We start from the raw sequence: 57,671 nt of genomic DNA on the forward strand, positions 1-57,671 counted from the left end.
AATGGGATGAACGATATAAAGACCAGGAATTTGCATACGGCAAAGAGCCAAACGTATTCTTTAAAGAATGGCTGATAAAATACGATCCGGGATCTATATTGATGCCGGCCGATGGAGAAGGGCGCAACGGTGTCTTTGCAGCACAGCTTGGATGGCAAGTAACCTCCTTTGACCAAAGTAAAGAAGGGCAAGCCAAAGCCTTACAGCTTGCCTGGGAAAAGAATGTGACGCTGATGTACGAAGTGGGTGATTTTGAAAATCTTGCCTTTGAAAAAGACTCTTTTGATGTTATCGGGTTAATTTACGCTCACTTTCCGGCCGAAAAGAAATCCGCTTTCCATCAAAAACTAAGCAATTACCTCAAGCCAGGAGGCCTGGTAATTTTCGAGGCATTCAGCAAAAGTCATTTAACATTCAGAGAGGCAAACCCAAGAATTGGCGGCCCCAACAAACTGGAAGACTTATTCTCTGAAGAAGAACTTCAAGACGACTTTAAGAATTTTGAGGTACTCAAACTCGAAGAAGAAGAAATCCTTTTAAACGAAGGGAAATATCATAACGGTAAAGGCTCAGTGATTAGGTTTGTCGGAAGGAAACGCGGGTAACAAGAAGAGCGTTTCAGTTAACCTCCCAAAACATGAATTTGATGAATGAGTGAATCATTAAACGTAGGTAAAAAGAATACACTTTTCACAAATTGAAGTGCCTACCTACTATTGCACTTTCACTCATTCACTTAGAACATCTCGTTGACGGAGCACTAAAGGACGGTTGCATACGGTGTAAAGTGCGAGGAAGCCATTGATAGTTCTTTTTACTTCGCCCGATATACTCCAAACCAAGCCAGGGCAAATGAATAGTGATTACCTATGCTCGTTCGGAATAGCATTGTTCCAACAGTCGACATCTGGTATAAATGGCTTTTTCAAAATCAATATCCCATTGAGTTCCCCACTCAGGTTTTGCAATCAACAATGGCGGATGAACAGTGTCCGCTAAATGTTTGATGGCTTTGTCAAGTAGCAAGTTAAGGTTCATGCAATAACCTACTCATATACCCTCCCGTTATAACATGACAGGAGGGTCGGATGAACACAACGCTACAGGGATGAACAATTCACCGGTTAGCTCTTAATGGCAAGGTTTTAACCTTTATATACCTTATCAGTCATTTTTTATTTATAATTGCAATTTCTGTTACAACCTCTGGGAAGAAATAAAGGAAAGGATTGCTAAATAAAAATCCGCCCCTGTCTCTTTTATTGTAATGTAAGCGTAACAGCATTTGTACATGTTAAATACTAATAGACAAAAGGATGAATCACTTTCCGGCAATCAGTTCCACACTCTCCCCCGTAGCTCTCGCACAACGTTTAATTGAGCTCTACGGATTTAGTGAAAATACCACCTGTAATGTACTTAGACTGGGAATAAATCATACATACCTCATCACCGATGCTCAAGAAAAATACGTCTTAAGAGTATATCACCTGCACTGGCGTACGGAAGAGGAAATTATGGCAGAACTGGAACTCTTAAACCTGTTGAAGGCAAACGATATCTTAGTATCTTATCCGATCCGCGACAAAAAATCAGCCTATATCCAGCGGTTCAATGCATGGGAAGGTGAAAGGTTGGCAGTCGTATTCTCGTATGCCCAAGGACAAACAGTTCGGAACCCCTCCGATAAAACCTGTTTCCAGCTTGGTCTTGAAATGGCGAAAATGCATCGGGTTACCACCGGAAAAAAATTAAACCGGAAAACCTATAATGCTCAAACCCTCGCAGGTTGGGCTTTCCAAGCTTTAAAAGAGCGGTTTCCCATGTCTCTGAAAGAAATGCAATATATTGACAGGGCAAATTCAATGATTGCATCTCAATTTGCACAAGCTGATTTAAATCAAATCAGAACCGGAGCCGTTCACCTTGATGTATGGTATGACAATATGAAAATTAAAGACGAATCGGAAATCACGATCTTTGACTTTGACAATTGCGGAAATGGCTGGTTACTTCTGGACATTGCTTATAGCCTGATGCTTTTGTTTAAAAATGAGCCCAACAAAGAAATTTTCAATCAAAAAATGAATCGTTTTTATCAAGGGTATCAATCCATATCGGGTATAAGCCAAGAAGAAAAAAGAATGATTCCCTATGGCGGACTGGCTATTTGGCTGCACTACTCAGGGATTCACGCCCAAAGATTTGACGATTTTTCAAATATTTTTTTAAGTGAAGATTTTTTGAAATATTGGATCGATACGGTAAACCACTGGATGGTATTTAACGGAATCGAAATATAATGCATCTGTTGCCCGGAGAAAAATCCGGCTTCATTCACCTTATCATGAGTATAAACTTTCAAGAATATGAGAATTCTATTTTTATTTTCGTTCGTCCTCACAGCTGCTTTGGCAAAAGCCAATGACGGGGCGTATTATGCATCGGGAAACCACCTGATTCCGATAAATGAAACTACGGTTTCGGTAAGTAAAGAAGTGTTGAAAATAGAACGGGTCCATGAGGATTATATCAAAGTGACAGTGGATTATATCTTTCATAATCCGGGGGCTGTAAAAGATATTTTAGTAGGTTTCGAAGCACCCTCGCCCAATGGTGATGTTAACGGAACACCTAAAAACGGACGCCATCCTTATATTGAAAATTTCAAGGTAATCATGAATGGCGAGGAACTGTCCTATAAAGTGGCGATGGTACAAGACGATGCCTATTATCAAAATGAGCAAATAAAATCCATTTCTGTTCAAAAGGCTATGGGAGATACCTTTAACCCCAATGAACCGGATTTTTATTATGTCTACCATTTCAACACAAATTTTCAACCCGGGACAAACACGATAAAACACGAATATCAATTCAAAGTGTCCGGATCGGTCGATTTGGCTTATGACTTTCATTATATCTTAACTGCAGCCAACCGGTGGGCCAATCAACAGATAGATGATTTCACTCTCATTTTGGATCTTGGAGATTTTACCGACTACAATATCAGTCAAACATTTTTCACCGGGTTTGAGTATTGGACGGGAGCAACAAAATTTATGGACGGGACTCCTCTACCCTACTCGGAAACCGAAACCCAACCCTTAAGAGTCATTACCAACGAGGCAACAGTGGTTTTCAAAAAGAAAAATTTCAAGCCGGTGGACGAATTATACATTTACTGTAAAAGAAATACGCAGTCCCTTCAAACCCAAACCTTTGACCATACAAAACTAATGCTCCCTTATAATGTGGCCGATTTCAAACACTTGATGAATGCAAGTAATGAAAATGCCTTCAAAATTTTGAGGAACTTACCCTTTGCCAGAAGAGGCTATATTTTTAAAAATGAATTGATACAAAAGTATTTTGAGTCCTTAGAGTGGTACCAACCCAATCCTTCATATCAGGCAAATGTTGATCTTTTTGGGAAAGAGGAGAGAGAATGGCTACTCGCTATGAAAGCAGCCAATCGTTAAGCACTTGAGCAAAACTAACATTTTGCTCTTCAATGCTTTTCTAGTCATATACTTTACCTTACCGCAAAAGACAATAAATAATTGATGATTACTACCAAAATTCACTTATATTTAATACAGTGTATTTTTGATAAAAAAACATAATCATCATGCAAAAAGCGGATAAGGTTGAGTTATTAAACTTACTTCTCAATACCGAAATTGTAGAGCCTTACTACTCAGCGTTTTTACTTGCTGAAGATTTGATCGATTTTCTGTTCCGGAATAATTTTTTCATGCGACTAGATTGGAGTGGAGAAGATGAAGACGGGGAAGTTATCCGCTTTTTACAGGCATATATCGCTAAGAATTTTAACGAAACCATAGAATTGAAGGGAGAGGACGTGTATAAAGAGATAGAAGAGAAATGTTATTACGGAACATTGAAAAGAGGCGATGCTCCTTTGATATTATTTGAGGAACTGGACAAACAATTAATCCAAAAAGGGTATCAATTATTGTTTTTGCCCACGGGGACAGATGAATATACCTTTACCGTAGTGAAGCAAAAAAACTTCAACAAATTATTGCAACTTAAGACGGTTGAATTTGAAGGTTACCCAAAAGGTAACGATGACCTGCAAGTAATAGAATGTTTGAAATGCGGGGCCTTATATTTCCCTGAATCGGGAGATAATCAAGATATTACCTGTGATTGTGGAAATGTAATAAAGGTTATATAATCCCATATGGCCTGGAAAATACTGACAGCTAAAAAATTAATTTTACGCATTCGGATTGAAATTTAAAAAATATGATAGGTATTAACAAGGCCCCTCTCAAGAAAAACATAAACCGGAATACCAGCCAGAATTAATTATCCTCATACCCTCTACCGTTATAGTCAAACAAACTATATCGCTTCGTTGGCGTTTTTCCTGGATTTAAAGTTGGTCAGACTTTTTCCCTTGTGAAAATTTATATATACCTTAAATCAAACAATCATTTATAATTGCGGAATAGCATAAAGAAGAAATCCCGTATATGTATTCCCCTATCCTTATACACATACGGGACTTGATGTATGACTAAAAAATGAATAGAAAAAGAAAACAATTATCCTTGTTGATAGAAGGTAATCAATCCCAAGGGATCGAAGAAGTCCGCAGAAAACATAACCCCTTACAATATGGCTTAATACAAAGCCATGTAACGCTATGTAGAGAGGATGAAATCGATAAATTAGACATGGTGCTCGGCAACCTGTCCAAACTCAAACAAGAACCCTTCGAAATCAAGTTGGAGACAGTAAAAAGGTTTTCTGAAGGTAAGGGGGTATTGATCCCGGTAAATGATCAAGACGGCAAATTGCAAAATCTTAGAAAATTCATTTTAAAAGGTATCATCAGCTTTCCAAGAGAGCTGCAAGCCCATATTACACTAATGCATCCCAGAAACTCCGCCTGTACCGGCCAACTGTTTGAGGAGATAAAAAAGGTTGAATTTCCCGCTACAATCAAGTTTTCTAAGATTAGTTTGATTGAACAGGAAACAGGAAAGAAGTGGAATGTGTGGAATGTTTTGAAAGAATTTAAATTGAAACCCGAATAGAAAAATAAAAAATCCATACCGGAAATACCAACCCGTAAACGCTAAGAATATGAACAAAGTTGCATCAATAGTAGCTGTAGAAAAAGCCTTGTTAAGTGCAATGAAAAACAGCGACACCCAAACATTAGACGAATTATTACATGATGACCTGCTTTTTAACCTTCCAAATGGCGACACCATCACCAAAGCCATGGATTTGGAAACGTACAGGTCGGGTAATATGATTTTTGACGAAATTTTATCAAGCGAACAACAAATCCGCCTCATCGAAAACAATGCCGTTGTTTCTGTAACCATTGAAATGAAAGGGACATTTTTTGACCAAAATATTGACGCAAAATTCCATATCATCAGGGTCTGGCAATTAGGCAATGATACATGGAAAGTAATAGCCGGAAGCAGTATGAAATTATAAAAATATTCACCTCGGCCAATCAAGCGAATTCATTTGCTTGGATACTGTTAAAATCTTGAACATCTAACTATTCGGCACTTAAGAGCGATTCTTACAGGGGTGAATCCTTCATATATGAAAAAAATATATTTTAAAGGCCTGAACGGGATCAGGTTCTTTGCTGCACTCTTGGTCATCATGCACCATTTGGAATTTATTAAACACTGTTTAGGATATTCTACTATATGGTCCATGGAGTATAGTTCTTACCTGGGGGCATTTGGCGTTACAGTTTTTTTCGTTCTCAGTGGGTTTCTGATTACTTACCTTTTGCTCTGCGAAAAGGAGGTAAAATCGATCCATATTAAACATTTCTATGTCAGAAGAATGTTGCGAATTTGGCCCCTCTACTTTCTGATCATCTTTATTGCATTCTTTATTCTACCCCATTTTGATTTTTTTCATATAGAAAATTACTCAACCGACATGACTACGTACAAAACAAGGTTGATACTCTTTTCTTTTTTACTGGCAAATGTTTCATTTGTTTACTTACCCAATGTGGCCTTTGCCAATGTACTGTGGTCGGTAGCGGTAGAGGAACAATTTTACTTGTTTTGGCCCTATGTCATTAAGATCAAAAAGTACCTGTTCCGCTTCATGATTTTTTTACTTGTTTTCTTTTTTATCCTAAAGTTAGGAGGCAAGTTCTTTTTCCCGCAAGACCCTATCAATCAACTTATTTACAGAACAAGATTCTCTTCCATGATTATCGGAGGGATTGGGGCTTACGGCTTATACAAGCGGGCTGCATTTTTACAATACCTCTATAAAAAGCCACTTCAATTAATTGCGGTTTCAGTCTTCTTCCTTTTACTTTTGGATATGTTGAACTTCCAGTATTTCAGCATTATAAAAACAGAACTGACTTCCTTGATAATCTGTGTGTTGATTTTAAATATCTCTTCCAATGACCAATCTATTTTAAAGCTTGAGAATCGTTATTTAAACTACCTGGGAAAGATTTCTTACGGACTGTATGTTTATCATATGATTGTCATTGTGGCGGTTTTAAAATTCGCATCTTCCATTGTTGATATCAATACCCTTCAAAATACGGCCTTCCATCCTGTTTTGCTCATAAGCATTACGTTGGCAACGATTGTCCTGAGTCATTTTTCATACAACTATTTTGAAAGACCCTTCATCACCAAAAAATTAAACTATTCGGTAATTGTTAGTGGGGATTTAGTTAAAAGCAACAAATAATTTTTGAAGAGGCTAGACCTTTGAGCGGCTTTGTGGGTCTTCTTTTTAAGAGCATGTTTAAAATTCGTTGTGGAAGCCCCCCTTTGACGGTAAAAAATTTCAGTTTAAGGTTCTCAGAATACTGCACTGAGGTTCTTGAAATGGGACTTTTTAAGCCAAAGAGTGAAATTGAAACATGTTCTGAGATAGAAACGGAAAGCTACAGTTTCTTGAAAGTAAGGTTTTACGAAACCACCAAAGGCGGCAATTTCTTTTTTAATTACATAACCAGCACCAGCTAATTAACCAAATCAATAGTACCATGTTTAACTACTTAATAGACAAGATTAAGGAAACCAAATTTGAATCCTATCCTTTCAAACACTTAACAATCAATAATTTTTTTCATGAAAAAGACTTTCAAAAAATCATTTCGGACCCGCAGATACTCAGGCCCGTTGCAAGCAGTCATGTAGAGCTTATTGATGATCTCATTGATCAAGGATATACCCAACAACATTTCCCTGGTTGTATTACGTCCATTCAGCATTATTTGGAGTTTTTAAATAACCCCCAAGAAAAATTTAATAGAAAGCTTATCGAAGGTTACGGCAGGAATATCATAGCCGGGTATGGCCTGACCATGCGGTTAAAAAAAATAAGATCCTCATTTTTAGAGGATTTGCTCGGCTTTCTAAACGATTCTCCTTTCCAAAATTGTCTCACCGAAAAATTCGGGATCGCCCATACACATTATATTGAAACCGCTTATCAGAAAAACTTGCATGGCTATGAGATCAGTCCGCATGCCGATACCCGGAAAAAGGCGTTGACCTACATGGTCAACATTTATACGGAGCAAGAAGCGGAACAAATGCCAATCCACACTCACTTAATGAAATTTAAGCCTAAGTATCAATATTTATACGATTTCTGGAAATACAACGGGGATATTGACACTTGTTGGGTACCCTGGAATTGGTGTGATACGGTCAAACAAACCAACCAAAACAATAGTATTACCATATTCAAACCTGCATTTGATACACTTCATGCGGTAAAGTTAGACTACAACCACCTTAGCCAACAGAGGAATCAAATTTATGGCAATTTGTGGTATCACGAGTCTCCCTCAAATTACGGAAGTGGTTTTCAACAGATAGATCTTGTAAAGATGCATGAAAGTTTTAAACTAGGCCCTCAAAAGCTGAGTGCAAAAATCGGAAGAAAAATCGCAAAAATGATGGGAGCTTAACCCTCTCTGAAATGAAAGACTTGATGCGTATTCGAATTTAGATACCTGAATATATTTGAACCGGTTGGAACCTCTCGTTGTAAGGTTTTTCTACCGGTTCACAACTAATGTCTTGTCCTTCTCTTTAGGAATATGGAATGAATAGCCCTGTACTTTGCATAATTCAGCCAAGTGCCGCATAAACACAAGTTATTGGAGGCAAGGTATGCTTTCTACTACGCTTATCCCTTTCCGTTATGGCCAAGTACTTTTTCCGGGAAAACTAAAGAAATCAAAAGCTACCGGTTTAGTCTTCTGAGTGATTTTTTTAAACTATCTTTATACTTTGAGAAAAGTAGCCTTTTCTATTTTTTCAATTGTGCATTTTTTGCCGCCAATGAAGAAGCTACAATTTTTATAAGCAATAAAGAAGAAGATGTAAACCATGAACCAAATTGGTACGCATAAACTGCGGCCATTCAAGTGGTCACATCTGTTTTTTTATAAAAACCATTTTTGAAAATAGTAGTAACCAAAAATCCTGAACGTCCTCACAACATAATCTACCCGAGGCAAAACCAACAAGTAAATGACAAAAAAATCAGAACAACTGGAACAAATACAACAAAAAATTGAAGAGCTCCAAAAGCTTGATGCCAATTTATATATTTTCGGAGCGCACAAGCATAAATATCAATTCAATCCATGCTTAACAGAAAAGGAAATTCAAACCTTTGAAGAAGAGAATTCCATTCAGTTACCATCCGGGTACCGGGAATTTCTACTACACATAGGAAACGGTGGTGCCGGACCTTATTACGGCTTGGAACCGCTGGAAAACGGCCGGTTTTCGGACTTGGATTATAAAGATCCCGGTCAACTCATTGACCTGTCCCGCCCCTTCCCACATACGGCAGCCTGGAATATGGATTTTGAAACATTGCCTGAGGAAGAAGAAAACGGTTTCTTTGAAAAATACTACGATGATGAATGGGCCAAAGGACTTCTTCGCATCTCCAATTACGGATGTGGAACCACAATGAATTTGGTGGTAAACGGAAGTGAATACGGAAACATCTGGGTTGATGACCGGTGCAATGAACAAGGTATTTACCCCGATCCCTTTTTCGATTCGGAAAACAGGTTAAGTTTTCTTCAATGGTACGAACACTGGCTGGATGAATCCATCAAAGAGGTAATGGAAAATCATCATGCCACAAGCTAGGTTAATGTTTAACTTTAAACCGGTCAAACAGGTATCACACCTTTGACAACCCTTGGACATACCCTTACCCTGAAATCAATTATGTAAATGTGAAAATGAGTACTACAGAATATTTGGATGACTTATTGGAACGACTGGAAAATGAAAACCTAAGACCGGGGCTTTCCCTTCCGGAGGGTGTTTCGTTTCAATCTGATTTAACCATTGCTTGGGAAGCCCGTAAAGAGGTTCAAATGTTGAAGGACCCTCAATTCATCGAACCGCTAAAAGTTCGATTGGAAAAGGAAAAGGTCACCAAAAAGCGAGTTCATATTATCCAGGTACTAGTAAGGATTGCGGACAAGGCGGGGGAACATTCCACCGCAGACTACATACTTGACCTGGTTAGGAATGAAAAAGTCCGGTGGATCAGGGATGTGGCCCTCACAGCCTTGAACCACAGTACTCTGAAGATTAGTAAAGAGAAGGAATACCTGTTTGAATTAGCGAAGCACAAAGACTGGCAGATAAAGTTGAACACGCTTGGTTTACTTTACCGGTTAGGCCAGTCATATTCGCCAAGAATAGAAGAAGTATGCTTGGAGCTCGTGAAGGTTTGTAAAAAGAAACCTCATGAGCTCAGTTCCATATGCCATGTTCTCTCCAAACACGGCTCCTTAAAATCTATTGAATCCCTCAAGGATATTGCTAGCACAAATAGCAAAGCTTTTACAGTAAACGCTGCCATCCGGGCTCTTGAAGAAATCAACGGAGCCAATGAGCTTGAATTTTTCAAGGCTTTATTTGAAACCAACAGGAATAACGATGTAAAGTCTGTGATCACACAAGCCTTGTGCAAATATGGAGATGGCAGTGTGCCGGACTTACTCATTAAAAGAGTCAAAAGTATTTTGTCAAAACCCAGAAAAACCAGTACGGTTTATATAGGAGAAGCCCAACCTGAGTTAGTACATATTTTTACATTTCTAATGGGTCAACAGGATACCAGAGCCGATACGATTTTTGACTTTGTAAGGAAGAAGAAGCTCGACCTTCTCGATACCACAGAAAGAAAATGGTTTGACGAAAACCTTATGAAGTAAGCAAAGTACAGGGTACGGTTTAACCATATTTCTTCTCAAAATATGAAGCAACTCATCATCAGGCATATCATCAATGCAAGTGCATTAAAATCATATCTGATATTAAATGCTCCTTTTCTCATAGGGATAAGTATTTTTATTGGGGAGACCCTTTTGACTGGAGCCATATTAATAAATCCACTTCCGATCGTAGCTTACTTCTATCCATTTCCATACTTAATGTTTAATGTATTTTGGATGGAAGTGATCCTTGATGAATTGATGAAAACAATTGACTTTAATTCTAACTTGAACACTACCCGGTTAAAAAAATTACTAATTTTTTCAAAATGGTCGTTTACATTTCTTTCCAGCCAAACCATATTTATGGCTTTAATATTTAAAATAAGCCTTAATATTGAAACAGACCCCAACCCTTTTCTCTTAATTTTTGTAACAATAATTACTATTTTACTGATCGCTTTACTATTGGTGTCAGTTTTCACTTTTTTTTATGGAAGGCAACTGTTGGGTAAATTACTTGTAGTGATAGAGACCCAAAAGCCATATTCTTATAATGATCCACTTCATTATGAGTATAAACAACTAGGAAGTTTATCTTCTTTTAAATATTTCAAAATTCAAAAAAGGATAAAAAAGGCTCTGAATGGAAGTCTTTCTTACTAAAAAACACCCACAAACACATCCTTATGGTAGTAAAGCAAGGCTTATGTTATCAATATTATTCCTGATAAAAACAAAATGACCTGCTTCTATTCATTGCCATACGGAAAAGTGGTAGCCATCGCCATTGAATTTTTTATCAAAATAAGTAAATTTAGGGAGCTTGCTTGCAAGCTATATATGTGGTACAATTTGTAGGGAAACCAATTGACATAAAATGATTGACCGTTCCGTATAGTTTACCGATAAAGAGTGCCGTGTACAAAACAAGTCAGGCAACAAACTAAATAGACAAATAATAATCAAACCACAGTAGATATGAAACCAAAACATATTTGGGCAAATGTAGGCGTAGAAAACATCGCAAGGACAAAAGAATTTTACTCAAGGTTGGGGTTTACACTCAATGGCAATCCTACAGAAGAGTTAGTAAGTTTCTTGTTTGGCGATGATCAGTTTGTGATTCACTTTTTTGAAAAGGAAAAATTGAAAACAAGTCTTGAAGGCGAACTCTCGGATTTAAAACAAGGAAATGAAATAATGTTTACCCTATCCGCAGAAAGCAAAGACGAATTTGAAGAATGGGTAATGGAGGTAGAAAAAGCAGGTGGAACGATTTTCTTCGACTCTAAAAAAGACCGGAAAAAATTTTACGATGAAAACGGATACCACGTATGTGTATTTGCGGATCCGGACGGTCACAAGTTCAACTTGTTTTACAACGCCAATAGGTAAGTAGTAAATCGCCATTGACAGGTCTTACTTTCCAGGAGAACAAACTGATTGGCAATACAATCAGTTCAAGTTTGAAATTACAGAAGAGGGTTCAATTTTCTTTTATGCAACAAAGGAGAGTAAGATTTTGAAGACCTATAAAGGAAGTATTTCAGCTCCCAAACCCTGCAAGGCTGGCAGTTAAAATGCTTCAACCCACTCATCATATTATATAATCCGACAATTTACCGAGGCATTTGGGATTTTCTCCTTGTCTTTTAATCTCCGAAATTCAACAATTTGTTTTTCAAGAAAGGAGAATAGAAACCAATTGATAAATAAATAACATTTTACATTAAAATTTACCAACCTCGCATTTTTATACTATTCCCTTTATTTTAGATCATGGCAATCTATTTTGATATAATAATCAGCTTGAAAGAGCTATTTGATAAAGTTACAGAACTTAAATTAGACCAGGTAGTAGATATTTTCATTGAATACCGGAACGATGAGAAGGAATGTTATTACAAAAAAGTAAATCCATCTCACTACCAAGCACCGGATTTTAACCATACTGGCTACCAAGGTTTTTTTATCATTTCCAAAGAAGCAAAATTTGACGGATCAAGAAGTCCGTATGATGATGAGATGTATTCATACACAATTGAAATCAAAGGAGGGCGGGAGACCGGCCAAGAAATTGAAAAAATTAAATGCCGTCAAATAGCAAAACAGCCGGAGATAACCCTTCAAAAAGCTTATCGGAAATTACAACACTGTATAAAAAAGGATCCTAATTTTGAGAAGGGTGTGTATTGGGGAAAGCACTTTTACAAGAATATTTATTATGATCGAAGAATTGACAAAATCATTTGGGGGGATTTTGATCATAAAGAGCATCAAATACAAATCAACACTATACACCACAAAACTTAAAGAACCGTAGTGTACTCATTATAGTACTGGCAATCTGAGTCTTCTCCTCTTTTGAGGTAGGGTTAACGCCTAATGGCCACATCCGGAACTATGGAAGTAGAAGCTTGATTTTACCTGAAACAGTCCAACCATTGGAGGGGAGTTAAGAAAGATAAACACAAAACCGGATTTCAACATTAAAATTTGGCCATGGGGAAGAATTTTGTAGTATGGTGATTGCACAAAATCTAACTACATGAAAACTTGCCCGCATTCTGAAAGTCAGTCTCCACTGGGTGAAGCAGAAGGCCCGGTGCTGTTGGCAAAAAGTGAAAGATCTGCTGCCGGCAGGGGTCTTGAAGCAGCCGGCAGTAAGCCTTTATTGTCTGGAAGCGGATGAGATGTGGAGTTTTGTAGGGGCGAAAGATTGTCCGGAATGGCTGTGGTTGGCTGTAGATAGGCGGACAGGCTTGGGTGGTGGGTTTCCATTTGGGCAGTCGGGATGAGGCATGGGGCTTATGGCTGAACCTTCCGGAAGAGCTACGCGAAAAGGCCCTGGTGTTCACCGATGGTTTGGCGGCTTGCAGCCATCTTTGCCCCAGGTCAACATCAAGCCGAAGGCAAAAAACAAACCACCCGGATCGAACGCCTGAACAATACCCTGCGGCAACGCTACGCAAGGTTAGTGCGGAAAAACCTGGCTTTTTCCAAAACCTGGGAAAACCATTGGCTGGCTATCCGGTATTTCCTCTACCACTATAACCTTGACAAATTGGCCAAAAATACATCCTTATTTTGAATGCACTACCTTTAAACATGCTCTGAAAAGAAACCAAAATTAAAACCGCTCCGACTCCAGCAACCCTGTAGGATAACTCATTACTTTATCGTCAAAGCCTTTGATCATTAACCAAAATCCCAAAATTAATTCTTGCAGGGCTGTGGGTGCATTTAACACCAAGTATTCCGCAGTGATAATCTCTACGGCCTGAAATAAGACTAAAATACTTGCCACTATAGACAGAAAAGCCCCAATGATCCCCCATACCGAAAGCCATGGTGGAATCAGTTTTGATCTAATCAACAAAATGTAAAACATGAAATTTCCCAAACACAAAGTCAAAACCATGAATACGTGGTTTACATAATCGCGTGTGGTTTTCAGTAGATTGCCCAATACCTCCAATGCGGACGTATTTTCTGATAAATGCCGTAGGGATTCCTGACTGAGCACTAAGACTGCCAACAATAATAGGATTCCTAAAATCATCAAAGTCGCTGCCATAATCCTAAAGCTCAAAAAGCCAATGACTAGGCTGTTTCCAAACTTTTTGAGGATAGGGTATAACAGAATTGCAAAGCCAATATAAGCCAGAGAAATAATGAATTGAGAGATCGAGGCACCGATCACCTGATTCGAATTTGCCGCAGCTTCGGTTAAAAACTTTGCAGAATCGACTGCCGGTGCCACACTAAAAATGCCGGCAAGCATACTCACGATAATACACAAGCCTGCTGACCTGGTTTTGCGTTGTTCTAAGTTCATCATTTTTGTTGAAATTTTATTCAAAGCAATTCATTACATCTTTGGTGAAATAGGGTTCTTGATTTACCCAAAACATATAGTTCACCCTCAAAAAGTCTTTCGCAAAAGCATGCAGCAAAGGGACAATATTATGCCTGGCAGTTTTTCCCGTATCGCTTTCTTCATGATCGTCTGCATCCGCGCCTGTTTTACCGATGTAGTTGCCATCCTGAATGGCTATTCCAAGCGGTACGGTAAATTTCCCTTCGTGCATTTGAGCGAGAGCGTGATTCAATTGCCCTTTTCGGGTCACCATTAAATCCGGAGCGCCCAGGCCCACACCGATTTTTTCACCGTATTGGTAAATTCCTTTCAGGTAACTTTTATTCTCAAAAGGAAGCCACTCTCCCGGCATAAAGTTGGCATAAATCATCGTAGCAGACTTTGGAAAGGCCTTTTTTAGCGCCAGCATATTCTCTTTAACCCCTTGAACATAGCCTGCCTCTGTAAAGCTGGCATCACTTTCTTTATTCACTCCAATTGCAGTTTCCTGTAGGTTGACGCCTTCTATTTTCCCGTCAAACTCTTCACCCAATGCTTTTAGCAACAAAGCAAACCGCACCCGGACTTTTTTATTCCAGCGTTTGGCGACCCAACCATTGGGCTTTCCATTGTCATCGTATTGCAAAACGGCCCCGCCTTGGTACTCCTTTGTTGTTAAATAAGCCGGAACCGCAAGGTAATTGGGATGGAAGGTAGCCTCTTGTAGCTGTACAAAAAGTTTTTTACCGTATTGTTTCAGGTAAGCAATATCCTCCCGGATAATAGTAAAGTCGTATTCTCCTTTTTCAGGTTCTAACTCTTTCCAGGCATACATAATTTGCGCTCCGTTGAATGCCGGATGCGAAAGAAACGGATGCTTGACAAGCGCTTCCCGATCGCGTGCAAAATAGACAAAATGTTGAATACCATCTTGAGTAATGGGGCAAGTAGCCTCTAAATACTTTTTATAAGCATTTTTGTATTTTTCCGAAGGGTTCTCCCACTGTTGCGCGCTTACCGAAACACATAACAGGGAGAGGAAGATACTTAGAATGATTGTTGATAATCTTTTTATCATTTTGAAGTGAATTAACCTTTTTATTCGCTAAAAAATATTTCAAAAAGGCCTCCTCCTTGTTACTTTTTTCAACAATAGCTTTGGCTATTCTTTCCAAAAAATGCCTTGATGAGCCGGTTTTGATTCCATCTTCGGTCAAAAACTATACGTTTAAACCACTTCTTTGGCTTCAACAAGTTTTACACACATCGAGCATGCCTAAATTTCATCCTAGACATGCTCTTATTCAACGCCAAACTTGCCATGTGTCTCTGCTAATATTTTTTGCGGATCGTATCCAATCCCATTCTTAAATACGGTTTCGACTTTTTGAATCACAGAGGCGTCTTTTTCCAGATTTCCATCCAGGATAATAAAATCGGCTCGCTTGCCTGTTTCAATGGTTCCGATAGTTAAATTGCCCAATGCCTTGGCTCCGTTACCGGTCATCACTTGCACGGCTTCTTCGGTGGAAAAGCCGGCTTCTATGTATAACTCAAAGTTCCGTTGATCGCCAAAGCCGGGGAGCACATGCCTGCCGGCATCCACGCCACTGCATAAAAGTCCGCCCATTTTATAAAACTGGTACTCAAACTCTATGATTCTTTTGAGCCTTTTTTCACGGGTTAAATCATTGATCGCCTGATCAAATTTGCTTCTTCGTTCTTTGTACTCTTCTAACAAGTAGGGTGACATCGCTTTTAGGCTCCTTTCGTCCGCATAGCCCCTGTTGGGCACACTCGCTTCATAAATGGAGGCGGTGGAGGTTAAAAACACCTGATGATCGATCATGAGTTGTTGCAGTTTTTTCACCTCCGGGCTGTCCATGATGAGTTCGTCCATATATTCCCTGCCCCCATTGCAAACACCAAAATCTTTATGGGTTCTGAAATCACTGGCACTGTTTAACCCGTGTTCTATTCCATCAACTCCAAGTTTGGTAGCCTCTTCAAAAGTGACGGAGCAAAAATGTCCCCTAACTTTACAATGATTTTTATGGGCCTCGTCAAGAATGATTTTCAGATCTTCAGGCTTCGTATTTCGATAAACTTTGAACCATTGGACACCTTGTCGTATCCAATGTTGCATGGTATCCCGAATATGTTGTTCGTTTCTGGGGATGATCATATGGGGGTTTCCTCCTTCTCCTGTAAAAAAAGGAGCGCTGGTAACAATGTCAGGGCCGATTTCCCTGCCTTCGGCAATTTGCCGGGCCAGGGCAATTTCCTGCTCCGGTGAAGCCGCTCCGCAAGTTTGTATGGTGGTAATTCCCGAGGCCAAATACAGTTTGGTGGCGATGTCTCCAACAAAAGGAAACCTTGGGATGTGCAGGTGATTATGCATGCCGACAATGCCGGGGATAACCGTTTTTCCTTTGACATCTATGATCTTAAATTTTTCCGGAATGGTAATCCCGGCATCGTTCCCAACCGCCTTGAAACTTCCATGTTCAATCAAAATAGTCTGCCCGGTTTTGGCTGTTTGCCCGGTTCCGTCAATCACCCTGGCATGGATCAGAGCAATTTGATTTTCATGAAAGGATACATATTTCTTCAACGAATCGACAAGCTTAAACGGATTGTCCTCATGGTGAAGTAGTTTCTGTTCTTGTTTGTTAGCACAGCCATTACACAAGATGGCAATAAAGTAAAGCAAGGTTAGTTTTTTCATGGTTACAAATTGCAAAAAAACAAGTTTGGATAAAAGCAATGACATGGAAGATCCGCATTTGCCCTGGCGAGGCGTTCGGGAATATCATTTAAAAATGAGACTGTCTAAATGAAAATGCAACGAAGATACAAATAGTCATAACTATTTAAGTTAGAGTTACTTCTGCGCAAATCTTAGCATTGTGCCCCTATATCGTTTTTTAGACAGCCTCCTTTATATACTCAAAGCATACCTTTATTTCACATCCGGTAACGTTATCTGCACAAATGCGCTTTTATTTGTGGTCGTCCCATCGCCTAACTGACCATATGCATTATATCCGGTAGCCCATAAGGTGTTGTCTTCTTTCAAAATCAAAGTATTTGCTCCTCCCCCGGCCATAGCCTTGATACCTTCCATAATTTGAAATGGTGTTCTGTGAAAATTGTTCGTTGACCCAATGCCCAATTGACCGTATTCATTACTTCCTGCAGCCCATAAGGTGTTGTCTTCTTTCAAGATCAGGGCATGATTACTTCCTGTAGTAATGGCTTTAACGCTTTCCATGATTTGCGTAGGCGTATTTCTAATGGTAGTGGTGCCATCACCTAACTGACCATATGCATTATACCCGGTAGTCCATAGGGTGTTATCTTCTTTTAAAATCATGGTGTGATTATTTCCCATAGCTACGGCCTTAACGCCCCCCATGATTTGTTTTGGTGTCGTTACATTCGTAGTGGTGCCATCGCCTAACTGACCAAACTTGTTATACCCGGTAGCCCACAGGGTATTGTCTTCTTTTAAAATCATGGTGTGCCCCCCTCCTCCGGCCATGGCCTTGACACCTTTCATAATTTGTTTTGGTGTACTCCTGTTGGTTGATGTTCCATCTCCTAACCGGCCTCCGTTCAACCCAACCGTCCAAAGGGTGTTATCTTCTTTCAAAACCAATGTATGATAATATCCTGTAGCCACTGCCTTGACGCCCTCCATGAGTTGTACGGGTGTACTTCTGTTGGTTGTCGTACCATCTCCCAATTGGCCGATAGTATTGTCCCCGGTACCCCACAAAGTATTGTCTTCTTTCAGAATCAGGGTATGGTAATATCCCGCAGCGACTGCCTTGACGCCCTCCATGAGTTGTTTTGGTGTCATTACATTCGTAGTGGTGCCATCGCCTAACTGACCCTTCTCATTCTGTCCACATCCCCACAGGGTATGGTCTGACTTCAAAATAAGGGTATGATTATTCCCGGTAACTATTTGCATAATAGACAAAAGCGTAAAATCATCCGTACTGGTGGTGGTCTGTCCGTTGACTGTCACTGTGATTTTGCCGGAGGTGGCTCCTTCCGGAACTACAACCGTTAAAGAGGTAGCCGAAGCCGTGTTTACAGAGGCAGTAACCCCATTAAATTTTACAATATTTTCACTAACAATAGTACTAAAGTTCTCTCCGGTAATGGTAATTTCACCTCCCGCCACTCCACTTTCCGGTGAAAAGCTGCTAATGCCTGGAAGTGGAACAGGGCCTTCATCATCATCCTTACTGCAAGAGGCAAGCAGGGTCAACCCCAAAAATAAAAGTGAGTAAATTAATTTTAGCTTTGATACTTTCATTTGATTGAAAAAGTTAATGAGTCTCATTTAAAAAAATATTCAAGGATAAACAAGGTTGTGTGCAATAACGGTTGGAGCTGTTGATCAACGTGTAACTCGAGAAACCATGCACCGTTTTTATACTTCCCAAAAGGAAGAGACTTACTTTAAGCGATAAAGAAAAGCGGAAGGGAGACCTCCCCTCCTTTTATAAGTCCGATAGCCTTATTTCCCCTCCGGTAAAGTTACCTGCACAAACATGTACTGCTGTGTAGTGGTACCGTCACCCAGTTGGCCATACTTGTTATAGCCGCTAGCCCACAACGTATCGTCTTCTTTCAGAATCAGGCTATGTATACTTCCGGCTGCCACAGCTTTGACGCCTTCCATGATTTGTACAGGCGTATTATGAGTAGCGGTTGTGCCATCTCCTAACTGGCCATAACCATTATCTCCTGCAGCCCACAGGGTATTGTCTTCTTTCAGAATCAATATATGAGAGCCGTAACTACTTGCGGCCATCATTTTCACATCCGTCATCACTTGCTGCGGAGTAGTTTCATACAAATTGGAAGATCCGATACCGAGCTGTCCTTGTTCATTCAAGCCGGTAGCCCAGAGTGTATGATCTTCTTTTAAAATCAATGTGTGCAACTGCCCTACAGCTACCGCTTTTACATTGCTCATAATTTGCTTAGGTGTGACCACATTGGTGGTGGTACCGTCACCCAATTGACCATATTCATTGTTTCCGGTAACCCACAAGGTATGGTCCGTTTTCAGGATCATCGTATGCTCACCGGAAGAAGCCATTGCTTTCACGTTATTCATGATCTGTTTGGGGGTATTTCTATTGGTAGTGGTTCCATCACCCAATTGGCCATAGTTATTTCTTCCGCAAGCCCATAGCGTATGGTCTTCTTTCAGGATCAAGGAGTTTATACCTCCCGTAGCAATTGCTGCAACTCCTTCCATAATTTGTTGGGGTGTATTTGTACTGGTGTTGGTCCCATTTCCTAGCTGGCCATATCCGTTATGACCCGCAGCCCATACGGTGTGGTCGGTTTTCAAAAACAATGTGTGAGGACCTCCCGTAGCGACCGCCAATACATTTTCCATAACTTTCCTGGGAGTGCTTGCATTCGTCGTGAGTCCATCGCCAAACTGGCCATATCCATTATAGCCAGTAGCCCAGAGTGTATGGTCGGGTTGCAAGATAAATGAGGTAAATGAACCTGCGGTTAAACTGATGTATCGCACGTTAAAATCATCCGTACTGGTGGTGGTCTGTCCGTTGACTGTCACCGTGATTTTGCCGGAGATGGCCCCCTCAGGTACCATCACTGTTAAGGAGGCAGTCGAAGCCGTATTGACAGTGGCGGTTATCCCATCGAATTTTACAATGTTTTCACTGGCGATGGCACTGAAGTTTTCTCCGGTGATGATAACCTCATCTCCTTCCGCTCCGCTTTCCGGTGAAAAGCTGCTAATGCCTGGGAGCGGTATTAGCTCATCATCTTTGCTACAAGCGGTAAACAGGATAAGGCCCAAAAATAAGAGTGAGTAAGCTATCTTTAGTCTTGAAAAATTCATTTGATTGAAAAAGATTTGTGATTGATTCATTGAAAAAACAGTTACTTACCAAAACATACCCGTACACTACACCGGCAGCATCGAATGATCAACTTCTGTAGCTTGTCACCAGATTGACCGGTAGTATCGCGTATTTTTTAATGTTTGAGGGAAACAGGTTTGTTTTTGACAGAAGGAAGAAATTACTCTATTTCGAATCTGACAAAGTGATCTGTATTGGCGTGCTTTTATTTGTTGTGGTACCATCGCCCAGTTGACCATATGCATTGTACCCGGTTACCCATAAGGTATTATCTTCTTTCAAAATCATCGTGTGAATTCCTCTTGTATCCATCGCTTTGACACCTTCCATGATTTGAAATGGTGTCTTGTGAAAATTGTTCGTTGACCCAATGCCCAACTGGCCATATTCATTACTTCCAGTGGCCCACAGGGTATTGTCTTCCTTAAGGATCAGCGTCTGAGCAGCTCCTGCACTCACAGCCTTAACACCTTCCATAATTTGTGCAGGAGTGCTTCTATTAGTCGTTGTTCCGTCTCCTAACTGCCCCAAAAAGTTATACCCCGTAGTCCACAGCGTATTATTTTCTTTCAAAATCACGGTGTGAATTCCTCCTGCAGCCATCGCTTGGACGCCTTCCATGATTTGTTTAGGAGTATTTACACCGGCATTCGTCCCATCGCCTAGTTGCCCTTGGCTATTATTTCCGCAGACCCACAGTGTGTTATTCTCTTTTAAGATGAGCGTATAATTACTATTTCCTACAGCGACAGCCTTAACGCCTTCCATAGTTTGTATAGGAGTACTTTTATTCGTCTTTGTTCCGTCACCTAGCTGGCCATAACTGTTATAACCCGTAGCCCACAGCGTATTGTCTTCTTTCAAAATCATCGTGTGGTTTCCTCCTGCAGCCATCGTTTTGACGCCTTCCATGATTTGTATAGGCGTACTTCTGTCGATAGTAGTCCCGTCTCCCAACTGCCCCTGGCTATTATAGCCTGCGGCCCACAACGTATTATCCGATTTCAGTATCAATGTGTGATTTGTTCCTGCGGCCATCGTTTTCACACCCTCCATGATCTGAATGGGAGTATTTACATCAGTAGCGGTCCCGTCACCCAGTTGGCCATACTTATTATGGCCGGTAGCCCACAAGGTGTTGTCTGATCTCAATATCAGGGAATAAAAATACCCTGCCGTTATTTGTTTGATGAATAAAACCGTAAAATCATCCGTACTGGTGGTGGCCTGTCCGTTGACTGTCACCGTGATTTTGCCGGAGGTGGCCCCCTCAGGTACCGTCACTGTTAAGGAGGCAGTCGAAGCCGTATTGACAGTGGCGGTTATCCCATCGAATTTTACAATGTTTTCACTGGCGATGGCACTGAAGTTCTCCCCGGTAATAGTGATTTCGTCTCCTTCCACTCCTCTTTCCGGTAAGAAACTACCGATTGTTGGCGGGGATATAAGGGTGAAATCATCCGTACTGGTAGCTGTTTGTCCTTTGACTGTCACCGTGATTTTGCCGGAGGTGGCCCCCTCAGGTACCGTCACTGTTAAGGAGGCAGTCGAAGCCGTATTGACAGTGGCAGTAACCCCATTGAATTTTACAATGTTTTCACTGATGGTGGCGCTGAATTTCTCTCCGGTAATAGTGATTTCGTCTCCTTCCACTCCACTTTCCGGTGAGAAACTGCTGATATTCGGAGTGGGAGCCGGGCTTTCATCATCATCTTTGCTACAAGAGGTAAACAAAGTCAGCCAAAAAAATAAGAGCAGGTAAATCAATTTTAGTTTTGACACTTTCATTGGTTTTGTAAGGTTGAAATTTGATTTTCAATTATAACCTTCAAAACGGAAACATAGAAGCTTTATCCAAGCCCCCCTAAGTAGAAGCGTTAACAAAGCGTTAGCAAGAGTGAAATTTTCCTGATTTTCTTACTTTGCGCCTCTTTTTTTAAGCTCCTTTTGGTGAAAAATGTAAACTTGCACGGAAATTACTCGCGACCTAAAAAAGAGCCTTGCATGAAAGAAATAGTATTCGGTGAATCTGCTTTGGCATATGTTTTTGAAAAGGTAAATGAGGTGATGCTGCTCCTATCGGAAAACCAAAAAATCATACACCTTAACCAAGCGGCCCTTCAATATTTCGATTTGGACAAAAGCCAATTGGGCCAGTTGTTCCTCTCTGAGCTATTTCCTCAAAATACAGTTGAATCATGGGAAAACTGGCAGGCAAAAGACGTCCGTTCGCCTTTGACCTTTGCCTTTGAGAAGCATATGCCTCTTACTTTCGAAGCTTCCCGACTTCCTCATTCCTCTTTTTATATCTTGATCGGTAAAAAAGAAGAAGCGGCATTCATTCCGGAAGAAGAAACTGAAAAGCTACTGAAGTTGCTGGAGCAGGATCTTAATCTGGACGGCCAACACCTTGACCGTTTATTAGCCGGGCAAAAGATTAATAAACTCAAGTTAATTTCAGAAAACACACTCGATGTTGTCTGTTTGCATCATCCGGCAGATGCCCGGTATTTATATGCGAGCCCTTCCACCGAAAAGATCATGGGATATACTTCCAGGGATTTAATGGGCAAAGTCCCCTACGATTTCATCCATCCGGATCACCTAGTCAAATTATCAAAAAACCTGACCGATTCGAAAGAGGGCTTACCCACCTTCCCCGAAAAACTGGAATTGTTATTCAGAGTAAAAAATAATACCTACCAATGGTTTGAGGGGTATAGCAAACCCATTTATAATAAAAAAGAGGAAGTCATTCTGATTTTAAGTTGCACTCGAAATATCCAGGACCGGAAAATAGCTGAAATGGAGAAAAAGGAAAGAGAGTTGATTCAACAGCATTTATTGTCTTCCTCCATCTTGCTTGAAAAGAAGAAAACGATCATGGAAAAGCTGGAAAGTAAAGTACTTGAGTTGGAACCACAGATACGAAAAGAAATACGGAGTGTCCTGACCTATATCCGGGAAGTCTTAAAATTTGACGATGATTGGGAAGATTTCATGATACATTTCAAAAATATACATCCTGATTTTTATGAAAACATCTTAACACAATACCCTCATTTAAGTAAAAACGACCTACAGCATTTGGCCTTCCTGAAGCTAGGCCTTACTTCCGCGGAGATTGCCAAGATTACGGTGATAAAAAAAGCAAGTTTACGGGTGGTTAGAAACCGCTTAAAAAAGAAACTGGCTTTGAACGAAAGCCAAGACCTGTTGAAGTTTATCCAGGAGTTTTAACTGTTTATTCCAAGAGGAGGCATTCTATCTTGAAAGAATTCAGGAACATCTAACCCTCTACTCTTGGAAAGCCAATCAGAAAACACCCTTTAGAAATGAATCAGAGCATATTTAAATTTCAACCTTTGGATCAAAAGCTCCCAAAGGGGCGGCCTCTCGAAAGATCCTCTCCACAATGAGTTTTAAACATGCTCTAAGTGCTATTTTGAATAATTTCCGATCACAAAATCACCCCAATCAGCAATAGATTGAATAAGAGGAATTAAAGTTTTTCCGAAATCGGTCAAAGAGTATTCAACTTTTAATGGTGGTTTTGAAGTGTATACTTTCCTTTTAATTAACCCATCCTCTTCCAGGGCTTTTAATTGTAAACTTAAGGTTCGTTCAGTAACGGTAGGCATTTCTTTTCTCAATTCATTATAGCGTAGTGTTCCTTCTATTAAGTGAAACAAGATTACAGTTTTCCATTTGCCTCCTATCATTCCCATGGTAAGGCTTGTACAACAGGGATATTCCTTTCCTCTAAACTTCAGCATTTTGGGCTCTGATATATTCAAAAATTCAAACTATCCTTTTTGACCGTTATTGCAAAGATAATAAACCATAATTAGTTTTGTTACTATAAAAAATATAGTTTCATAAAAAAGAGAAAACATGAGTTTTATAGAATCCATGCAAAAACGTTATACGACAAAAAAATATAATGCCTCTAAAAAAATTGAGCCCCACAAAATACAGGAGTTAAAAGAGGTTTTACAATTAAGTCCTTCATCCATAAACAGCCAACCTTGGAAATTCACATTTGTGACAAATAAAGATACGAAACGCAAACTTTCAGAAGTCTCCTGGCTCAATACGGACAAAGTTCTTGAAAGTGATACTGTAGTGGTATTTAGCCGTATAAATAATATAGCCTTATTTGAGGAACAAATTGAAAAAGAGCTCCCGGAAGGAGCCGTTAATTACTATAAAGAATTTATCAAACCTCAACGTGAAGAACAGATTAAAGCGTGGTTTGACCGTCAAGTATATTTGGCTTTAGGTGTTTTATTGAGTGCTTGTGCAGAAATGAGAATTGATGCAACACCAATGGAAGGAATTGAACCGGAAAACTACGATAGAATATTAAAACAAACAGATTATGCAACTACCGTGGCCGTAGCTATTGGATACAGGAACCATGATGACTTTAACCAGCCGGACAAAAACCCAAAATCCAGAAGGAATATTCATCAAGTAATAGAAACTATTTGAAATAGAACATGTCTAAATTTTTTCCTTTGGGCTGATTATTCCCGTTTCAGAAGCCTCAAGGTAATATTTTAAAAATTGCTAAACAGAAGTTTTCACCTGCAAAGGAGGCTGTCTCTCAAAGAAATATTTCTTGTGAGGCGCCCCCCTCTTGCCAATTTGAGACCTGTATTAAAAACCAAGGTAGTAGAACCTGGGTTTTCCTTAGGCCACTAGAGTACTCAAAAGCCCATCAAATATCCTTTTTTCAGGATGGAACTTCCTCTTTACTTTCCTTCTTTCCAACCATTCTAGAAAATTATGGCTCCCATAAACTTGACATACCATTACCGGATTGCTCTGGCTTTTTTGCTCGATAAGAGAAAAGTATATGTAACACTCCGGTAATCGCACATGACGAGATGTTAGAGGTAACTTAAAGAAACCTACACAGGTTTACTTTCCTCGAATAGAATTATAGTAAAAATTCAATAGAATTAAGGTAAAAGAATGAAACCAATACTACATTTTTGTTTGCTACTGCTTCTTTTGGGCTGCGAACCTGTTGAAATTTCCGATTATAACGGAGAGTCGGATATAAGTATCATGTCATTCAATCTGCGTTATGATGAGCCTGCCGATGGCGACAACCAATGGGGCAACAGAAAGCAGGCCTGTATTTCCATGTTATCCGAGATGAAGCCCTCAGTATTTGGCATACAGGAAGGATTGCATCATCAAGTGAGCTTTATAGATGAACATTTGCCCGATTATAATTATGTGGGGGTAGGGCGTGACGATGGGCATTCATCAGGTGAGTACAGCGCTATTTTTTATTCAACAGAGCATTTTGAATTGTTAAAAAGCGGTAATTTTTGGTTGAGTGAAACCCCCGAGACCCCTTCGCTGGGTTGGGATGCAAACAATATAAGAATCGTAACGTGGATACAACTGAAAGACATTGAAAAGCATCAAACCGTTTATGTTTTTAATACACATTTTGACCATAAAGGAAAAACCGCCCGACTAAAATCAAGCCAACTCTTAGTTCAAAAAATACAAGAAATAGCAGAAGAAAATGCCCCTGTTTTTATTACGGGTGACTTTAATATGCTTATTGGTAATGCAAAATTAGCGCCTATCACAAGCAATTACTTTAGTGCTCAGCGATTTGCAGAAAAAAGCGATGACAACCAATCCTTTAATGCTTTCGGAACCTGGATATTGAGTAGAAATATCGACTTTATATTTTACCAAAATGCAAGAGCCTTGTCGTATAAAACGATTGTGAAAAATTATGGAGTGCCATATATCTCTGATCATTATCCTATTATCTCACACTTTGATTATCAATAAATTATGAAAAAAACAATACTTGTTTTCTTTATAACAATCACGATAAATAATGCCCTTGCACAAAGTAAGGGCGACTGGTTTCATATTCCGGGCTTTGACCCTGCATTACCCACTACACTAAACAATCGAAATACATTTATAGGTGTCATTGGCTTGGCGGCTTTGTCGTACGGTTTGGAGGAATTTATTTTTAAAAACCACGAAAATACAAACTATTACATCATACGGACAGGAATGAACAATGAATATGCTTGGGGATTAAAAAATGTTTGGCATCAAAACATTGGCATTGAGCACCGTGTGGCAAGTTGGTTTTCACTAACTGCTGAGTTTAATTTACAAGAATGGCATGAACAAACTCCACCACTCGACAACAAACAAAAAGTTGGGCTAGGTACAGGCTTGATGACCTATTACCGTTGGTACTTGTTTGGTAAAAAATGCATTAGCCCTTATATTGAATACGGAACAGGGGTGTTTTATGGCTTTCGAAAATTCCCTTACAATGGAACCAATTTCACCTTTAATAATTCCACACAACTTGGAGTAGAATACACATTCAAAAATTGTAGTAAAGCCCGTTTAAGTTATGGAAACTTTAACCAAACCAATTATAATTGGTTAAACTCTAACCCAGGTTATCACGGAAACGGATTGAGTGTAAGTTACTCGTGGCAGATAAACTAATAAAGAAAGTGATTAACCGAAAATATCAGGATTTTATTTCTACAAGCCGGTTTGAAATAAAAAGGCCTGTAATACTCCCTTCGCAATAAAGCCTATAGAACGATAGAACGGGTTGAAAACTCCCATTTCAGTAGCTTCTATGCAATGTTTTGTGATTGACCCAAAGCCATAAAAACAGCGCTTGATTATGTGAACAACTTGAACTGAGAACCTTTGAGAGCAGTGTTAGCAAAGTAAAAGGTTTGGGTTACTGAACCCCTACTCGTTACATTTGTCCGTTTGAATTAAACTTTATTACCTTTCGCCTCTTTCGGAACTGTTTAGAACAAAACAAATGAGTGATTTTTCAGCATATGAAAAAATGCCCAATAGTCTCAAAAAACTTGGGTTGAAAGAAAGCGATTTTGCTACGCTAGAAAAAGTCAAATGGGTGGTGACTGAAAAAGTTCATGGCGCAAACTTCAGCTTCATTTATGAAAACGGGAAGTTAAAATATGCCAAAAGAAAAGCGTATTTATCCTGGCAAAATGATTTTTTTGGTTTTCAACTTGTCGTAAACCGGATAGAAGACAACATCATACGCTTGTTTGAAGCATTAAGTCTTCAGATAAAAGGCTCGAAATACATTGTTTACGGAGAGTTATTCGGAGGTAAATACCCTCATCCTGAAGTGAAGGAAAATGAAAATATCCAGGCGATTCAAACAGGTGTATACTATTCCCCCAGCATTCACTTTTACGCCTTTGACATTGCTATTGAAACCGAGGGCGTTGCGTCAAAGTATTATCTCGATTATGAAACCGCCCTGTCCTATTTCAGGAATCATGGCATTTTGCATGCGAAACCGTTATGGATAGGAAAATTTCATCAAGCCTTAGAATTTAATACACGGATTAATTCCACCCTCCCGGTCCAATTCAACCTGCCTGAATTAGCAAATAATTTAATGGAAGGAGTCGTCATCAAACCATACAATCTAGTAAAAGAGGATACGCTATCTTCAAGGCCTATCTTTAAACTCAAAAACGCCGAATTTGATGAAGAAGAGAAATTTCATCAAGCCGAAAAATGGACCTACAGACCAACGGTTTCTTCCAAAACGGAAGACCTGTCCTTTCTAATTGAAGAATTAAGAAATTATATCACTTACAATAGATTGGAAAGCGCTATTTCTAAAATTGGGGCTTTAGAGGTCAATAATACACAACGTATTTCTGAAATTCAAGTCGAGTTTCTCAATGATGTATTCACCGATTTCAATGAAAATAACAACAATCTATTGATGGAATTATCTCCTGCTCAGAAGCAGTGGATTGATGAAAGAATCAAATCCGAATTCAGTAAATTGATAAAGGGCAAAATTTCTTTCTTAAACTAGATTAAGAACTTTCAGTCTGCCCCAGCCCTACCTTTGTAAAAGAAAAAAAGAAGAGTGTGCATAAAGGCCGAACCAAAAAACCATCACAGGCCGGTCTTATTCTCCACACTTCTTTCACAGCAATTCAAATTGCTCTATAGCAACATTTTACAATAAAAATTCTCAAAACTATTTCTGTTTTTTAGTCATCATCATACATTTTATAATAGTTATGGAAAAAAGAATTGATATTCAAAAGTTGGAGCCGAATGCATACGAAGCGATGTTTGGGTTAGAAAAATATTTAAGCTCTACGGGATTAGACAAAACCTTGGCACTCCTCATAGAAATCAGGGCTTCACAAGTGAATGGTTGTGCTTATTGCCTGGATATTCATACAAAAAATGCCTTGAAAAACGGTGAAAGCCAAAGAAGGATTTTTGCATTAAGTGCTTGGTGGGAGTCCCCCTTGTTCAATGATAAAGAAAAAGCCTTGTTACAAATGGTGGATGAAATTAGTTTGATTTCCGAAAAAGGACTATCCTCTCCAACCTATCAAAAAGCAAAGGAGCAGTTTACCGACAAAGAAATTGCCCAAATCATAATGCAGATCAGCACCATCAATGTATGGAATAGAATTGCGATTTCAACGCATATGGTTCACGAAGAATAAACTCGCCATAGTTCTTTGCCTGGTAAAGGCATCACCACCAGGCAAAGGATTTTTGATATCACAAGGAATATTGTTGCTCGAATAAAGTATATTCACTCACACTGCCCGTTAGCAAATACACAATCGAGGTGCATCCAAACGTTAGACAGGAGAATTATGTCTTTTCTTATTAATACTTGTAAAGTCTTCATGGCTTAGAGAGCTCTAATCACTTTACAGGGATTGCCAAAAGCCAATACATCATCGGGAATATCTTTGGTCACCACAGAGCCTGCTCCGATGGTTACATTTTGCCCGATTCGCACCCCTGGCATAATTACCGTATTTCCTCCGACCCAGGAGTTATTCCCAATACTGACCGGTTTGGTAAAGGTTAAGTAACTTGCATTTTCCTCTCCGGCTTCTTCATGCCGGATGCGTTTTTCGGCTTTTAAAGGATGGCCTGCCGTATAGATTTGTACATAGGGGCCTATCAACACATTGTCACCAATCGTGATTTTGTTATTGTCCAAAAACATACAATTGGTATTGACAAAGGTATTTTTACCTATTGAGATATGCTCTCCGTAATCACAATAAAAAGGCGCTTCGATCCAAACCCCCTGCTCTACCTTCTCCAATAGTTCCTTTAAAAGAGCTTCCCGCTTTTCCATGTTTCTTGAGTCCAATTGGTTGTAGGCTTGCATCAATTGCCTGGCCTTATGATACACTTCAATCAGTTCGGGATCCCGGGAGTTATATACCTCCCCCTTAAGCATTTTCTGTTTTTCTGTCATTGTATTGTTGGCTAAAAATCAATCCTACTCTACAGGACTGAGGTATTTCGAAAATTACGCTTTTGAATAAGAAGTTTTTTCATTACCTTAAATAAGGTATGATCATTTATAAAAAAATGTCTGCCTGATAGACATAAAGATAAGCAGTTTCATGTTTATATAAACAATTTATACAAACAACTTCCACCCAACAACATAAAACGGGACCTAATCCAACTCATTGAATTCTTAACCAAGCCCTTTTTATTGTATGAAAGCACAAGTCAGCATTTATTTGTTACTCAGCCTGTTACTTATTTCCACAACTATTTTTGCTCAATGTTTGGACGCCACTCAAATGGGTGTCAGTGCCGATAGTGAAGAAGACCAAAGCAATGCGCTACAAGCCGTCATTGATAGTGCGGAAGTTTCAGGTGCTTGTATTTCCCTGCCTGCGGGTATTTATTACACCAATCAACCTTTAGTGTTTCCTGCCGGAGTAAATTTAATGGGAGGCGGCATGGGTACCAATGCCACACAAACTCCTTATAACGGTACGCTTATCTGGTATACGGGAGACAGCAGCGCCATTGAAATTCGCGGAAGCAATGCCGGACTAAGCAATTTGTGTGTATACAATCCCAATGACAGTGCTCAAGTCGGGGTCCGGATCATTGCCGATAATCAATTGGTGGAAAGTGTCCATTTGTCCCGGGTGCTTATCTATGGTTTTACCGATGGAAGCGGATTGGTGTTGGAAGGGCAAAATCAAGGGGGAATTGCCTACGCAAGTTTCTACGATTTACGCATTCGTCATGCCAAGGTAGGGATCAAAATCGAAGAAGACGAAAACTCATTTGTCAATTCCAACAACTTCTTTCATGGAGTAATTTCCGGAGGTGGATTTGACTATGGCCTGTATGTCAATGGGGGAAACAACAATATATTTTATGGTACGGTGATCGAACCTCCCTCATCACAAGAAGCGCATATTTATGTACACACCGGACAAATCATTGGCAATCAAATCCGGGTGGAAGGCACTCAACAAGCCACCGGAGTACCAGTGATTGAATTCGACAGTCTAAGTAGTCAATCGCTTCTCACGGGCTTTTACGCAGGAGGGCCTGTGATCAACAAAGGAGATAACCGAATAGAACTCTTTGCCTCCAACTATGCAGGGGAAGGCTCTTTAAGTTCCAACCTTTTAGTGAATGCGGCCTTTACCCTGGCAGATACCAACGCTCTTCCCGAATATTGGAGTGTTTCCAACTCCCAGGCTTTATTAGTTCTTTCCGAAAGTGAATACCTTACGGGTATGAAAGCGTTAACCGTTCAAGTCCCCCCTTACCAAACCTGTGAACTTTACCCTCAATCGGGCTTTGCACCTAGTATGGGAGAACACCCGATGTACGAATATGCGAATTTCAATGCCTTGGTAAAAACCAGTACCGGAGGAAGAGCAAAGTTGATATATAATTCGGCCTATGGAATTGTGTCTTCTACAGCTCATACCGGTTGTGGTGATTGGGAAACACTGGGTTTACAAGCCATCACCAGTACCTCCTCCCCCAATCCTAAAATCTACCTTGACAACAGCAGCCGTTCCGATACCTTAACCGTAGAACTGACGGCCCCTTCTCTCACTTTCGGGCAAAATTATCCTCCGGCACAAGCCTCTGTATTGTTTACCAATGGGGGCATTATGACCGGTACATTGAGTACCAGCATAGCCGATCAATACCAGTTTATCGCCGGTACAAATTATTTGGTATTACCTCGAAATGGGAATGTGTTTGAGATCAACGGCAGTAGCATTAGTATTTCACGGATCAACCACTCTCTTGGCGACCGCTTTCCCAAGGGGACGGTGATTACTCTATTGTTTGACACATCGGGCAATTCCGTATCCAATGGAGCTTATATTAATTTGAAATCTTCTTTCACCACTTCCGGGGCCAATACTTCCCTTACCTTGGTGTCCAAAGGAGATGGCACCTGGCGGGAAATAGACAGGAACAATTAAATTAAGCCTTGTCACAAGTGTATTTGCAGCCTTACTATTAACCATAAGAAAAATAAGGCTAAGGGATTCGATCATTTAAAAGACTTCCCAAGACTTTGGTTTTGGGAAGTCTTTTTATCTAAAAATCATTTTAGATTGGACTAAGAAAAGAGCTTACCTGTACACACTTTTGATCGCCAGCACATCTTCATGTATCTCCACCTGTAGGTCTTTACCCGTTTGTGCATTTTGTTCGGTAAGTTGTCTAATCTGTTCTTTTACTTCTTTGTGGTAGCCTTTGCCCAGAATCAATTTTTGTAATACGGTATTTTTTGACAAACCCTCCAACAATCCATCCAGCTCTTTTCTTTCTAGCTGGTTTTTACTGAGGTTGAGCTTCAGTAGTTTTTTATTTTGTACTAAAAACCCGTACAAGGCCTTGGCTCCTTCTTCACCGATTTGGTTGGGAAGGGCATTGAGCACTTTCGTAGATTTCGCATACCCCAAATCCAACTGTTGCAATTGAGGATGATGGCTAAGCGCCTTGAAAATAGCCGCTCCTCCCCTCGCCTGAATGCCATTACTGGCTAGTCCTAAATTCAATAAGTGTTGATTTTGAGAAAGTCCTTTGGCCAGTTGTACAGCCCCGTTATCCCCCAAATTGTTCACACTTAACAACAATTCCTTCAAAGAAGTCGAATTTGCCACCAATTCAGCCAACAACACCGCTGCCCGGCTGTCTAGTGTATTCCCACTTAAATACAATATTTCCAGCGGATAATTATTTTCCAAAAGCACCTCTACCAAATACTTTACCCCTTGATAGCCAATGCGGGTATTCACAAGGTCCAGTGTGCGAATATTGGAGTTTTGTTTCAACAAACCGGCAATTTTCCGGGCTCCTTCCACGCCAACCGGATTGCGTTTCAGCCATAAAGCCCGGACCGAAGTATTGTCTGTCAAAGCTTGGGAGAGGTATTCTACTCCCTGAGATTCTATCAGGTTACAACCTAAATATACCGTACGGATATATTGGTTTTGCGCAATCAAACCGGCTACGGATTTTGCCCCTTCATTACCAATGCCCCCGGTACCGAACAGAATACTTTGAATAGTGGTATTTTTCTGCAATGCTTTGGAAAGCATATGTGCCCCTGCCGGACCAAGGTTTTGCTTGCAACAATCCAGTTTACCCCCGGCTATGACCGTACCCCGTTGAAACTCCCTGACTCCTTCTACCTCCCGGTCTTCTTCCAAAAAATGCAACAAAGGCTCAAGCTCCGAATAGTCAAAAGTCAATTCCGGATGGCTCGTTTTCACCGGACAAATCAATGGGGTTTCTTCTTTCATCTTTGCTACCAATCTGTGGGTTGATAATCTTTTAAAAACACTCCGTAGGAGGGAGTACCCGTATCTTCTATTCCACTTACCACCGGATCATACACCCGGGCGGCCCCGTCCACACAATCCAGGGGAGGAACAAAACCTTGTTCTCTCATATAAACTTTTTGAGGGTAAGGGTTTTCATCGGTCACCCATCCCGTATCCACACTGGTCATAAAGATTTGCTCCTGCACATAATCATGGGCAGAAGTACGGGTCATCATGTTCAAAGCGGCCTTGGCCATATTGGTATGAGGGTGAAAGACAGATTTAAAGTTCCGGTGAAACTTACCCTCCATGGCCGATACATTGACAATGAATTTTTTAGTAAACTTGGATTGGGTTAACAAACCTTTCAAGCGGCTGTTAAGCAGGAAAGGAGCGGTTGTATTCACCAATTGAACTTCCAGCATTTCCATCACCGACACCTCATTCAGTTTTGTCTTCCAACTGTTCAAGGGCCTCAAGTCTATCTGTTGTTGATCTTTGTCCAGTTTCCCGATAGGAAAATAAGGATTGGAAAGACTTAAAGCGTTCGTTGGCTCTTGTCTCGCTTCCAATAAATATGTTTGTTGCTCTCCTCCCAAAAGATGTTGGTAAAACGCTGCCGGTCTTTTGATGGTTTGGGCCGCATTGTTAATAATCATCTCCAAAGATGGGAAATCCCTGTAAAGACCGGAGATGAATTGCTCCAAGCTCGAAAGATTTCTCAAATCCAATCCATAGAGATGCAAACGGCCTGCCCATTCCCGGAAATCATCTTGAGCAGAGTATCTTTTATAGGCATCATCCGGGAAGCGGGTAGTGACAATCACCCTGGCGCCATCCCGGAGCATTTTCAGGGCAAGTTCAAACCCGATTTTGATTCTTCCCCCGGTAATCAATGCCGTTTGACCATTCAGGTTTGTTCGCTGGTTTCTTTTTTCAAAATTAAGTGCTGCACACTTCGGGCATAACAAGTGATAGAAAAAATGTAAATGCTGATACGCTTCTTTACAAATATAGCATCGCTTGGGTTTGTTCAAAGGTTTGAAACCGGCCGAAATTTCCGGAAGGGATTTGATTGATAGGCTCTCTGAAAAATCATCATTCTTTTGAAAAAGAATCGTATTACCTTGTTGCTTACGGTCTTCTGCTTTTTGGCGATGACTTTCCGCTATCCGTTTCCGTTTGCGGGCATCTTTATACAGCTTGGTAACCAGTCCTTTAAATACCTGTTCGTCCGGGATTTCTTCTGGCTGTTGCAAACAATGGCGCAAAACGTTCAAACAGGTGTTCCAATCTTCGTTAGTGATTGCAGGCTTCATATACAGGTGTTTTTCAAAAAATGAAGACAGCAGGTATCGAAACTGCGCCCTCCCGGGTTGAGCCAGGTGCTCTTCCAACTGAGCTATGCCCTCACCTTTAGTGAAACATGAGAGCTACGAACTCTCCTATTATCTTTAATTACAAAAGATAATATCCTTTCTTTAGGAGAATGTTTCAAAGGGTTAAAAAAAGATGAAGGCAACAAGCCTCGAACTTGCATCCTCCCGATTTGCAGTCGAGCGCTCTTCCAGTTGAGCTATACCTTCATCGCTGGTGAAACAAGTAAGCTACGAGCCTACCTCTTATCTTTTCAAAAATAAGATCCTTTCCTTAACAGGATGTTTCAAAAAACTTCAAAAAGGCAAAGGTAACAAGGATCGAACTTGCGACCTCCTGCTTGCAGTGCAGGCGCTCTTCCATACTGAGCTATACCTTCGCCCCTGGCGAAACAAGAGAGTTGCGAACTCTCCTATTACCTTCCTTCAAAAGATAATATCCATTCACTCGAAAGTTGTTTCGAAAGACAAACCTATTTTATTTTACAGCATTTGCCAAATAAAATTTGGGGCTTTTGTCAGATGATCACCAGAACAGTAAGTGATATTATATTACCTCTGTTGTACTTGTACCACGAATTTACTACTTTGCCGTTGCCGGAAAGCTACTATAAGGACTTCTTAACCAGGACAAAACTCAATTTCAGGAATTTTACAATCTGTATAAGACCAGCGTGTACAATACGGCCCTAAGTTTTGTGAAAGTCCCACAGGATACCGAACAAATTTTACAGGATGGCTTTGTGAAGGCTTTTCAGTCTGCGGCTACCAGCGTATTGAAAAGCTATGCCAAACACAGAAGCATTAACTCCCAACAATGGCATCTGGTAACAGGTGACAAAGAAGAAATTTATGCCTTAGCTCGTATGTCCTAATTTTGCGGAAAAAGGCACAGGTCTTCACAAAGCCAAAGGAGAATTTATCCACACTGAGAACTTCATCCTGGTAGATCATCCGGGGCATCTATAACGACACACTGCCTGTGGAGATAAAACGGCTGACCGAAGACATCAAAACCTTGAAAGCAAATTGATGAACCGACTTGCTGATTGGGAGACAAACACTATTGACGGTGGAGGGAAATAGTGTTTGTTTTCTTTTAAAGCAAATAATCGTTTAAACGATAAAACGAATCTATATAAACGATGTATAGTAACCTATATCAGTCTTTAACTAGTTTCTCTGTTATCGTTTCAGTAGCTGTATCAAAACTGTATTCATATGTATAGTTTCCGGGTTTAAGAAGCTCTTCTCCAGTAAAATCTATTGGTAACCAACCATAAGCTTTGCCATCTATAGTGACGCTAACAGAACCATATCTGTAAGACTTTTCGAAAGTTTTATATTCGGATGTTTGATTAGGCTTTAAATCACCAAAGTTTACATTGTTAAATGTCGTGTTTTCAAATTTTACAGTACTCGTATTGAATATTCTAATTTTAACTTGAGTGAAATCTTCATCACTGTCAGAGCAAGCTAGAAAAGTAAAAACTATTAAAAGATTGAATATGTGTCTCATAACTGGAGATTTTTTGTTTATTTCTGTGAAATATCTTTTTGTGGTTAGTTTAATAAAAACGTTGCAAGTTTGGATATTTAAGCAATTTTCTAAAATGTATAGTTTTTAATAAGATAAAATTATTTACCGCATAATACTTATTTATAAAGGCATTGTTTTTTTGAAATAGTCAGAAACTTTTCACAGAATTCAGGTTTTGATAAAGCGAAAATTCACAACAATAACAAATAAATTCAACTTTTTTGCAGATGTAAATCATTTAAGAGCATGTTTAAATATCATCCTTTGGGTCAAAAACTTCCATTTCGGGAACCTCACCAAAATACCGGACCATCGAAGTGTCGAGCCATCGAAGTGTCGACCACAAAACTACTATGTTGAAAGCTCTAAACTGAGATTTTTTTACCACCAAATCTCCTCCCACAACAAATCTTAAACCATGCTCTAAACTCGTTTTACGTTGTCTTCAACAGGTTATAAAAAATGTATTTTCACTCCTACTTTTTGTCATTTTTACTCCGTTCATTGTTTATCTTCAATATCAAAAACCCAATTGCCCCTCCTATTGCCCCAATTGAAATAACAGAATTTATCCCGGTCAAAGATGCAATTAAACCTGCCGGTACCCCCCCGATAAGCACTCCCATCATTACCCATTTCAAACTATTTCTTTTGGTTGCTTGTAAAGCCTTTGAATTTTCAGGTTTAAAGTCAACTTGTTCTGTTAGTTGACGTTTAAAGTTGTTGATAAATTTGTCCCATAGATTTTCTTCTTTTAAAGTAACCTTTTGTCCAGTTGTGTTAACCTCAAAATTTGCAATTACTTTCTGGTTCACAATTTCAATCTTAACTTCAGATTTCCATTGTAAAGGGTTAAAAGTCCACATATTTGACAAAATTGAACCACGCCCAAATGTCAGTATATTTTCTCCCTTATCAAGCAACTTAAAGCCTGATTGAGTAAAGTAATCAATCGTCTTTTCAACCACATCGTTACTATCAGGAACATTAAATGCTATATTCTTTCTTAATGTACTCATTTCGCTTCATCAGTTTTTGTCAAAAGTTATGATTCTGTAAAGGGTATTTAAAAATACTAAACAGCTTTAAAAATTTTGGGGGATTATTCGTAGAAAAAAATAATGCTTACATCAAAAAAAATCCCCGGCAACTCTATCAAGCCACTGGGGATTTTTCTTTTCTATATTGCTAAGGTTCTACTTCCGTTGTTTCAAATTCGATAGGAATTCTACCATATCGCGGATTTCCCTCTTGGACATCAAAGAACCCATAGGGGGCATGCTGGAAGGCAGGTTCTTCCGCTCTTTGATCCGGGAAAGTGGAATTTCCATCGGCTCGGCTTCGGAGGTTTTCAGGATCAACTCATCTGCTCTTTCTTCCATCAGGATACCGGTTACTTTTTGTCCGTCTTTTAAAGTCAAGGTCACACTGCCGAATCCGGGAGCCAACCGGGCACTGGGTTCGATCAGAGCCTGTAGGATTTGTTCCCGGCTCAACTGATCACCAATATGCGTCAGTGAAGGACCCACCTCGCCTCCTTTTCCTCCGATGGAATGGCAACGCGCACATTGTCCGGTAGAGTTGGTATTGAAAAAGCTACGTCCTTGCCGGTAGTCCCCTCCGTACAACGTTTCCTGAAAAGCATCCACGGTATTTCCATTGGTTTTCAAGGGGCCTAATTGGGCAATCAGGCTTTCTGCCTGGGTGGCTTCCACGGCTTCAATCAAATCCAGGGTAATGCTGGAAGGCAGCTTATGAGCGGTTACTTGTTCGATTAACCCGGCTAAAATTGCTTCACTTTTTTCCAAAGGCATTTTGCCCAAAACTTTCAGCATTTCCTGTTGCTCCCGTAAAGCTCCGTTTTGGAAAATCGGATTGACAATGCCCGGCAAGTTTTCTTTGGAAATATCCAGCTCGTTTAACAAACTTAAGGCAACCGTACGTACCGCTTCGTCTTTATCTTCCATGCCCAATTTGATGGACGTTTCTATGTTCGCATACTTCAATTGATAAAGAGCTTTTAACAGCTCAGCTCTTACCGGTGCCTGAGCATTTTGCCGCATCATTGCCGCCAGTTGATCATTGTATTGATCCAGTTGCAAATTTGCAAGCATTTTGGCTGTTGCAATAAGCACTTCCGGCTCTTTACTTTGCAAGAAACTAACGACTTGCTCACCTACCTTTGTTTTTACGGATGCAGGGTCACGTTGAATTTCGCCTCTGTACCGCCCGTCTACCCGGTCCAATACGGAAGGATTTGCCCAAGTGCCTAAGGTGGCCAAGGCTTCTGCCCGTAGTTCGGCCGACACATCTTTGCGTTGTGCAAAAGCAATCAGAATGTCCAATTCCTTTTCTGTTCCGACTCGCAAACAAGCATTTATCCCACGTCTTAACAATGGCTCGGACGTAAAACGGGTTTCCGTCAAGGTTTCGGCCAAGGCAGGCAAAGCCCCTTCGATCGACCAATCATCATTGATGGCCCGGGCGGCTTCGGTCACAATGTACTCGTCCGGGTCATTTAAAAACAAGGCAATTTTTTCGCTTTGTAATCTTCGCAATACGAGAACCGCGGCAACCCGTAAAGCTCTGTTGGGGTGTTTGGCCAGGTCCACCATAGGGCCTTCTTGTCCGATCCGGCTCAGAGCCAATACCCCGGCATGGCGAAGATACAAGTCTTCATCGTTGTTATCTTTTAAGAAGACGATCAAAGGCGTCACAGCCTTTTCGTATTTTATCCGGCCGAGTGCCTGAGCCGCATAAAACTTCACTCTGGAATGCTCGTGTTTCAACAAAGAAACCAGCGCTTCACCTGCTTTTGTGTACTTGATATCACCCAGCACTTTGGCTGTTTGAGCGATAATTTCCGGGTCATTGTCATTTAGTAAATCTAAAAGAGAACTTGCGTACTTTTCATTTTTCCGGGCCATTTGTCCGGTTCCCCAGATGGCATGAATACGGGCCAGTTGGTTCTTTGATTCCTTGATTGTTTTTTGAAAAACCTCAGCACCTTTGTCAGCTCTGGCAACCAGTTCGAACTGTGCTTTTTGCCGGATGCGCATGTCTTCATTTGCCAACAATTCAAACAGTACGTCCTCTTCCTGTTTTGAATAATCCAGTTGCATTAGTTTTTGCGTTTCGGCTCTGACAGCTGCCAGGTCATTTTTGTCTTCGCTCACATCCAGTTTCCAAACCCTTCCGTAGTTCTTTGTTCCCCAACCGTTGATCCAGTCAGCAATGTACAGTGCTCCGTCCGGACCAAACTTGATCCCGGTAGGCAACACCCCTGTGAGGATATTTTTTTCCTCGGCCAATTCAAAGGAAGCCCCTTTAGGTTGTAAGCGGAAAGCCCAGATAGGCGAACGGCTAGGATTTCCGGTAAACTCCACCAGGAAAAAATGTTTTTTCCAATCCGCTCCCAAAGCCGTCCCGGGATTATAAGCCATTCCGGTAGGTCCGTTGTGATAATTCATAATCGGAGGAATGATATAGGCCGCCTGTCCTTCCCAACGGGGCTTGAACAGTTTTTCCTCCATCCATACTTTGTAAGCGTTATTTTTAGGATCGGTATATTTTCCGTATTGCCAATTGGCCCTCCATCCGGCATCCGACCCCTCTACGATATGTACCAGACGTTCCTGCTCTCCGGGATGGTCGCCATCGTTGTCCGAAGAAATGATGTTTCCGTATTCGTCAAAGACAAACTCATGAGTGTTACGAAGCCCGGCGGCAAATACTTCAAAGTCACTGCCATCGGGATTGGCCCTGACAATCACCCCTTGGTTAGGATATTTGTGTTGTGTACCATCGGGCGCTTTGATGTTGACTCCGATATCGCCAATGCCCCAGTAAATTTTTCCATCGGGGCCTTCAATCGCTCCCGACATTCCATGCCCGCTAAATCCGATATGAACGGCATACCCGTGGCTAATGGAGGTTTTATCATCCAATACTCCGTCTCCGTCCGTATCCTTCAGGCGCCACATGTCCGGGCCTACCCCTACAAACACGTCCTCGTTCCGCACTAACAAGGCACCGGCAACGTCCGTCACTTCATTGTTAAACTCGTGCATGATCCGCATGGAAACATCTGCCACACCATCGCCCGATTCATCGGCAATACGCCAGATCTCTTCCTTTTCAATGGCCAGGTCACGCCAGTCGTGCAGACTGTCCTGGTTTAAATCTTTCAACCAGCTGTTTTCTTCACTTCGCTCAGCCGCAAAAGTACTGTGCAAAAAAGCCCTGCGATCTTCCACCGATTGAAGGGCAATGGAAGGCGTCATCCAATCGCGATGACCACGGATATCAAACTCGGAATTTTTCTGCCGGTTCGTCCGGGTGAGGTAAACCCTACCCTGATCGTCAATTGACATGGCAATAGGATCGGGCGCCAGAGAGTCGGATGCCCACAAGCTGAGCTGGAGTCCATCGGCCAGTTGTATGGCCGTATTTTCCCGGATTTCTTTGGCTTTCAGAGCGGCTTGAGCGGGATCTTCCCGGACCAACAAGGGAGGCTCTTTCGGAGGGGTTTCATTACAGGAGTACATCATGGAAACCACCATCAAGAGTACCGGAAACAATTTCCGGCTAGCATAGCAATTGTTCATAAGGTAGTAAGTGTGTATGTATTTGTAAAAATATTAAGAACAAGTATACTAATTTGACCGCACAAAGCGGTGAGGTTGGGTGGAAGAATTTGTGGGTTTTAAGGTTTTTGAAGAGGAATATAGGATAAGTAAAATAAAAAAAGGCTTTACAGAAATCTGTACAAACATTGTTAAATTCAACATTGAAATTGCTTGTGAAACACACCTCCTGTAATGACTTAAAGAAAAGCTACCTTTTTCTTTATTTCGTATAGGCGATTCTTCTAGATGCTTTTCTCATCAATTTATTGATTAAACCAAAAGTCATCAATAAAAAATACCCCTATGACACGATCATAGGGGTATCCACTATCATTTTATAGTCAAATAAACAATGCTTACACCGGGCCTTCCAGGCAACAACACTTACCTGTGTCATTATCGGAAGAATACCTGTTTTTGTCTGTGTAATACCGGAGCCATTCTTTGCTCCAGTATAATGCCACACGGCTGAGCAGTAATGCCAGAATCCCTCCGGTAAAAAATTCTATCATGGCTTGATGACTCCACCAAAATTTTTCTACCATTTCATAACCTAAACAAATGGCGATGCTCATGCTCCAAAGTCCCATTTTTTTCCAACACAAATGTTTCATGATCCATATCAATCTAATTGCCTCTATATAAATTAGTGGAAGGATTGAATTATTCAGGAATATTTTTTTCAAATCTACGGTTTCTTTATATATTAGAAAAACGAATTATTTTCATAGAAATCATCAATTTTATTCATACATGGAGTTGCGGCATTTAAAACTGGTCAAAGAGGTGACTGCTACAGGCAATTTGACTAAAGCCGGAGAGCGTTTATTTTTAAGCCAGTCGGCCTTAAGCCATCAATTACGGGAAATTGAAAGTGAATTAGGCGCTCCGGTTTTTCACCGGGTAAACAAAAAGATGATTCCTACACTGGTGGGAAAACGCCTGTTAAGCACCGCCTGCAAGGTGTTAACGGAAGTGGAACGAGCCCAACTCGATATTCAACAAATGGTATCCGGCGAGCGGGGAACCATTCGCTTGAGTACTGAATGTTATACTTGTTATCATTGGCTGCCAGCCTTGCTTCAAAAGTTTCACTGTGAATTTCCCAATATTGAAATTTCCATTGTACTGGAATCTACCAACGACCCTTTGGCGGACTTGTTAAAAGGTAAAATCGACCTTGCCATTGTCCAATGTCCCAATGAGCACCCGGACCTGGAATATACCAAACTCTTCAATGATGAGATGGTGGTGGTCATGTGTCAGAATCACCCTTTGGCCCAACTCGATTATATCTCGGCACAAGACTTTCAGGACGAAACCTTGATTACCTATTCGGGGGATTATTTGAATATGACCTTGTTTAAAGAAGTATTACTTCCTGCTAAAGTTCAACCCAAGCGAAAAATGTCTGTGTTGTTGACCGAAGCCATCGTGGAAATGGTACAAGCCGAAATGGGCATTGCCGTATTGGCGAAATGGATCGTGAGTCCTTACCTTCGTCACAAACCTTTGGCCATCCGCCCTCTCACTCAACCCGGAATCTTCAGACAATGGGCTGTAGCTCAACGAAAACAATCCACCCCACCCGCTTACTTGGCTTATTTAATCGAGCATTTGAAATCCGTACATTTTACACAAAACTAGACTTTATACATGGTGTTATCCATTCAATAAGATACGGAAGCTACTCAGTAATTCGTCAAAAATTTCACGACTACTTTTGGCCGGAGCTTTAGACGCTGCCTGACCTCCCCATAGAGATAAGAAATCCTTCTTCCCTTGTTTTTTAGCAGAAGCCCGGATAGCGGCTGTCAAACTGTTTTGCACCGGATAAGGAGGAATGGACAAACCCGATGCCTCAACGCTTTTCATAAATTGATTGACCACCCCCCGTGCCCAACGACCGGAAAAGGAACGGGTTAATGCAGTGTCAGTATCTTTTGAGTGAAGAATACTTTCCTTATACGCTTCGTTTGCAGCACTTTCATGACTTCGAAGAAACAGACTGCCGACTTGTACACCTTGGGCTCCCAAGGAAAAGGCCGCTTTTATACCCATTCCATCTGAAATTCCTCCCGCAGCCACTACAGGAACTTTCACCGACTGAACCACTTGAGGGATCAACGTCATGGAGCCTATCATGGGCAACGGGTGATTAGAAGTGAAAGAGCCCCTATGCCCCCCTGCTTCTATACCTTGAGCGGAAATCATATCTACCCCGCTTTCCTCTAACAAAATCGCTTCTTCTACACAAGTGGCCGTCCCGATAAGTTTTACATCTCTTTTGTGCAGCAATGCAATGCTTAGCGAATCCAATAGGCCAAAAGTAAAACTGACGATCCCGACTTCTTCTTCCTGTAATACCTCCAACTGATCCTGATAGGTGTAAAAGGTAAAGTCTTCTTCAGAAAACCGGCTAAAGGTTACTCCATATTTTGCGCAAAGCTCCTCTAAAAAATGCTGCATTTTTTCAACGGAATCCCAATCTACCTCTGTTGGAAGAGTATGGGCAAACAAGTTTACGGCAAACGGCTTGCCCGTCAAAGATTTTGTTTTTCGGATCAACTGCCGGGCTTTCTCAGGAGCCAGCCCTCCAATGGGCAGCGAACCCAAACCGCCTGCGTTGGAAACGGCTGCCACCATTTCGGGCGTGGTGATGCCCAACATCGGGGCCTGGATGATCGGATAGCGGACAGCGAGCTGTTGGGTCAATTGGTTTGTTAATTCCATCACAAAAAGTACTGGTTTAAGGGGTCAAATGCCAATTATATTGTATATAATAAAAATTATATACAACCTCCGGACAGTGTAAAGGTATACAATGCACATTCATATTTCAAGCTGTTTTTTTCATTAAGAGCATATTTAAATTTCATCCTTTGGATTAAAAATTCACATTTCAGGAACCTCGGTCATCTATACCAAATCTTGTAGATAAAGAAGAAAAGGATATTGCCAATTAAGATGTAGAGATGGTGAAAATTGGATATTTCATAGAAGTAACTAAATTTAGGGAGGAAAAATAATAAGCCGCCTATGTTCCATACAGGAAGTATCAGGAATATGATCAACTCCTTTGATCATCAACAGGACTACTTTTTGAATGAACTGGAACCTCTTCAGGGTATAAAAAAGTACTTAAAGATCCGTATAGCCAATCAAAATAGGTTAATAAGGAATAAGAGTTCCGTATATAAACTAGTTGTGGTGCATTTTAAAATTAGCATATGAGTAATCTATCAAATATAGGTTTTGATATACAAAGTGAAGATGATTTCTATTCTTTGGTTGAGAAAGCATATGAAAAATCAACTCCTTTGAAAACTGTCAAAGGGACATACTTTCAATTTTCTGATGAATCCGGAGCTGAACTTTGGATTCAAATGAATAAAAAGAACGAATTAATTGGAATGAACCCACATTTCAAGGGTAAAAGTAAACGTAAAGTATCGGTAACATCCTCTATTGACAGACCTGAAAGCATTTTAGACGGGGCATTTCATTCATGGGCAGACCCACTAGAGGATGATCATCCTGAAAGTGGAGCCTATCCTTTTGTTTTTGATGTGCCGAACCATAAGAAATATGAAGGAATTGAAACACCTCAAATTATAGAAATTCAACTTTCCGCTTTTGCTCAAGAATTTGAATATTATGAGTCGGAAGGTGCTTTTGAGAATGGCCAAGAAGGAGAACCAAAGTGGGCCTCTCAATCTTTCGTACCGAGTGGACTATTCAAGCCAGGCGAAGGAGACGACCCTAATCCACCAGAAGCTTTAGGTTTGTTTACAGGCATCATCAAAGAATTTGAAAAAAGAAAAAATGAGTTTACCGGACAAGAGTTTTATTGGTTGTTGGTTGATACCCTTGGTGGTGAAATTGATGTGCTCACCGACCTGAGATTTTTCGAAAACACCTCGCCAGGAATTGGAGGAATTGTTCACGGTCAATTCTGGCTTTCCGGGAGCATATTAACAGAACCTAAAGTTGTTGAGAAGCCGAAAGGCGGATTCTTAAAAAGCCTGTTTGACAATAAATAACGACACCCCCTGTATAAAATGCATTTTACACTAAACCTTATGTGCAATTCTAAAAGAAAGAGGCTGCTAAACACAACCTCTTTCCACGAGGAACAACATTCCAACTAATCTATTGCTAAACGAATAGCCTGTTCAACAGGAGAATAACCGGCATCAGAGTCCCATACAGACAGTTCACCCCTTAACAATAAGGGTGGTTGTGCCATAAACTTAGGAGTACTTCCTTTATGTGATTGGGCTGAATGAACCAGAAACGGGTGACATAAATAAACCGTACCTGCCTTACCAGTGGCATAAACTTCTTCCCTCTTGGGCAAGCCGTCTAACTTGCTGGCAAGTTCCATAAATGAAAGGCCTGAATCATCCTCCTTAGACAATAACCTTGCAACGTCAATATGAGACCCTTTATAAATAACCGTAGGTGCATCGTTTTCGCTAACATCGGAATACAAAATCAACATCAATAAGGCTCGTCCTTTTGATTTGACATTGACGCGCCACTCAAAAAAATTATTCGGGTCATTCCCCGGGAAACTTGCATCTACGTGCTTGCCCGTATCATTCGGTTGTTGACTAGACGGAAACCGGACAGGGAATGTACCTACACTCTGACAAGGAATCCATTTTTCTTTACCAAGCAATTGGTTAAAGACCGAATACAATTTCTGTGTATTTATGGAATCAATGAAGGGCTTTTGGGTGTACATCCCCAAACGAATAACGGGCTCCTTCCAAGTCGATGGGTTTGACTTATCACAAGGAAGATCGTTCCACAGAATTTTCAACACTGCCTCCGCAACTTCCTGAGAAAATGCATTATCAATGCGAATAAAACCATTAAAAATAAACTGTTCTATTTCCTTTTTGCTTAGTATTTCTGACATACTTCTTTTGTTAAAAACCACCCCACAAAGAACAACAAATACCTGTTGACCCGTAGGTTTTCGAAATTGTTAAGAATACTACGAAATGTACGCTATGTATAGGGGGTATAGCGTATTGCTTAAGAACTAAGCTCAAAAAGGATATTATAGCATTACAGTCATTCTCATACGGCAAAATTATAAATTATCTATATACTGACAAACAAAGGGAGGTATTTCAGTTTTCAGATATAACTGCTAACGAACGCATAAGATGTAGGCATCCTTACGAATAAAAGTACAGGTTACAACTTCTTTCATATTTTGATTCGTTACTTGTCTTCTGCTATTGATTTGGTGTAAGTGTAAAAAAGTTCTTTAGCTTTTTTATACTTTATAACTGTTATTTTTTTATCTAATATTTTAAAGACCATATTTGGTGTGATGATTTGTTTATTAGCTTCCTCCAGTACATGCAATATCATTTTAGGTTTCCCTAAATTTACCATCCAATGCCAGCAGCCATCGGCCAGAACATTTGGAATGTAAAAGGCTAATTGCACAGGGATTAATATGGTCTTAAAGACCTGAAGAATAGTCGTTTCATTTCTTCGATAAGGGGGAAACGGCCAATGATACCTTATCGCTTCTTGAAAAGAAATCGACCTTCGAGTTATTTTGGAGGAGAGCGGATAATATAGTTGCTTTGGTATCTCCAGATCATCCGGCCCGCTAGTCATAAACTTCCTGATAAACTCCCATGCCATATTGCAACCGTCATAGCCATCCGCAGTAAACAAGCCTTCAATGACCGCATTTGCTGTTTTTTGTTCATTTTTTTTAGAGGTGTACCATTTAGTTTACGAACAGGCTTCATCTTTAACACAATAGCCGTGTCTTGTATTGCGACAAACCCTGCTACAGAAGTCATATTTTTAATCGAGCCTTTAACATTAGCCCATGTGCACTCGTACAAACCCCCCATCGCTACCATACATATTATCTGATTCTTTCGATCAAATAGAATCGGAGTATTTATGTTTAACTTTACGACTGTAAAGCCATGAAAAGCCTGGACCAAGAGCGGTAAAAGAAAGAATGATCCCGAGGTAGACAATCATGAAACGGGGGAAGTCTGGAGCAGTCATTTTTACATCACTAAACAGTTTAATGCCTATTGCAACAAAAAAAGGTATCGACATGGAAAAGTAAAACCACCATCCTGCATACCCCATCAATACCATAGAACCTTCCACTAGCCCTCTTATCTGTAAATAGTTGTCATTTATTCCTATAAACTATCTAGCCTTCCAGGCACGTTAAACCGGGATTTCTTATTAATTTTCGTGTTAGTCATTAGAAGTTCTGGTTATTTTTATTATTCATCGAGCATTTACTTAAATCATTTTTTAGTGGGTTGCACATTCCCGTTTCAGGAACCTCAATACATCATTTTTGAGAATTCTAAACTGAATATTTTCATCATCAAAGGGCCGCCTCTCAAAGGAGTACCTCCCGTGGAACGGCCCCGCAACGAGTTTTAAATATGCTCTAACGGCTAGGCATCAGTGATTGATTTTATGTATTGTATATAAATCAGTTTATTAAGTCTATTACGACAACAAGTTTTACACTAATCCCATGTACCATAATAATTAGCTCGTAGAACTTATTCTTCTAAGTACAGTTTCAATTCAGAAATACGTTGGGAAATCCTGAGTTTGTACCTTATGATATTGTTTTCATTTGTTGCATATAAGTTGAGGTTAATCGATGCATTATACAGTAGTTCTCCTTTTTTATTGTAGGTTTCTATAGCAAGGATATTATCTTTTTTACTCAGTTTCGAATACATTTCTTCCTTATAATACCCATCAGGCTTTACAAAGACATCTCCTTCATTTAATACCCCATCCGTAATCAAAGCAGTATACTTGGGTTTGTTCTTTTGGTAATAAATAACTTCACCGTCAAGTTGGTTGTCTGTTTTATGATATGATAATAGTTTTTGGTTCTTATTGTCGTAAATAGTGGTTTTAGAGGTGTTATGGGATGAAAACAGCGTTTCTATTTTATGTTTTTCCAGTAATTTCACAATGCTTATCAGTTTACCAGCCTTATACACCTTTTCTTTATATTGAATTCCCCCTTTTTGTATTTCTTTCCCCTCATAGGGTTTGTTGTTCTTATAAAGCAGTCTGGAAATCTCATTTCCCTTTTTGTCGTAATTAATAAAATACCCTTCTTTGTCCCCTGCTTCATAGCTTTCTTCCTTCTTTTTTATGCCATCGCGATAAATGGTAAAAGTTCCGTGTTTTTCATCGTTTAGGTAATACCCTTTTTCCTTAATAGTTTTTTCATCTCTCTCAAATTGAATATAGTTGCCATTTTTCACACCATTATTAACCTCTACTTTTCGATGGCTCTTATACTCATAAACTGATCCGGTAGCTTTACCCTCTACGAAGGTGGCTTTAGCAATTAATTCACCTTGTTTTGAGTAGAATTCAGCTTCACCATTAAAATCGATTTCTTCTCTTAATACAATTTTTTGGCTAAACTGCTTGTCGTAGATTTTTTGATAAATCTTTTGTTTTACAAAAACTCCGTTTTCACGTTGTGAAATTTCTTTTATGAGATCTGAATTATCGAAGTATTTATACTCGGTACCTGTTTTGGTACTGTAATCATATTCAGATATTTGTTGACCGGTTTCGTCAAAGAATAGTCCGGCTCTTTTTCCAGAACCAGGTTTGTAGGTTATTTCACTTCGCTTGTGTCCATTGCTGAAATATGTTATCTGTTTGACAAGTTGTTCCTTTTCATTATAAATTTCTGTTTTTTGGAAGCATTTTACGGCTTCTTGAGAGCTTTCTTTTACACAATCAAAGGTAATTTCTTGAGTTTTAACACCCTTTTCAAAAAGTGCTTTCAACACAATTCTGTTTTGATAATCTTTTTCAAAGAGGGTTCCTTCAATTGGTGTAGTGGAATAACCGCCAGACTCTAATCGTTCCGGATAGTACGAGTCTTGGGCTACTTTTATTACAAGGGAACCCAAAATATTACCTGATAAATCGTAATAGGTTAAAGTACTATTTTCTAGTACACAGAATTTCGCTTTACTTTTGTAATAATGTTTGATAGCTTTTACAAGGATGCCATTGTCATACGTAACAATATCACCATTGTTTTTTAAAAGCGTACCGTGCGGTTTCTCGTTAATTTGTTGAAAACTTCCTATTTGTTTGCCTTCCTGATCATAGCTAACAATTTTATAAGATTTGTTGTTTTTATAAAACTCATCTCTGGTCAGTTGCCCTTTTGTAAATTTTTTAATACGTGTTTGTACTCCATCTTTATATTCTATCACCCTTTTAAAAGATATTCCATCGCTATCAAATTCTATTCTTTTGCCATCTTCATATTTTAGATGATCCAGTGTTCCGCTATATTGAAGTTTTCCTATTTCATGCCCTTTGTCATCAAAAAAAGTTTCCTTGAGTTGAATCGTGTCAAAAACACTTCGTGTTTGTCCATTATGATAAAATGAATTGGAGTAAAGCTCATATCCGTTTTTTAACACTTTTATTTCTTCGATTTGCATCGGGTTGCTATAATAGTCAACTATCACTCCGTTTTTGGATCTACTACCAGAAAAATCATAAGAACCGATTTCCGTACCTTTTGCATTAAAGTACACGCTTTTAATATGCTCTCCGTTTTCGTAATATTTTTCAAAACGGATTCCGTCCTTGTCCTTATCCCAATAGACTACTTTTGTTAAGATACCATCTTTGTAAGTTTCTTCCCGGGGTGTTCTTCTGAAACTTTGCTCATTGTAATAATAAGTGCAAACCCCTTCTAATTGATTGCTTTTAAAGCTTAACTCCTGGAATTTTGACCCATCTTTTTTATACCATATTGCTTTTCCTTCAAAGTGTGTAGAATCCGGATACTTTGAAAGCCCTGCCATTTGTAATGATCCGTCAATATAATAGTCTTTTATACGATATAACGAGCCTTTCTTTTTTGCAGGAGGTCTGTAGAATGCAGCTTTTTCTTTTGAGGTTTCAACCCATTTGTTATCAAACCAGAGGGTATCACTTTGAGCGTTTGCGGTGCCTGTATAAATTATAAGTATTAAGAAAGTTATGAAACGGTAAGTCATGCAATTATTTTTTGGAATTTTATATTGAAGTAAAAAAGTGATTTAAACATTTTTGCGGGAAAGAAAGTATGCGGGATTTTGAGTTGGAAAACCTAGAAAAATCCCAAACACCCCTTCATACAAAGGTATTATAGAAATGGTAAAGGTCTATGTTCTCAAAACCCAATAACTCCCCTTTTTCTCAACAGGTGCATTCCCTTCTTCTAAAAAATACTTAAAAGACATAATAGAAATTTAAGTGTCAATTTCAAAAAACTGCCCATAAAAAGACAACTCCGGACAAATTCATAGAATAATCCACCACAATTTTTAGACCTTTTAGTACAAGAAGATAAAGATTCAGCCGGATATGAATAAACTTCACCTGTCTTTGTTCTGCCATATGATCTACTTTTGTCAATACATAAAACTTATTCCTGTTGCATACCCAATCGAATTCTGCGAACTATACGTCTCCGACTCAGGTGAATAGAACAGAAACCGGTTGAAGTACAAGCTTCTCCCTGATCTTGATAACGGAAGCGACTATCCTAAGGGGGCTTTCTAAGATTCGGGTCCCTCCATAAATGTCTAGTCCGGCTTGTCAGACCAGGTTGCCTGTGGAATAGTACATCAGGCATGGAATACCCCAATAGCTCGAGACTGTGGAATAGGCTTCTCTTTCTGCGATCTTTGCATTCGGCACAAAATAGCCTGATTCAAATGAGCTTATGGATAGCCATATTGTTGAGGAGTTTTAGAGCATGTTTTAAAATTCGATGTGGGGTCGAGGTACTCCTTTGAGAAGCGGCCTCTTTGGTGGTAAAAATTTTCAGTTTAGGTTTCTCAAAATATTGCACCGAGGTTCCTGAAATGAGCGTTTTTGACCTAAAGGATGAAATTTAAATATGCTCTTATAGTACAAGAAAGGGGAAGAATTTTTTTCAATATACTTTTTACTTTCCAAAGTTAACGGATGCATATCTGCATCATAAATTTTAATACACTGTATATCAATAGATTATATAAACCAAATAACACAAATGCACACTGTATTTCACTTCGGTAGAAAAACAGGGCAAAATTGCATTTCTAAAATCCATAAAATACTGAAGATCAATAAATATGAATCCTTTACTAACTATAATTATACCCTGCCTTATCCTTGATGACCTTAACATATTTGATACATCATCAGGTAAGTTTGCCATACAGTTTTATAATCTCCTGACAAGCTTTACGATCTTTCCCTAACACTACTATTTTAGAGGAAGTATCCACTCGTTGAAGGATACAAGTATGGCTGATATGTAAACCGGCAATGGTTTTCATATGTTCTATCCAACTGTTCTCCAAAAATTGTTCGGATAGGTCCTTTGTTTCCAGAATCACAAAATTGTTCTTTCTAATAAAAGGAGAGATAAGCTTCAAACACGCTTCTGTGGCTTTTATTTCTTTGGGATTTAAGGGGTTCAAAATACTCAAATATACTTCTGCATTTGCCAAATCGGAAAGCTTGGAGGTAAAATGGATCCTCTTCAATTCATTTATATAACTTTCTTCCAAACCTTTGTCAAGGTCCTTCCCCAAACTCTCTGTGCGATAATGATCCGAATCATAGGCAACTACCGGAACATGATTGGCCAGATCTAAAGATGTCATTAAACTTTGGGTATTTAAACCGATGATTGCAAAACGCTGAGGCGTTAAAGCATTTTTGTACTCAGTGTTCGAACGAAGCCGGGTGGGATTTGCGACTTTTTTGTTCCCTTTCGAATGCAAAATTGGAGAAACCATGAGTGTATATTTCAGGTGAATACACTTCAAAGAAAAGGAATTTGGATACAGGGGTGTCATTTTTTCTACCATTGGTAGAGAACTCACGGAAAACGGTCAAAAATTTCCGTTTTTTGAAAAGATATACCGAGGTATTTTCACTTATAAAACTACCTCAGGACTAAAAATTCCTACCTCAGCCCTTTCATCGCATTTAGTCCGGCCCTTTATTTAAAAACTTCATTGAAAAATTTTAGTCGTCTCGTATTACCCTGGATCAGCTCGCCAGTCTGAGACTTTCCGACTGGATCAAATTGCCGATTTCAACTCTTCAAGGTTTAGAGAACCAAGCCTGTGTTAAAACTAAACAGCATTTTATTAAGAAACCTTGAAGAGTTTTTACGCTCGTACTGGTGATGGCCCAGGGTCAGCTCTCCGCCCTGGGGTTGGTTGGCTGCCGGCTGTCCTTCCGGTTGGATAGAGCGTCTAAATAGCCCTACCCGGCTGCTGCCGTACACGGGTTGCTCTTTATACTGCTACTTACAGTGAGCAGAAGCTTTCCACTTATATTTCTTTTTCTTAAAAGGGTAGCAATCTTTTATTTGCGAACCGTTTGCGAATGGAGCAGGCAGCCAGCTGGGAAAAACGCGAAAACCAGCTGTGTGTAAAATCTGGCTTCTCGTCCAGCCTGTGTGAATTTTACTGTCTGCATGCGACCGCAAGGTGAGCCTATATAGGATTGTGGTTTTCTTTTTTAGCCTCTTATTTCTTTCACATGAAAAAGGAACAGCCGTGAACGAGGAACAGACCAAGCCAAACGTAAATAACTGCAAGGTGGAGACGGTGAAATATGAACCGTACTACCTTGCGGTTATTGAAGTGCAGGACGAGGGAGTACCGCAATGAACACCTTATTGCCTGCCCTCCTGCCACTGAATATTGAAAACTTATTCTAGATACTCAATCTTTTTTAGATCCTTTACTTTTTATCCAATCTTCATAGCTTTCTGATTTTTTCTTTGGAGGTGGTACTTCATCTAAGTTTCTATAAATAACAGCCTTTTTCTCCAAGAGTAAAGATATTAAGTACTTATTTGCTTCATTATCTTCTATTAGATGAATTTCTCTATAATTTAAATTAACTATCGTATATGAACCTTCACTACTAATAATCAATGCATGATCATCTAAATTATTTAAAATATCTTTGTATTCTTCAAGGTTAATCATATCAATTTAGAGTTTTCGATTTTTTGTTAAACTTAACCTCAGGTCTCCTATAAGGTATTATAACAGATTCATCTTGATTTAATATTTTTAAAATCTCTATATCAGCTTTGCTGGGTATGGGATTCCCTGATGGGTGAGTGTGAAATATTAATTCAGTCTTTCCTGACTCAGATATCTGAAACCTCAACCGATTTTTTGTACCAAAATATAATTGAAAATTTTCAAGCCCATCTTCGGAAATCTCACGTATCAATGCAATTTCTTTATCTGGAACCATATCCATTAATTGCCTTGCTTGTGGAATAGTCAATTGTCCTTCTAATGGTATAGGCATAGGGCTTGGTCCAAATTTTTTAACTGCATCAAAAATTCTTGAAAATGAATTATTATCTAAGTCATCTTGAAGGAGTAAATATCTTGATTTTGATTGACCTAACATGTTAGGTTTAAGTAATCGAGAAGATGATAAACCCAAACCCAAACCAATTATATCAATAGTTCCACCCATTAATCGTAAACCATCATCAAATGATATATCATTACCACTTGAATATCCTTCCTGGTAAAATCCATCTGAAAATTTAAACCCCCATGGTTTCCAATAAGTTTGGGTTGCAGATCCATTACCATTTAACAAATCTCCATAACCATAAGAAAACCCATTTGCTAAACCCGAACCCACACTAGTAACTGTATATACTGGTCCATCAATAGATGATTCAACTATGTTTATCCCAATTTCTACTACAATTTTACCTGAATTAGATAAATCTTGTTCTGTGGTACCCGTCTTGCTCATACTAATACCCCAACCACTCATACCCTCCAGCCCATCTAAATCTATGTTGTAAATAGGATTATTACTAGCAAATTGGTAGGGGGTTAGTCCAGGGTAATCTTTAGCCAACGGATCCACCGACAAAAACTTCCCAATCTTCGGGTTGTACAAGCGGAAACCGTAATCCTGGATCAGGTGCTGGTTGCCGAAGTCCTTGTCGTTTTCCTTCCCGTTAAAGCCGTAACGGTAGTTCTCATCCGAGTAGTTCCGCCCGGCCATTTGTTTTCCAAAAGGAAAATAATCGGAAGCACTTAACACTTCGGAGGCCCGGCGGTTGTCTTTGTATTTCACCCGGTCGGTGATAGTCGCCAAAACATTGCCCAAGTGGTTGCTTAGTTCGTACTGGCGGTGGCCCAAGGCCAGTTCTCCGGCTTGCGGTTGGCTCTCTTCTGCTTGTCCTTCCGGTTGGATAGAGCGTCTAAATAGCCCTACCCGGCTGCTGCCGTACATGGGTTGTTCGCTTACCTGCCGGTCTTTGTAGATGGCCAGCACATTGCCCGAGACTTCACCTGAGGCTTCATCCAAAGCCCCCCGTACATAGTGGGTCATCTTGGTGATAGCACCTACTTTCAGCCCCTTGTATACCCGGTTGCCCGAAGCATCGTAGCGGTATTCGGTAAAGTCTTCCCCCTTGGCCACTTTGCCGTACACCATCCAGTCGATTTGGGTTGTGCCTTTGTTGGTAACTTGGAGATGATTACAATTTTATCTCAACCAATAAGATTATCGTTTACCTTGCCGTTTAACAATGTAAACACCTCTCCTGTATCTGTAAGCACTTCCCCCAAATGTCTTTCCAAATCCATAACATCCATTGATGCTGCAATTTTAAGGAGGATTTCTGTTTTGCTATTACCTGTAATACTCTTAAAAAACTCGTTACCCTCAAAAAATTCGTTTATATTGGTAATAATTTCTGAGTAGTTGTATTCTGATACCATCATATTTCCATATATAACACTTGCTCTTTCTCCCGATTGCTCAAAAAAGTCTTTGTACCGTTTACTTAGTCTTTTAGGGGTGCTAATTGTCAGGTGAACAAGTTCCCGGTCGTTGCCTTCAAAATCAATAGCCAGCGTTACATACAAATCAAAATCATCTGCCACCTCCGGTACAAAACGCTCCAAATTAACCGTTTCTTTTTCGTAAGAAAATGGGCAACCAAGAACGGCTTGTACAAGAGTTACCTTATAGGTAAGACAAGGTAAATCCTCGTTCAAAACAGCCTTCATATCACCTCCTTGTGTATCAAATGGAAACAGAATATTGCATTTCAGTAGCAACTCGTCCATACTACTTCCTATACGAATCTTTGAAAAAAAGCTGTTGATTACTTTTTCAATAGCTTCAAAAGCATAATCTGTTGAAAAGATCCGTTTTTTATTTACAAAACAAATAGGGCCGCTAATAAGCCAGGGCACAAAATGTTGATAGCTTTCCGGAGTAAAAACTACCCCGGAACAAAGCCTATTCTCTTGTCCTAAAAGACGAATACAGGAATATATATCCATATAGCTACGGACCAATGTCCCCTTTGGTTTATAATTTTTTATATCGCAGCTAAGGTTTCCAATGCCTATTTCAAAGAAATCCATATCGTTTAATTTTAATGATGTTTTGTGTTTTTCAGCTTATTTTACTCAAACACAAAGAAAAGATTTAGCGAGGGATCAGTAATTATCTACTTTTGACACTACAGAATAGTAATTTTTACAAATACAAAACACTTGAGAAGTTTAAAGCCTATCGTACTTCGATAAATATTGGATTATTATTCGAACTCTATATGAGCATTTGTAACATGCTTAGCTTTGTCTTGGGGCTTCATATCATGTAATTTATCAATATAATTCCAATCCACATCGGGATCACGGAGAGTTTCCAAATCAATTTTATCTTTTTTAATGCGTACCCTTTTTCTTTCTTTAATGTAAAAGCCTTTTACAGTAAGTGTAACACCTTCTAGCGTTTCACCAGTCTTTAATTTTTTAAAAGCATCTAGTTTTTGAGGTTTGATCCCCAAAAAGTCTGCTGCCACATCCAAAGCTTCATTCGCATTAATCTTTTTGGGTATAAAATCACTTCCAATTCTCTTCCAAGTATTAGCTACATCAAGGACATAATTTCCAGCAGATTGAGGAACCACCTTCGTAATAGCAGCAACAGAACTAAAAGATTTTCCCAATGTAATTGGAGCGTTAAAGCCTTTCGCACTTCCTCCACCTGTAAATGCAGCTATTACTCCAGCACCATCCAACATACTAAGTCCAATACGTTCCTCTAAACTTTCTGCAGTCCATTCATAGGCAATAAAATAATCAGTATTACAGTCAATACAATCTGTCTCTTTGACAGCATAAATACCGTACCTTGGATAAACTTTTCCACCCTTACCATCAGGGAATGAATAATGACCATCTCTCATTACAAAGTTTAACCCAGAAGCAAAGGTCTCTAATGCCAAATATGCCACTGTTATTTCATTTGAATTTGCAAGAGTCACCTGATAGGCATTAGCGGGTTTGGGTTTATAAGGTTCCGCTCCATCCAAATCAATTGCTTGGATAGGCGTATTCCCCGCAAACTGATAAGGTGTATACCAAGGGTAAGACTTAAACAGAGGATCCACTGACAAAAACTTCCCAATCTCCGGGTTGTACAGGCGGAAACCGTAATCCTGGATCAGGTGCCGGTGGCCGAAGTCCTTGTCGTTTTCCTTCCCGTTAAACCCGTAACGGTAGTTCTCATCCGAGTAGTTCCGACCGGCCATTTGTTTTCCAAAAGGAAAATAATCGGAAGCACTTAACACTTCGGAGGCCCGGCTGTTGTCCTTGTATTTCACCCGGTCGGTGATCGTGGCTAAAACGTTTGACTAGGCGTCTGCCCCAAGGTGGTTGCTCAGTTCGTACTGCCGGTGGCCCAGGGCCAGTTCTCCGGCCTGGGGTTGGCTCTCTTCTGCTTGTCCTTCCGGTTGGATGGAGCGTTTGAACAACCCTACCCGGCTGCTGCCGTACACCGGTTGCTCGCTTACTTGCTGGTCTTTGTAAATGGCCATTACATTGCCCAAGATTTCATCCGAAGCACCCCGTACATAGTGGGTCATCTTGGTGGTAGCACCTACTTTCACCCCCTTGTACACCCGGTTGCCCGAGGCATCGTAGCGATATTCGGTAAAGTCTTCCCCTTTCACCACCTTGGCCACTTTGCCGTACACCGTCCATTCGATCCGGTCAATGCCTTCGTTGGCGTCTTTTATCAAATTGCCGGTTTCAACTCTTCAAGGTTTGAAAAACCAAGTCTATACTAAGACTAAACAGCACTTCATTAAGAAACCTTGAAGAGTTTTTACATTCGTATTGCCGGTGGCCCAAGGCCAGTTCTCCGGCTTGCGGTTGACTGGCTGCCGGCTGTCCTTCCGGTTGGATGGAGCGTTTGAACAGCCCTACCTGGCTACTGCCGTAGACGGGTTGCTCTTTATGCTGCTACTTACAGTGAGCAGAAGCTTTCCACTTATATTTCTTTTTCTTAAAAGGGTAGCAATCTTTTATTTGCGAACCGTCTGCGAATGGAGCAGGCAGCCAGCTGGGAAAAACGCGAAAACCAGCTGTGTGTAAAATCTGGCTTCTCGTCCAGCCTGTGTGAATTTTTCTGTCTGCATGCGACCGCAGGCGAGTCTATACTGGGCTGTGGTTTTCTTTTTTAGCTTCTTATTTCTTTCATATGAAAAAAGAAAAAGGAACAGCCGTAGCGAGGAACACCAATGAAGCCAACAAAAGAAAAAACAAGGCTATACAAGCTACGCAAAGCTTCGGCCTTGTTTTTTCTGGCGTGCAGCCTGAGTCTGTACCGCAGATACTCCTTACTTCCTTGCAGCGATGGCAGCTCCCACCTTGACCAACCACGCGAATGTTAAATACGGGTTATAAACCCTATGATAACCGTTCGTTATGCATTTGTTGAACAGTGGGTAATATTAGCAAGTTGAATGGAATAGACCTCCTACAGGCTCTTTTTCGACCAACGAGTTATAAAGTTCAATTGCCTGTGAGGTTTCCAAAATATGGTAAGGGATTCCTTTTTCCTCTAAGAAATTGATTGTCTCTATTGCTGTTCTAAGCCTTTCCCTTCTTCCTTTGGATAATATGATTTTTTTTGACCCATTGTCTATAAGTTCTTGAACATCTGTAACTTGAATACCTGGTACATGCCTAGTCTCTGTTTCTTTCCAGTCCCATTCCTTGCATCCTCCTGGAAAACATTTTACATCTTTAAAAACCTCTCCTTCAACTTTAACTTCTCCCCACTTATGAGAACTGATAGATTTATTTTTTTTGTAATATGGCTCTTCTTTCATGATAAAACAGTAGCTCAATTAAACATTATCTATGATACCCAAAACTTCAGGGAAAGCTTTTTCTGCATTCATTACAATAAAACTAAAGCAGCCAAGAGCTTTTTCTGGTTCTTCATCAACAGTAATGCTAAAACAAATATCTTTGGAATCATCAAAAA

The 57,671-nt window shown here is 40.0% G+C and carries 52 protein-coding genes and 2 tRNA genes (2 of these 54 cut by a window edge); 25 read left to right on the plus strand and 29 right to left on the minus strand.

The window, feature by feature from the left end; translation table 11 throughout:
• The 15 genes from AAG747_RS26540 to AAG747_RS26610 all read left to right on the plus strand — a co-directional run.
• On the plus strand, window positions 1-605 hold the 3' portion of the coding sequence (locus tag AAG747_RS26540; protein ID WP_346824288.1) for a class I SAM-dependent methyltransferase. The gene continues 10 nt to the left of window position 1, outside the view; only the last 605 of its 615 coding nucleotides appear in the window; its start codon lies off the left edge, out of view; its stop codon occupies window positions 603-605.
• 711 nt (window positions 606-1,316) lie between these two features.
• Window positions 1,317-2,303, plus strand: a complete 987-nt coding sequence (locus tag AAG747_RS26545) for a phosphotransferase enzyme family protein (RefSeq protein WP_346824289.1) — start codon at window positions 1,317-1,319, stop codon at window positions 2,301-2,303.
• Window positions 2,304-2,369: 66 nt separating this feature from the next.
• Entirely contained in the window at window positions 2,370-3,482 is a 1,113-nt protein-coding gene (locus tag AAG747_RS26550) for a YARHG domain-containing protein (RefSeq protein WP_346824290.1), read from the plus strand.
• Window positions 3,483-3,631: 149 nt separating this feature from the next.
• Window positions 3,632-4,204: a DUF6630 family protein gene (locus tag AAG747_RS26555; RefSeq protein ID WP_346824291.1), complete on the plus strand. Its 573-nt coding sequence runs from the start codon at window positions 3,632-3,634 to the stop codon at window positions 4,202-4,204.
• 352 nt (window positions 4,205-4,556) lie between these two features.
• Window positions 4,557-5,072 (plus strand): 2'-5' RNA ligase family protein, encoded by a 516-nt coding sequence (locus AAG747_RS26560; RefSeq protein ID WP_346824292.1) that lies wholly within the window; start codon window positions 4,557-4,559, stop codon window positions 5,070-5,072.
• 49 nt (window positions 5,073-5,121) lie between these two features.
• The gene (locus AAG747_RS26565; protein WP_346824293.1) at window positions 5,122-5,487 is read left to right on the plus strand and encodes a nuclear transport factor 2 family protein; all 366 of its coding nucleotides are present in this window, start codon (window positions 5,122-5,124) and stop codon (window positions 5,485-5,487) included.
• A 114-nt stretch (window positions 5,488-5,601) separates the two neighbouring features.
• The gene (locus AAG747_RS26570; protein ID WP_346824294.1) at window positions 5,602-6,735 is read left to right on the plus strand and encodes an acyltransferase family protein; all 1,134 of its coding nucleotides are present in this window, start codon (window positions 5,602-5,604) and stop codon (window positions 6,733-6,735) included.
• Window positions 6,736-7,036: 301 nt separating this feature from the next.
• On the plus strand, window positions 7,037-7,969 hold the full coding sequence (locus AAG747_RS26575) for a hypothetical protein (RefSeq protein WP_346824295.1): 933 nt from the start codon (window positions 7,037-7,039) through the stop codon (window positions 7,967-7,969).
• Between the two features lie 568 nt (window positions 7,970-8,537).
• Window positions 8,538-9,173, plus strand: coding sequence for an SMI1/KNR4 family protein (locus tag AAG747_RS26580; RefSeq protein ID WP_346824296.1), 636 nt, complete (start codon window positions 8,538-8,540; stop codon window positions 9,171-9,173).
• Between the two features lie 95 nt (window positions 9,174-9,268).
• Window positions 9,269-10,255 carry a HEAT repeat domain-containing protein gene (locus tag AAG747_RS26585; protein ID WP_346824297.1) on the plus strand — a complete coding sequence of 329 codons (987 nt, stop codon included), beginning with the start codon at window positions 9,269-9,271 and terminating at the stop codon, window positions 10,253-10,255.
• A 42-nt stretch (window positions 10,256-10,297) separates the two neighbouring features.
• The gene (locus AAG747_RS26590; RefSeq protein ID WP_346824298.1) at window positions 10,298-10,921 is read left to right on the plus strand and encodes a hypothetical protein; all 624 of its coding nucleotides are present in this window, start codon (window positions 10,298-10,300) and stop codon (window positions 10,919-10,921) included.
• A gap of 315 nt (window positions 10,922-11,236) precedes the next feature.
• Window positions 11,237-11,653, plus strand: a complete 417-nt coding sequence (locus tag AAG747_RS26595) for a VOC family protein (protein ID WP_346824299.1) — start codon at window positions 11,237-11,239, stop codon at window positions 11,651-11,653.
• 384 nt (window positions 11,654-12,037) lie between these two features.
• The gene (locus AAG747_RS26600) at window positions 12,038-12,571 is read left to right on the plus strand and encodes a hypothetical protein (RefSeq protein ID WP_346824300.1); all 534 of its coding nucleotides are present in this window, start codon (window positions 12,038-12,040) and stop codon (window positions 12,569-12,571) included.
• Between the two features lie 308 nt (window positions 12,572-12,879).
• Window positions 12,880-13,056 carry an IS1 family transposase gene (locus AAG747_RS26605; RefSeq protein ID WP_346824301.1) on the plus strand — a complete coding sequence of 59 codons (177 nt, stop codon included), beginning with the start codon at window positions 12,880-12,882 and terminating at the stop codon, window positions 13,054-13,056.
• A gap of 62 nt (window positions 13,057-13,118) precedes the next feature.
• Window positions 13,119-13,349, plus strand: coding sequence for an IS1 family transposase (locus tag AAG747_RS26610; protein WP_346824302.1), 231 nt, complete (start codon window positions 13,119-13,121; stop codon window positions 13,347-13,349).
• Between the two features lie 39 nt (window positions 13,350-13,388).
• On the opposite strand, the gene AAG747_RS26615 is transcribed toward AAG747_RS26610, so the two are convergent.
• The 6 genes from AAG747_RS26615 to AAG747_RS26640 form a co-directional block, all read right to left on the minus strand.
• Window positions 13,389-14,099 (minus strand): DUF4386 domain-containing protein, encoded by a 711-nt coding sequence (locus tag AAG747_RS26615; RefSeq protein ID WP_346824303.1) that lies wholly within the window; start codon window positions 14,097-14,099, stop codon window positions 13,389-13,391.
• A gap of 13 nt (window positions 14,100-14,112) precedes the next feature.
• Window positions 14,113-15,195 (minus strand): hypothetical protein, encoded by a 1,083-nt coding sequence (locus tag AAG747_RS26620; RefSeq protein WP_346824304.1) that lies wholly within the window; start codon window positions 15,193-15,195, stop codon window positions 14,113-14,115.
• Between the two features lie 222 nt (window positions 15,196-15,417).
• The gene (locus AAG747_RS26625) at window positions 15,418-16,845 is read right to left on the minus strand and encodes an amidohydrolase family protein (RefSeq protein ID WP_346824305.1); all 1,428 of its coding nucleotides are present in this window, start codon (window positions 16,843-16,845) and stop codon (window positions 15,418-15,420) included.
• 234 nt (window positions 16,846-17,079) lie between these two features.
• The gene (locus AAG747_RS26630) at window positions 17,080-18,447 is read right to left on the minus strand and encodes an RCC1 domain-containing protein (RefSeq protein ID WP_346824306.1); all 1,368 of its coding nucleotides are present in this window, start codon (window positions 18,445-18,447) and stop codon (window positions 17,080-17,082) included.
• A 204-nt stretch (window positions 18,448-18,651) separates the two neighbouring features.
• Entirely contained in the window at window positions 18,652-20,019 is a 1,368-nt protein-coding gene (locus AAG747_RS26635) for an RCC1 domain-containing protein (protein WP_346824307.1), read from the minus strand.
• A 187-nt stretch (window positions 20,020-20,206) separates the two neighbouring features.
• Window positions 20,207-21,829 (minus strand): RCC1 domain-containing protein, encoded by a 1,623-nt coding sequence (locus AAG747_RS26640; protein WP_346824308.1) that lies wholly within the window; start codon window positions 21,827-21,829, stop codon window positions 20,207-20,209.
• Window positions 21,830-22,045: 216 nt separating this feature from the next.
• On the opposite strand from AAG747_RS26640, the gene AAG747_RS26645 reads away from it, so the two are divergent.
• Window positions 22,046-23,281 carry a PAS domain S-box protein gene (locus tag AAG747_RS26645; RefSeq protein ID WP_346824309.1) on the plus strand — a complete coding sequence of 412 codons (1,236 nt, stop codon included), beginning with the start codon at window positions 22,046-22,048 and terminating at the stop codon, window positions 23,279-23,281.
• Window positions 23,282-23,481: 200 nt separating this feature from the next.
• On the opposite strand, the gene AAG747_RS26650 is transcribed toward AAG747_RS26645, so the two are convergent.
• The gene (locus AAG747_RS26650) at window positions 23,482-23,763 is read right to left on the minus strand and encodes a winged helix-turn-helix transcriptional regulator (RefSeq protein ID WP_430300675.1); all 282 of its coding nucleotides are present in this window, start codon (window positions 23,761-23,763) and stop codon (window positions 23,482-23,484) included.
• A gap of 172 nt (window positions 23,764-23,935) precedes the next feature.
• On the opposite strand from AAG747_RS26650, the gene AAG747_RS26655 reads away from it, so the two are divergent.
• The 5 genes from AAG747_RS26655 to AAG747_RS26675 all read left to right on the plus strand — a co-directional run bounded on the left by AAG747_RS26655 (window position 23,936) and on the right by AAG747_RS26675 (window position 28,584).
• Entirely contained in the window at window positions 23,936-24,535 is a 600-nt protein-coding gene (locus tag AAG747_RS26655; RefSeq protein ID WP_346824311.1) for a nitroreductase family protein, read from the plus strand.
• A 486-nt stretch (window positions 24,536-25,021) separates the two neighbouring features.
• Window positions 25,022-25,867 (plus strand): endonuclease/exonuclease/phosphatase family protein, encoded by an 846-nt coding sequence (locus tag AAG747_RS26660; RefSeq protein WP_346824312.1) that lies wholly within the window; start codon window positions 25,022-25,024, stop codon window positions 25,865-25,867.
• 3 nt (window positions 25,868-25,870) lie between these two features.
• Window positions 25,871-26,554: a hypothetical protein gene (locus AAG747_RS26665; RefSeq protein ID WP_346824313.1), complete on the plus strand. Its 684-nt coding sequence runs from the start codon at window positions 25,871-25,873 to the stop codon at window positions 26,552-26,554.
• A 334-nt stretch (window positions 26,555-26,888) separates the two neighbouring features.
• Window positions 26,889-27,932 (plus strand): RNA ligase family protein, encoded by a 1,044-nt coding sequence (locus AAG747_RS26670; RefSeq protein WP_346824314.1) that lies wholly within the window; start codon window positions 26,889-26,891, stop codon window positions 27,930-27,932.
• A 211-nt stretch (window positions 27,933-28,143) separates the two neighbouring features.
• The gene (locus tag AAG747_RS26675) at window positions 28,144-28,584 is read left to right on the plus strand and encodes a carboxymuconolactone decarboxylase family protein (protein WP_346824315.1); all 441 of its coding nucleotides are present in this window, start codon (window positions 28,144-28,146) and stop codon (window positions 28,582-28,584) included.
• 194 nt (window positions 28,585-28,778) lie between these two features.
• On the opposite strand, the gene AAG747_RS26680 is transcribed toward AAG747_RS26675, so the two are convergent.
• On the minus strand, window positions 28,779-29,360 hold the full coding sequence (locus AAG747_RS26680; protein ID WP_346824316.1) for a sugar O-acetyltransferase: 582 nt from the start codon (window positions 29,358-29,360) through the stop codon (window positions 28,779-28,781).
• Window positions 29,361-29,610: 250 nt separating this feature from the next.
• Here AAG747_RS26680 and AAG747_RS26685 point away from each other — a divergent pair, with 250 nt between their 5' ends.
• Window positions 29,611-31,365, plus strand: coding sequence for a glycosyl hydrolase family 28-related protein (locus AAG747_RS26685; protein WP_346824317.1), 1,755 nt, complete (start codon window positions 29,611-29,613; stop codon window positions 31,363-31,365).
• Window positions 31,366-31,518: 153 nt separating this feature from the next.
• On the opposite strand, the gene AAG747_RS26690 is transcribed toward AAG747_RS26685, so the two are convergent.
• From AAG747_RS26690 to AAG747_RS26705, 4 genes are all read right to left on the minus strand, one after another.
• A complete protein-coding gene (locus AAG747_RS26690; protein WP_346824318.1) occupies window positions 31,519-32,694 on the minus strand; it encodes a leucine-rich repeat domain-containing protein in 1,176 nt (391 codons plus the stop codon).
• Between the two features lie 5 nt (window positions 32,695-32,699).
• On the minus strand, window positions 32,700-34,034 hold the full coding sequence (locus tag AAG747_RS26695; RefSeq protein WP_346824319.1) for an SDR family NAD(P)-dependent oxidoreductase: 1,335 nt from the start codon (window positions 34,032-34,034) through the stop codon (window positions 32,700-32,702).
• Between the two features lie 194 nt (window positions 34,035-34,228).
• Window positions 34,229-34,301 (minus strand) — tRNA-Cys (locus AAG747_RS26700).
• A 96-nt stretch (window positions 34,302-34,397) separates the two neighbouring features.
• Window positions 34,398-34,471, minus strand: a tRNA-Ala gene (locus AAG747_RS26705).
• A gap of 318 nt (window positions 34,472-34,789) precedes the next feature.
• Here AAG747_RS26705 and AAG747_RS26710 point away from each other — a divergent pair.
• Window positions 34,790-34,966 (plus strand): hypothetical protein, encoded by a 177-nt coding sequence (locus AAG747_RS26710; protein ID WP_346824320.1) that lies wholly within the window; start codon window positions 34,790-34,792, stop codon window positions 34,964-34,966.
• A 287-nt stretch (window positions 34,967-35,253) separates the two neighbouring features.
• Here AAG747_RS26710 and AAG747_RS26715 read toward each other — a convergent pair whose 3' ends face one another.
• From AAG747_RS26715 to AAG747_RS26730, 4 genes are all read right to left on the minus strand, one after another.
• On the minus strand, window positions 35,254-35,610 hold the full coding sequence (locus tag AAG747_RS26715; RefSeq protein WP_346824321.1) for a hypothetical protein: 357 nt from the start codon (window positions 35,608-35,610) through the stop codon (window positions 35,254-35,256).
• Between the two features lie 497 nt (window positions 35,611-36,107).
• Window positions 36,108-36,650, minus strand: coding sequence for a hypothetical protein (locus tag AAG747_RS26720; protein WP_346824322.1), 543 nt, complete (start codon window positions 36,648-36,650; stop codon window positions 36,108-36,110).
• 177 nt (window positions 36,651-36,827) lie between these two features.
• Window positions 36,828-40,238, minus strand: coding sequence for a DUF7133 domain-containing protein (locus AAG747_RS26725; RefSeq protein WP_346824323.1), 3,411 nt, complete (start codon window positions 40,236-40,238; stop codon window positions 36,828-36,830).
• 377 nt (window positions 40,239-40,615) lie between these two features.
• Window positions 40,616-40,849 carry a hypothetical protein gene (locus tag AAG747_RS26730; RefSeq protein ID WP_346824324.1) on the minus strand — a complete coding sequence of 78 codons (234 nt, stop codon included), beginning with the start codon at window positions 40,847-40,849 and terminating at the stop codon, window positions 40,616-40,618.
• 163 nt (window positions 40,850-41,012) lie between these two features.
• Here AAG747_RS26730 and AAG747_RS26735 point away from each other — a divergent pair, with 163 nt between their 5' ends.
• Window positions 41,013-41,906 carry a LysR family transcriptional regulator gene (locus tag AAG747_RS26735; RefSeq protein WP_346824325.1) on the plus strand — a complete coding sequence of 298 codons (894 nt, stop codon included), beginning with the start codon at window positions 41,013-41,015 and terminating at the stop codon, window positions 41,904-41,906.
• Between the two features lie 15 nt (window positions 41,907-41,921).
• Here AAG747_RS26735 and AAG747_RS26740 read toward each other — a convergent pair whose 3' ends face one another.
• Entirely contained in the window at window positions 41,922-42,992 is a 1,071-nt protein-coding gene (locus tag AAG747_RS26740; protein ID WP_346824326.1) for an NAD(P)H-dependent flavin oxidoreductase, read from the minus strand.
• A gap of 497 nt (window positions 42,993-43,489) precedes the next feature.
• Between AAG747_RS26740 and AAG747_RS26745 the strand changes: the two genes are divergently transcribed.
• Window positions 43,490-44,302 carry a hypothetical protein gene (locus tag AAG747_RS26745; protein WP_346824327.1) on the plus strand — a complete coding sequence of 271 codons (813 nt, stop codon included), beginning with the start codon at window positions 43,490-43,492 and terminating at the stop codon, window positions 44,300-44,302.
• Window positions 44,303-44,406: 104 nt separating this feature from the next.
• Here AAG747_RS26745 and AAG747_RS26750 read toward each other — a convergent pair whose 3' ends face one another.
• The 12 genes from AAG747_RS26750 to AAG747_RS26805 all read right to left on the minus strand — a co-directional run.
• A complete protein-coding gene (locus tag AAG747_RS26750) occupies window positions 44,407-45,186 on the minus strand; it encodes a phytanoyl-CoA dioxygenase family protein (protein WP_346824328.1) in 780 nt (259 codons plus the stop codon).
• A gap of 311 nt (window positions 45,187-45,497) precedes the next feature.
• A complete protein-coding gene (locus AAG747_RS26755) occupies window positions 45,498-45,965 on the minus strand; it encodes a hypothetical protein (RefSeq protein ID WP_346824329.1) in 468 nt (155 codons plus the stop codon).
• 869 nt (window positions 45,966-46,834) lie between these two features.
• Window positions 46,835-49,336 carry a toxin-antitoxin system YwqK family antitoxin gene (locus AAG747_RS26760; protein WP_346824330.1) on the minus strand — a complete coding sequence of 834 codons (2,502 nt, stop codon included), beginning with the start codon at window positions 49,334-49,336 and terminating at the stop codon, window positions 46,835-46,837.
• Between the two features lie 1,173 nt (window positions 49,337-50,509).
• Complete coding sequence (locus tag AAG747_RS26765; RefSeq protein ID WP_346824331.1) at window positions 50,510-50,977, minus strand: ribosome-binding factor A; 468 nt, start codon at window positions 50,975-50,977, stop codon at window positions 50,510-50,512.
• Window positions 50,978-51,429: 452 nt separating this feature from the next.
• On the minus strand, window positions 51,430-51,609 hold the full coding sequence (locus AAG747_RS26770; protein WP_346824332.1) for a hypothetical protein: 180 nt from the start codon (window positions 51,607-51,609) through the stop codon (window positions 51,430-51,432).
• A 442-nt stretch (window positions 51,610-52,051) separates the two neighbouring features.
• Entirely contained in the window at window positions 52,052-52,321 is a 270-nt protein-coding gene (locus AAG747_RS26775) for a hypothetical protein (RefSeq protein ID WP_346824333.1), read from the minus strand.
• A gap of 1 nt (window position 52,322) precedes the next feature.
• A complete protein-coding gene (locus AAG747_RS26780) occupies window positions 52,323-53,813 on the minus strand; it encodes an RHS repeat-associated core domain-containing protein (RefSeq protein ID WP_346824334.1) in 1,491 nt (496 codons plus the stop codon).
• A gap of 56 nt (window positions 53,814-53,869) precedes the next feature.
• Window positions 53,870-54,754, minus strand: coding sequence for a hypothetical protein (locus AAG747_RS26785; protein ID WP_346824335.1), 885 nt, complete (start codon window positions 54,752-54,754; stop codon window positions 53,870-53,872).
• 176 nt (window positions 54,755-54,930) lie between these two features.
• Window positions 54,931-56,001 (minus strand): RHS repeat domain-containing protein, encoded by a 1,071-nt coding sequence (locus tag AAG747_RS26790; protein WP_346824336.1) that lies wholly within the window; start codon window positions 55,999-56,001, stop codon window positions 54,931-54,933.
• Between the two features lie 30 nt (window positions 56,002-56,031).
• On the minus strand, window positions 56,032-56,418 hold the full coding sequence (locus tag AAG747_RS26795) for a hypothetical protein (protein WP_346824337.1): 387 nt from the start codon (window positions 56,416-56,418) through the stop codon (window positions 56,032-56,034).
• Window positions 56,419-57,132: 714 nt separating this feature from the next.
• Window positions 57,133-57,513: an MTH938/NDUFAF3 family protein gene (locus AAG747_RS26800; RefSeq protein WP_346824338.1), complete on the minus strand. Its 381-nt coding sequence runs from the start codon at window positions 57,511-57,513 to the stop codon at window positions 57,133-57,135.
• 18 nt (window positions 57,514-57,531) lie between these two features.
• Window positions 57,532-57,671, minus strand: partial view of a hypothetical protein gene (locus AAG747_RS26805; RefSeq protein ID WP_346824339.1) — the end only. It continues 370 nt past the right edge of the window; 140 of the gene's 510 nt are visible here — the last part of the coding sequence; the start codon falls outside the window, past its right edge; its stop codon occupies window positions 57,532-57,534.

The sequence above is a fragment of the Rapidithrix thailandica genome (assembly GCF_039710355.1).
In the GTDB taxonomy this organism is placed as follows: Bacteria; Bacteroidota; Bacteroidia; order Cytophagales; family Flammeovirgaceae; genus Rapidithrix; species Rapidithrix thailandica.

Excerpts from the sequence above, each read along its gene's own strand:
- AAG747_RS26545 (WP_346824289.1), top strand. The coding sequence starts at position 1,317 with ATGAATCACTTTCCGGCAATCAGTTCCACACTCTCCCCCGTAGCTCTC.
- AAG747_RS26550 (WP_346824290.1), top strand. The coding sequence starts at position 2,370 with ATGAGAATTCTATTTTTATTTTCGTTCGTCCTCACAGCTGCTTTGGCA.
- AAG747_RS26555 (WP_346824291.1), top strand. The coding sequence starts at position 3,632 with ATGCAAAAAGCGGATAAGGTTGAGTTATTAAACTTACTTCTCAATACC.
- AAG747_RS26560 (WP_346824292.1), top strand. The coding sequence starts at position 4,557 with ATGAATAGAAAAAGAAAACAATTATCCTTGTTGATAGAAGGTAATCAA.
- AAG747_RS26565 (WP_346824293.1), top strand. The coding sequence starts at position 5,122 with ATGAACAAAGTTGCATCAATAGTAGCTGTAGAAAAAGCCTTGTTAAGT.
- AAG747_RS26570 (WP_346824294.1), top strand. The coding sequence starts at position 5,602 with ATGAAAAAAATATATTTTAAAGGCCTGAACGGGATCAGGTTCTTTGCT.
- AAG747_RS26575 (WP_346824295.1), top strand. The coding sequence starts at position 7,037 with ATGTTTAACTACTTAATAGACAAGATTAAGGAAACCAAATTTGAATCC.
- AAG747_RS26580 (WP_346824296.1), top strand. The coding sequence starts at position 8,538 with ATGACAAAAAAATCAGAACAACTGGAACAAATACAACAAAAAATTGAA.
- AAG747_RS26585 (WP_346824297.1), top strand. The coding sequence starts at position 9,269 with ATGAGTACTACAGAATATTTGGATGACTTATTGGAACGACTGGAAAAT.
- AAG747_RS26590 (WP_346824298.1), top strand. The coding sequence starts at position 10,298 with ATGAAGCAACTCATCATCAGGCATATCATCAATGCAAGTGCATTAAAA.
- AAG747_RS26595 (WP_346824299.1), top strand. The coding sequence starts at position 11,237 with ATGAAACCAAAACATATTTGGGCAAATGTAGGCGTAGAAAACATCGCA.
- AAG747_RS26600 (WP_346824300.1), top strand. The coding sequence starts at position 12,038 with ATGGCAATCTATTTTGATATAATAATCAGCTTGAAAGAGCTATTTGAT.
- AAG747_RS26610 (WP_346824302.1), top strand. The coding sequence starts at position 13,119 with ATGGTTTGGCGGCTTGCAGCCATCTTTGCCCCAGGTCAACATCAAGCC.
- AAG747_RS26615 (WP_346824303.1), bottom strand. The coding sequence starts at position 14,099 with ATGATGAACTTAGAACAACGCAAAACCAGGTCAGCAGGCTTGTGTATT.
- AAG747_RS26620 (WP_346824304.1), bottom strand. The coding sequence starts at position 15,195 with ATGATAAAAAGATTATCAACAATCATTCTAAGTATCTTCCTCTCCCTG.
- AAG747_RS26625 (WP_346824305.1), bottom strand. The coding sequence starts at position 16,845 with ATGAAAAAACTAACCTTGCTTTACTTTATTGCCATCTTGTGTAATGGC.
- AAG747_RS26630 (WP_346824306.1), bottom strand. The coding sequence starts at position 18,447 with ATGAAAGTATCAAAGCTAAAATTAATTTACTCACTTTTATTTTTGGGG.
- AAG747_RS26635 (WP_346824307.1), bottom strand. The coding sequence starts at position 20,019 with ATGAATTTTTCAAGACTAAAGATAGCTTACTCACTCTTATTTTTGGGC.
- AAG747_RS26640 (WP_346824308.1), bottom strand. The coding sequence starts at position 21,829 with ATGAAAGTGTCAAAACTAAAATTGATTTACCTGCTCTTATTTTTTTGG.
- AAG747_RS26645 (WP_346824309.1), top strand. The coding sequence starts at position 22,046 with ATGAAAGAAATAGTATTCGGTGAATCTGCTTTGGCATATGTTTTTGAA.
- AAG747_RS26650 (WP_430300675.1), bottom strand. The coding sequence starts at position 23,763 with ATGATAGGAGGCAAATGGAAAACTGTAATCTTGTTTCACTTAATAGAA.
- AAG747_RS26655 (WP_346824311.1), top strand. The coding sequence starts at position 23,936 with ATGAGTTTTATAGAATCCATGCAAAAACGTTATACGACAAAAAAATAT.
- AAG747_RS26660 (WP_346824312.1), top strand. The coding sequence starts at position 25,022 with ATGAAACCAATACTACATTTTTGTTTGCTACTGCTTCTTTTGGGCTGC.
- AAG747_RS26665 (WP_346824313.1), top strand. The coding sequence starts at position 25,871 with ATGAAAAAAACAATACTTGTTTTCTTTATAACAATCACGATAAATAAT.
- AAG747_RS26670 (WP_346824314.1), top strand. The coding sequence starts at position 26,889 with ATGAGTGATTTTTCAGCATATGAAAAAATGCCCAATAGTCTCAAAAAA.
- AAG747_RS26675 (WP_346824315.1), top strand. The coding sequence starts at position 28,144 with ATGGAAAAAAGAATTGATATTCAAAAGTTGGAGCCGAATGCATACGAA.
- AAG747_RS26680 (WP_346824316.1), bottom strand. The coding sequence starts at position 29,360 with ATGACAGAAAAACAGAAAATGCTTAAGGGGGAGGTATATAACTCCCGG.
- AAG747_RS26685 (WP_346824317.1), top strand. The coding sequence starts at position 29,611 with ATGAAAGCACAAGTCAGCATTTATTTGTTACTCAGCCTGTTACTTATT.
- AAG747_RS26690 (WP_346824318.1), bottom strand. The coding sequence starts at position 32,694 with ATGAAAGAAGAAACCCCATTGATTTGTCCGGTGAAAACGAGCCATCCG.
- AAG747_RS26695 (WP_346824319.1), bottom strand. The coding sequence starts at position 34,034 with ATGAAGCCTGCAATCACTAACGAAGATTGGAACACCTGTTTGAACGTT.
- AAG747_RS26715 (WP_346824321.1), bottom strand. The coding sequence starts at position 35,610 with ATGAGACACATATTCAATCTTTTAATAGTTTTTACTTTTCTAGCTTGC.
- AAG747_RS26720 (WP_346824322.1), bottom strand. The coding sequence starts at position 36,650 with ATGAGTACATTAAGAAAGAATATAGCATTTAATGTTCCTGATAGTAAC.
- AAG747_RS26725 (WP_346824323.1), bottom strand. The coding sequence starts at position 40,238 with ATGAACAATTGCTATGCTAGCCGGAAATTGTTTCCGGTACTCTTGATG.
- AAG747_RS26730 (WP_346824324.1), bottom strand. The coding sequence starts at position 40,849 with ATGGGACTTTGGAGCATGAGCATCGCCATTTGTTTAGGTTATGAAATG.
- AAG747_RS26735 (WP_346824325.1), top strand. The coding sequence starts at position 41,013 with ATGGAGTTGCGGCATTTAAAACTGGTCAAAGAGGTGACTGCTACAGGC.
- AAG747_RS26740 (WP_346824326.1), bottom strand. The coding sequence starts at position 42,992 with ATGGAATTAACAAACCAATTGACCCAACAGCTCGCTGTCCGCTATCCG.
- AAG747_RS26745 (WP_346824327.1), top strand. The coding sequence starts at position 43,490 with ATGAGTAATCTATCAAATATAGGTTTTGATATACAAAGTGAAGATGAT.
- AAG747_RS26750 (WP_346824328.1), bottom strand. The coding sequence starts at position 45,186 with ATGTCAGAAATACTAAGCAAAAAGGAAATAGAACAGTTTATTTTTAAT.
- AAG747_RS26760 (WP_346824330.1), bottom strand. The coding sequence starts at position 49,336 with ATGACTTACCGTTTCATAACTTTCTTAATACTTATAATTTATACAGGC.
- AAG747_RS26765 (WP_346824331.1), bottom strand. The coding sequence starts at position 50,977 with ATGACATCTTTAGATCTGGCCAATCATGTTCCGGTAGTTGCCTATGAT.
- AAG747_RS26775 (WP_346824333.1), bottom strand. The coding sequence starts at position 52,321 with ATGATTAACCTTGAAGAATACAAAGATATTTTAAATAATTTAGATGAT.
- AAG747_RS26780 (WP_346824334.1), bottom strand. The coding sequence starts at position 53,813 with ATGGTGTACGGCAAAGTGGCCAAGGGGGAAGACTTTACCGAATACCGC.
- AAG747_RS26785 (WP_346824335.1), bottom strand. The coding sequence starts at position 54,754 with ATGGATTTCTTTGAAATAGGCATTGGAAACCTTAGCTGCGATATAAAA.
- AAG747_RS26800 (WP_346824338.1), bottom strand. The coding sequence starts at position 57,513 with ATGAAAGAAGAGCCATATTACAAAAAAAATAAATCTATCAGTTCTCAT.